51 protein-coding genes and 2 pseudogenes (2 of these 53 only partly in view) are annotated in these 56,195 nt (G+C 58.5%); 26 read left to right on the top strand and 27 right to left on the bottom strand.

Features of this window, described 5'->3' with window-relative positions; translation table 11 throughout:
* The 5 genes from V8J63_RS01610 to V8J63_RS01590 all read right to left on the bottom strand — a co-directional run.
* A protein-coding gene (locus tag V8J63_RS01610; protein ID WP_014340863.1) for a RidA family protein crosses the window boundary here: on the bottom strand, positions 1 to 253 show its 5' portion. 128 nt of this gene lie to the left of the window's left edge; 253 of the gene's 381 nt are visible here — the first part of the coding sequence; it begins with the start codon at positions 251 to 253; its stop codon lies beyond the left edge, outside the window.
* 24 nt (positions 254 to 277) lie between these two features.
* Positions 278 to 2,383, bottom strand: a complete 2,106-nt coding sequence (spoT, locus tag V8J63_RS01605; RefSeq protein WP_007920338.1) for a bifunctional GTP diphosphokinase/guanosine-3',5'-bis pyrophosphate 3'-pyrophosphohydrolase — start codon at positions 2,381 to 2,383, stop codon at positions 278 to 280.
* 57 nt (positions 2,384 to 2,440) lie between these two features.
* Entirely contained in the window at positions 2,441 to 2,704 is a 264-nt protein-coding gene (gene rpoZ, locus V8J63_RS01600; protein ID WP_008030604.1) for a DNA-directed RNA polymerase subunit omega, read from the bottom strand.
* A gap of 168 nt (positions 2,705 to 2,872) precedes the next feature.
* Complete coding sequence (gene gmk / locus V8J63_RS01595) at positions 2,873 to 3,493, bottom strand: guanylate kinase (protein WP_039757364.1); 621 nt, start codon at positions 3,491 to 3,493, stop codon at positions 2,873 to 2,875.
* Between the two features lie 11 nt (positions 3,494 to 3,504).
* On the bottom strand, positions 3,505 to 4,368 hold the full coding sequence (locus tag V8J63_RS01590; RefSeq protein WP_016770639.1) for a YicC/YloC family endoribonuclease: 864 nt from the start codon (positions 4,366 to 4,368) through the stop codon (positions 3,505 to 3,507).
* A gap of 268 nt (positions 4,369 to 4,636) precedes the next feature.
* Between V8J63_RS01590 and rph the strand changes: the two genes are divergently transcribed.
* The 3 genes from rph (at position 4,637) to gltS (ending at position 7,330) form a co-directional block, all read left to right on the top strand.
* Complete coding sequence (rph, locus tag V8J63_RS01585; RefSeq protein WP_024014799.1) at positions 4,637 to 5,359, top strand: ribonuclease PH; 723 nt, start codon at positions 4,637 to 4,639, stop codon at positions 5,357 to 5,359.
* A gap of 24 nt (positions 5,360 to 5,383) precedes the next feature.
* Positions 5,384 to 5,752: a DUF4870 domain-containing protein gene (locus V8J63_RS01580; RefSeq protein WP_016772541.1), complete on the top strand. Its 369-nt coding sequence runs from the start codon at positions 5,384 to 5,386 to the stop codon at positions 5,750 to 5,752.
* 369 nt (positions 5,753 to 6,121) lie between these two features.
* The gene (gene gltS / locus V8J63_RS01575; RefSeq protein ID WP_336463466.1) at positions 6,122 to 7,330 is read left to right on the top strand and encodes a sodium/glutamate symporter; all 1,209 of its coding nucleotides are present in this window, start codon (positions 6,122 to 6,124) and stop codon (positions 7,328 to 7,330) included.
* A gap of 66 nt (positions 7,331 to 7,396) precedes the next feature.
* Here the strand turns inward: gltS and V8J63_RS01570 are convergent, their stop codons facing one another.
* Complete coding sequence (locus V8J63_RS01570; RefSeq protein WP_016772543.1) at positions 7,397 to 8,176, bottom strand: exodeoxyribonuclease III; 780 nt, start codon at positions 8,174 to 8,176, stop codon at positions 7,397 to 7,399.
* 82 nt (positions 8,177 to 8,258) lie between these two features.
* Between V8J63_RS01570 and pyrE the strand changes: the two genes are divergently transcribed.
* Positions 8,259 to 8,903, top strand: coding sequence for an orotate phosphoribosyltransferase (pyrE, locus tag V8J63_RS01565; RefSeq protein WP_027616815.1), 645 nt, complete (start codon positions 8,259 to 8,261; stop codon positions 8,901 to 8,903).
* Between the two features lie 141 nt (positions 8,904 to 9,044).
* Here the strand turns inward: pyrE and V8J63_RS01560 are convergent, their stop codons facing one another.
* The 6 genes and pseudogenes from V8J63_RS01560 to coaBC form a co-directional block, all read right to left on the bottom strand.
* Positions 9,045 to 9,428, bottom strand: coding sequence for a hypothetical protein (locus V8J63_RS01560; protein ID WP_016772545.1), 384 nt, complete (start codon positions 9,426 to 9,428; stop codon positions 9,045 to 9,047).
* Positions 9,415 to 9,987 carry a hypothetical protein gene (locus tag V8J63_RS01555; protein ID WP_016772546.1) on the bottom strand — a complete coding sequence of 191 codons (573 nt, stop codon included), beginning with the start codon at positions 9,985 to 9,987 and terminating at the stop codon, positions 9,415 to 9,417. Before V8J63_RS01555 ends, V8J63_RS01560 begins: the two co-directional genes overlap by 14 nt.
* A gap of 436 nt (positions 9,988 to 10,423) precedes the next feature.
* Positions 10,424 to 11,329, bottom strand: a complete 906-nt coding sequence (gene argB, locus V8J63_RS01550; protein WP_016772548.1) for an acetylglutamate kinase — start codon at positions 11,327 to 11,329, stop codon at positions 10,424 to 10,426.
* 17 nt (positions 11,330 to 11,346) lie between these two features.
* Positions 11,347 to 12,750 (bottom strand): annotated as a pseudogene (locus tag V8J63_RS01545) (phosphomannomutase/phosphoglucomutase); the annotation flags it as partial.
* 239 nt (positions 12,751 to 12,989) lie between these two features.
* Positions 12,990 to 13,445 carry a dUTP diphosphatase gene (gene dut / locus V8J63_RS01540; protein WP_016772550.1) on the bottom strand — a complete coding sequence of 152 codons (456 nt, stop codon included), beginning with the start codon at positions 13,443 to 13,445 and terminating at the stop codon, positions 12,990 to 12,992.
* 5 nt (positions 13,446 to 13,450) lie between these two features.
* The gene (coaBC, locus tag V8J63_RS01535) at positions 13,451 to 14,659 is read right to left on the bottom strand and encodes a bifunctional phosphopantothenoylcysteine decarboxylase/phosphopantothenate--cysteine ligase CoaBC (RefSeq protein WP_130926285.1); all 1,209 of its coding nucleotides are present in this window, start codon (positions 14,657 to 14,659) and stop codon (positions 13,451 to 13,453) included.
* Positions 14,660 to 14,792: 133 nt separating this feature from the next.
* On the opposite strand from coaBC, the gene radC reads away from it, so the two are divergent.
* Positions 14,793 to 15,467, top strand: a complete 675-nt coding sequence (radC, locus tag V8J63_RS01530) for a RadC family protein (protein WP_016772552.1) — start codon at positions 14,793 to 14,795, stop codon at positions 15,465 to 15,467.
* Between the two features lie 77 nt (positions 15,468 to 15,544).
* On the opposite strand, the gene V8J63_RS01525 is transcribed toward radC, so the two are convergent.
* Positions 15,545 to 17,134, bottom strand: a complete 1,590-nt coding sequence (locus V8J63_RS01525) for an ABC transporter substrate-binding protein (RefSeq protein ID WP_336463465.1) — start codon at positions 17,132 to 17,134, stop codon at positions 15,545 to 15,547.
* A gap of 446 nt (positions 17,135 to 17,580) precedes the next feature.
* Here V8J63_RS01525 and rpmB point away from each other — a divergent pair, with 446 nt between their 5' ends.
* Together rpmB and rpmG are read left to right on the top strand one after the other, a co-directional pair.
* Positions 17,581 to 17,814: a 50S ribosomal protein L28 gene (gene rpmB, locus V8J63_RS01520; RefSeq protein ID WP_007920377.1), complete on the top strand. Its 234-nt coding sequence runs from the start codon at positions 17,581 to 17,583 to the stop codon at positions 17,812 to 17,814.
* Positions 17,815 to 17,825: 11 nt separating this feature from the next.
* Complete coding sequence (gene rpmG, locus V8J63_RS01515) at positions 17,826 to 17,981, top strand: 50S ribosomal protein L33 (RefSeq protein ID WP_016772554.1); 156 nt, start codon at positions 17,826 to 17,828, stop codon at positions 17,979 to 17,981.
* A 184-nt stretch (positions 17,982 to 18,165) separates the two neighbouring features.
* On the opposite strand, the gene V8J63_RS01510 is transcribed toward rpmG, so the two are convergent.
* The gene (locus V8J63_RS01510) at positions 18,166 to 18,528 is read right to left on the bottom strand and encodes a cupin domain-containing protein (RefSeq protein ID WP_073470919.1); all 363 of its coding nucleotides are present in this window, start codon (positions 18,526 to 18,528) and stop codon (positions 18,166 to 18,168) included.
* 236 nt (positions 18,529 to 18,764) lie between these two features.
* On the opposite strand from V8J63_RS01510, the gene V8J63_RS01505 reads away from it, so the two are divergent.
* Both V8J63_RS01505 and V8J63_RS01500 read left to right on the top strand, forming a co-directional pair.
* Positions 18,765 to 20,258, top strand: a complete 1,494-nt coding sequence (locus tag V8J63_RS01505; RefSeq protein WP_016772556.1) for an aldehyde dehydrogenase — start codon at positions 18,765 to 18,767, stop codon at positions 20,256 to 20,258.
* Between the two features lie 260 nt (positions 20,259 to 20,518).
* Positions 20,519 to 21,664, top strand: a complete 1,146-nt coding sequence (locus V8J63_RS01500) for an MFS transporter (protein ID WP_130889061.1) — start codon at positions 20,519 to 20,521, stop codon at positions 21,662 to 21,664.
* A gap of 33 nt (positions 21,665 to 21,697) precedes the next feature.
* Here V8J63_RS01500 and V8J63_RS01495 read toward each other — a convergent pair whose 3' ends face one another.
* On the bottom strand, positions 21,698 to 23,266 hold the full coding sequence (locus V8J63_RS01495) for a phospholipase D family protein (RefSeq protein ID WP_024014795.1): 1,569 nt from the start codon (positions 23,264 to 23,266) through the stop codon (positions 21,698 to 21,700).
* A 61-nt stretch (positions 23,267 to 23,327) separates the two neighbouring features.
* Positions 23,328 to 24,748, bottom strand: a pseudogene (locus V8J63_RS01490) (aminotransferase-like domain-containing protein).
* Between the two features lie 175 nt (positions 24,749 to 24,923).
* Between V8J63_RS01490 and V8J63_RS01485 the strand changes: the two are divergent.
* Entirely contained in the window at positions 24,924 to 25,166 is a 243-nt protein-coding gene (locus tag V8J63_RS01485) for a DUF1127 domain-containing protein (protein WP_016772560.1), read from the top strand.
* A gap of 120 nt (positions 25,167 to 25,286) precedes the next feature.
* Here V8J63_RS01485 and V8J63_RS01480 read toward each other — a convergent pair whose 3' ends face one another.
* The gene (locus V8J63_RS01480; protein WP_122612748.1) at positions 25,287 to 26,597 is read right to left on the bottom strand and encodes an NAD(P)/FAD-dependent oxidoreductase; all 1,311 of its coding nucleotides are present in this window, start codon (positions 26,595 to 26,597) and stop codon (positions 25,287 to 25,289) included.
* 146 nt (positions 26,598 to 26,743) lie between these two features.
* Between V8J63_RS01480 and V8J63_RS01475 the strand changes: the two genes are divergently transcribed.
* Positions 26,744 to 27,097, top strand: a complete 354-nt coding sequence (locus V8J63_RS01475; protein WP_071172244.1) for a YkgJ family cysteine cluster protein — start codon at positions 26,744 to 26,746, stop codon at positions 27,095 to 27,097.
* Positions 27,098 to 27,217: 120 nt separating this feature from the next.
* On the opposite strand, the gene V8J63_RS01470 is transcribed toward V8J63_RS01475, so the two are convergent.
* A complete protein-coding gene (locus tag V8J63_RS01470; RefSeq protein ID WP_010465173.1) occupies positions 27,218 to 27,706 on the bottom strand; it encodes an Lrp/AsnC ligand binding domain-containing protein in 489 nt (162 codons plus the stop codon).
* 153 nt (positions 27,707 to 27,859) lie between these two features.
* On the opposite strand from V8J63_RS01470, the gene dadA reads away from it, so the two are divergent.
* The 5 genes from dadA (at position 27,860) to V8J63_RS01445 (ending at position 31,888) form a co-directional block, all read left to right on the top strand.
* Complete coding sequence (gene dadA / locus V8J63_RS01465) at positions 27,860 to 29,164, top strand: D-amino acid dehydrogenase (RefSeq protein ID WP_336463464.1); 1,305 nt, start codon at positions 27,860 to 27,862, stop codon at positions 29,162 to 29,164.
* Positions 29,136 to 29,489, top strand: coding sequence for a RidA family protein (locus V8J63_RS01460; RefSeq protein ID WP_125925370.1), 354 nt, complete (start codon positions 29,136 to 29,138; stop codon positions 29,487 to 29,489). The genes dadA and V8J63_RS01460 overlap by 29 nt, the downstream gene beginning before the upstream one ends.
* A 93-nt stretch (positions 29,490 to 29,582) precedes the next feature.
* Positions 29,583 to 30,656, top strand: a complete 1,074-nt coding sequence (gene alr, locus V8J63_RS01455; protein ID WP_336463463.1) for an alanine racemase — start codon at positions 29,583 to 29,585, stop codon at positions 30,654 to 30,656.
* Positions 30,657 to 30,744: 88 nt separating this feature from the next.
* On the top strand, positions 30,745 to 31,293 hold the full coding sequence (locus tag V8J63_RS01450; RefSeq protein WP_016772566.1) for a cupin domain-containing protein: 549 nt from the start codon (positions 30,745 to 30,747) through the stop codon (positions 31,291 to 31,293).
* A gap of 181 nt (positions 31,294 to 31,474) precedes the next feature.
* Positions 31,475 to 31,888 carry a c-type cytochrome gene (locus V8J63_RS01445; RefSeq protein WP_039757383.1) on the top strand — a complete coding sequence of 138 codons (414 nt, stop codon included), beginning with the start codon at positions 31,475 to 31,477 and terminating at the stop codon, positions 31,886 to 31,888.
* 55 nt (positions 31,889 to 31,943) lie between these two features.
* On the opposite strand, the gene V8J63_RS01440 is transcribed toward V8J63_RS01445, so the two are convergent.
* From V8J63_RS01440 to lanM, 4 genes are read right to left on the bottom strand one after another with little or no spacing between them, the layout of a single operon-like run.
* Complete coding sequence (locus V8J63_RS01440; RefSeq protein ID WP_125916829.1) at positions 31,944 to 32,663, bottom strand: AAA family ATPase; 720 nt, start codon at positions 32,661 to 32,663, stop codon at positions 31,944 to 31,946.
* A complete protein-coding gene (locus V8J63_RS01435; protein WP_153189128.1) occupies positions 32,656 to 33,525 on the bottom strand; it encodes an ABC transporter ATP-binding protein in 870 nt (289 codons plus the stop codon). Before V8J63_RS01435 ends, V8J63_RS01440 begins: the two co-directional genes overlap by 8 nt.
* Before the next feature lie 15 nt (positions 33,526 to 33,540).
* Complete coding sequence (locus tag V8J63_RS01430; protein ID WP_125916825.1) at positions 33,541 to 34,419, bottom strand: ABC transporter transmembrane domain-containing protein; 879 nt, start codon at positions 34,417 to 34,419, stop codon at positions 33,541 to 33,543.
* Entirely contained in the window at positions 34,416 to 37,346 is a 2,931-nt protein-coding gene (gene lanM, locus V8J63_RS01425) for a type 2 lanthipeptide synthetase LanM (protein ID WP_336463462.1), read from the bottom strand. Before lanM ends, V8J63_RS01430 begins: the two co-directional genes overlap by 4 nt.
* A 591-nt stretch (positions 37,347 to 37,937) precedes the next feature.
* On the opposite strand from lanM, the gene V8J63_RS01420 reads away from it, so the two are divergent.
* Complete coding sequence (locus V8J63_RS01420) at positions 37,938 to 39,860, top strand: acetyl-CoA hydrolase/transferase C-terminal domain-containing protein (RefSeq protein WP_336463461.1); 1,923 nt, start codon at positions 37,938 to 37,940, stop codon at positions 39,858 to 39,860.
* Between the two features lie 132 nt (positions 39,861 to 39,992).
* On the opposite strand, the gene V8J63_RS01415 is transcribed toward V8J63_RS01420, so the two are convergent.
* Together V8J63_RS01415 and rep are read right to left on the bottom strand one after the other, a co-directional pair.
* On the bottom strand, positions 39,993 to 40,565 hold the full coding sequence (locus tag V8J63_RS01415) for a xanthine phosphoribosyltransferase (protein WP_016772573.1): 573 nt from the start codon (positions 40,563 to 40,565) through the stop codon (positions 39,993 to 39,995).
* Between the two features lie 57 nt (positions 40,566 to 40,622).
* A complete protein-coding gene (rep, locus tag V8J63_RS01410; protein ID WP_016772574.1) occupies positions 40,623 to 42,632 on the bottom strand; it encodes a DNA helicase Rep in 2,010 nt (669 codons plus the stop codon).
* 272 nt (positions 42,633 to 42,904) lie between these two features.
* Between rep and V8J63_RS01405 the strand changes: the two genes are divergently transcribed.
* Positions 42,905 to 44,578, top strand: a complete 1,674-nt coding sequence (locus tag V8J63_RS01405; protein WP_024014783.1) for a putative bifunctional diguanylate cyclase/phosphodiesterase — start codon at positions 42,905 to 42,907, stop codon at positions 44,576 to 44,578.
* 127 nt (positions 44,579 to 44,705) lie between these two features.
* On the opposite strand, the gene V8J63_RS01400 is transcribed toward V8J63_RS01405, so the two are convergent.
* Complete coding sequence (locus tag V8J63_RS01400; RefSeq protein WP_336463460.1) at positions 44,706 to 46,100, bottom strand: NorM family multidrug efflux MATE transporter; 1,395 nt, start codon at positions 46,098 to 46,100, stop codon at positions 44,706 to 44,708.
* A gap of 159 nt (positions 46,101 to 46,259) precedes the next feature.
* Between V8J63_RS01400 and V8J63_RS01395 the strand changes: the two genes are divergently transcribed.
* The 3 genes from V8J63_RS01395 to V8J63_RS01385 all read left to right on the top strand — a co-directional run bounded on the left by V8J63_RS01395 (position 46,260) and on the right by V8J63_RS01385 (position 50,754).
* Positions 46,260 to 47,180 carry a LysR substrate-binding domain-containing protein gene (locus tag V8J63_RS01395; RefSeq protein WP_024014781.1) on the top strand — a complete coding sequence of 307 codons (921 nt, stop codon included), beginning with the start codon at positions 46,260 to 46,262 and terminating at the stop codon, positions 47,178 to 47,180.
* A gap of 187 nt (positions 47,181 to 47,367) precedes the next feature.
* On the top strand, positions 47,368 to 49,344 hold the full coding sequence (locus V8J63_RS01390; protein ID WP_130889071.1) for a methyl-accepting chemotaxis protein: 1,977 nt from the start codon (positions 47,368 to 47,370) through the stop codon (positions 49,342 to 49,344).
* A gap of 195 nt (positions 49,345 to 49,539) precedes the next feature.
* Positions 49,540 to 50,754 carry an aldose 1-epimerase family protein gene (locus tag V8J63_RS01385; RefSeq protein WP_336463459.1) on the top strand — a complete coding sequence of 405 codons (1,215 nt, stop codon included), beginning with the start codon at positions 49,540 to 49,542 and terminating at the stop codon, positions 50,752 to 50,754.
* Here V8J63_RS01385 and V8J63_RS01380 read toward each other — a convergent pair.
* Entirely contained in the window at positions 50,751 to 52,244 is a 1,494-nt protein-coding gene (locus V8J63_RS01380; RefSeq protein ID WP_336463458.1) for a YifB family Mg chelatase-like AAA ATPase, read from the bottom strand. The genes V8J63_RS01385 and V8J63_RS01380 overlap by 4 nt on opposite strands.
* Positions 52,245 to 52,569: 325 nt before the next feature.
* On the opposite strand from V8J63_RS01380, the gene V8J63_RS01375 reads away from it, so the two are divergent.
* Together V8J63_RS01375 and V8J63_RS01370 are read left to right on the top strand one after the other, a co-directional pair.
* Positions 52,570 to 52,848 carry a type II toxin-antitoxin system RelE/ParE family toxin gene (locus tag V8J63_RS01375; protein ID WP_082228595.1) on the top strand — a complete coding sequence of 93 codons (279 nt, stop codon included), beginning with the start codon at positions 52,570 to 52,572 and terminating at the stop codon, positions 52,846 to 52,848.
* Positions 52,849 to 52,855: 7 nt separating this feature from the next.
* A complete protein-coding gene (locus V8J63_RS01370; protein ID WP_039757791.1) occupies positions 52,856 to 53,161 on the top strand; it encodes a HigA family addiction module antitoxin in 306 nt (101 codons plus the stop codon).
* Between the two features lie 113 nt (positions 53,162 to 53,274).
* Here the strand turns inward: V8J63_RS01370 and V8J63_RS01365 are convergent, their stop codons facing one another.
* Positions 53,275 to 53,535 carry an accessory factor UbiK family protein gene (locus tag V8J63_RS01365; RefSeq protein ID WP_016772581.1) on the bottom strand — a complete coding sequence of 87 codons (261 nt, stop codon included), beginning with the start codon at positions 53,533 to 53,535 and terminating at the stop codon, positions 53,275 to 53,277.
* 394 nt (positions 53,536 to 53,929) lie between these two features.
* Between V8J63_RS01365 and glnK the strand changes: the two genes are divergently transcribed.
* The 3 genes from glnK to V8J63_RS01350 all read left to right on the top strand — a co-directional run.
* Entirely contained in the window at positions 53,930 to 54,268 is a 339-nt protein-coding gene (glnK, locus tag V8J63_RS01360) for a P-II family nitrogen regulator (RefSeq protein WP_002555808.1), read from the top strand.
* A gap of 37 nt (positions 54,269 to 54,305) precedes the next feature.
* Positions 54,306 to 55,643 carry an ammonium transporter gene (locus V8J63_RS01355; RefSeq protein WP_041476939.1) on the top strand — a complete coding sequence of 446 codons (1,338 nt, stop codon included), beginning with the start codon at positions 54,306 to 54,308 and terminating at the stop codon, positions 55,641 to 55,643.
* A 215-nt stretch (positions 55,644 to 55,858) separates the two neighbouring features.
* A protein-coding gene (locus V8J63_RS01350) for a secondary thiamine-phosphate synthase enzyme YjbQ (protein ID WP_016772582.1) crosses the window boundary here: on the top strand, positions 55,859 to 56,195 show its 5' portion. It continues 89 nt past the right edge of the window; only the first 337 of its 426 coding nucleotides appear in the window; the start codon lies at positions 55,859 to 55,861; the stop codon falls past the right edge of the window.

The following is a 56,195-nucleotide window of genomic DNA, read 5'->3' as shown; positions in this document are numbered from 1 at the left end:
AGTGGCTCAGGTCGGTGAGGAAGATGTTCAGTTTGACGATGTCCTTGAACGAACCGCCGGCGGCTTCGGCCACGGCTTTGAGGTTCTCGAAGACCTGGACGGTCTGGGCTTCGAAGCCCTCAACCAGTTCCATGGTTTTCGGGTCCAGAGGAATCTGGCCCGACATGTAAACGGTGTTGCCTGCCTTGATCGCCTGGGAGTAAGTGCCGATGGCGGCCGGGGCCTTGTCGCTGGTGATGACGGTTTTGGTCATGTAGGACTCCTTGTAATAGGCAGGTTATGCACGCATGCGGGTGATGCGGATCACCCCGGTCAAAGCGCGCAGTTTCTTGATCACGCGGGCCAGGTGCACACGGTCGTGAACGCTGACCACCAACTGCACGACGCTGATGCGACCATCGCGTTCGTCCATGCTGATTTTCTCGATATTGCCGTCGGCCGCGTTGACGCTGCTGGCCAGCAGGGCGATCAGACCGCGCTGGTGTTCCAGCTCGACGCGCAGCTCGACGTTGAATTCGCCGGTGACATCCTTGGCCCACGAGAGCTGGATGCATTTTTCCGGGTTGTGCCTGATTTCACTGATGTTGCGGCAGTTATCCAGGTGCACGACCATGCCTTTGCCCGCCGACAGGTGCCCGACAATCGGGTCGCCGGGGATCGGCGTGCAGCACTTGGCGTAGCTGAGCACCAGGCCTTCGGTGCCGCGAATCGCCAGCGGACCTTCCGGGCTCGGCAGCTGCTCGCCTTCGCCAAGCAGGCGACGGGCGACCACGTAGGCCATGCGGTTGCCCAGGCCAATGTCTTCGAGCAGGTCTTCGATCAGTTCGAGGCGGTACTCGGTAAGCATTGCCTTGACGCGCTCTGCCGGGATCTTCTCCAGGGAGCTGTCGAAACCGTTGAGGACCTTGTTCAGCAGGCGTTCGCCGAGGCTGATGGACTCGGAGCGGCGCTGCAGTTTCAGCGCATGACGAATGTGCGTGCGCGCCTTGCCAGTAACGACGAAGTTGAGCCACGCCGGGTTCGGCCGGGCGCCGGGGGCGCTGACGATCTCGACCGTGGAGCCGCTTTGCAGCGGTTCGGACAGCGGCGCGAGACGACGGTTGATGCGGCAGGCGATGCAGCTGTTGCCGACGTCGGTATGTACCGCGTAGGCAAAATCGACCGCCGTGGAGCCTTTTGGCAGCTCCATGATTCGGCCTTTGGGCGTGAACACGTAGACCTCGTCCGGGAACAGGTCGATCTTCACGCTTTCGATGAATTCCAGCGAGTTGCCGGCGCGTTGCTGCATTTCCAGCACGCCTTTGACCCACTGGCGGGCGCGGGCGTGCGTGCCTTTCGGCTGCTCGTCGCCGCTGGATTTGTACAGCCAATGGGCGGCGATGCCGTTGTTGGCCATCTCTTCCATTTCGCGGGTGCGGATCTGGATCTCGATCGGTACACCGTGCATGCCGAACAGCGTGGTGTGCAGCGACTGATAGCCGTTGGCCTTGGGGATCGCGATGTAATCCTTGAAACGCCCTGGCAACGGTTTGTACAAATTATGCACAGCACCCAATACGCGGTAGCAGGTATCGACCTTGTCGACGATGATCCGGAACGCGTAAACGTCCATGATCTCGTTGAAGGCCCGTCGCTTGCCGCGCATTTTCTTGTAGATGCCGTAGAGGTGTTTCTGCCGACCGCTGACTTCGCCCTGGATGCCGTCGATGGCGAGGCAGTGACCGAGGGACTCTTCGATCTTGTTGACGATTTCCTTGCGGTTGCCCCGGGCGCGCTTGACCGCCTGGTAGATCCGCGCGGAACGCATCGGGTGCATTGCCTTGAAGCCGAGGTCTTCGAACTCGATGCGGATCGCGTGCATCCCCAGCCGGTTGGCAATGGGCGCGTAGATTTCGAGGGTTTCCTTGGCGATGCGTCGGCGCTTTTCGCCGGACAGCACTTCCAGCGTGCGCATGTTGTGCAGACGGTCGGCGAGCTTGACCAGGATCACCCGGATGTCGCGCGCCATGGCCATGGCCATTTTCTGGAAGTTTTCCGCCTGGGCTTCGGCCTTGGTCTCGAAGTTCATCTGGGTCAGTTTGCTGACCCCGTCGACCAGTTCGGCCACGGTTTCACCGAACTGCGCTTGCAGCGCTTCCTTGGCGATACCGGTGTCTTCGATCACGTCATGCAGCATCGCGGCCATCAGGCTCTGATGGTCCATGTGCATGTCGGCAAGAATATTGGCCACGGCAAGAGGATGCGTGACATACGCCTCGCCGCTGCGACGGCGTTGACCGTCATGGGCTTGTTCGGCGTAGAAATACGCTCGGCGGACCAGGTTGACCTGGTCGTTGCCGAGGTAGGTCGATAAGCGATCGGCGAGGGCGTCTATGCTCGGCATGATGAATCCTGCCGAAAGCTGTGACCCCGCGCCGTGCTACGTCGACCAGGCATAGGCTTAGACGGCCTCGTTCGACTCGTCCTCGAACGCTGCGAACAGCGGTTCATCCTGGACGATTTCCTGCTCGGCGATGAACTCGTAGCTCATCAGGCCTTCAGCAATTTCACGCAGCGCGACAACAGTCGGCTTGTCGTTTTCCCACTGCACCAATGGCTCTTTGCCGCCGGTGGCCAGTTGACGGGCACGCTTGGTAGAGAGCATGACCAGCTCAAAGCGGTTTTCCACGTGTTCTAGGCAGTCTTCAACGGTTACGCGGGCCATGGTATTCCTCGGAGCGAATGCAATATGCGCGCTGCCCGGTTGGGCGAGCGGACTGAGCAGTTTAAAAAATCACCAGCGATTAGGGAAGCGCTGATTTTTTGACCAGACCCTTCAACGCGCTGCAAGCACCAATGTAAAGCGCTTGCAGGCGTTTTGGGAAGTGCTGTTTCAGCCGAGCAATTCAGCCAGTAATTTGCCGAAACGCACTTGCTGGCGCTTCTGTTGCAACTGATTGGCGCGGAAAATCGCTTTCAGATCGTCCAGTGCGTGGGCGAAATCGTCGTTGATGATCAGGTAATCGTAGTCGACGTAATGGCTCATCTCGCTGACCGCTTCGCGCATGCGGCCGTCGATGATCTCGTCGCTGTCCTGGCCACGGTTGGTCAGGCGCTGGTGCAGGGCTTGCAGCGACGGCGGCAGGATGAAGATCGAGCGCGCCTGCGGCATCAGCTTGCGCACTTGCTCGGCGCCTTGCCAGTCGATTTCCAGAATCAGGTCGTGACCTTCGTCCAGGGTCTGCTGCAAACGGCTTTGCGAGGTGCCGTAGAAGTTGCCGAAGACTTCGGCGCGCTCAAGAAAGTCGCCGTGCTCGCCCATCTTCACGAACTCTTCGCGGGTCACGAAGTGGTAGTTCACGCCATCCACTTCGCCCGGGCGCATGGCGCGGGTGGTGTGCGAAACGGAAACGCGAATCTCCGGATCGGCGTCGGTCAAGGCCTTGACCAGACTGCTCTTGCCCGCGCCCGATGGCGCGGAAATGATGTACAGGGTGCCGGTGTGTTGGGTCATGTCAGGTAGCCTTACTCAATATTCTGCACTTGTTCGCGCATCTGCTCGATCAACACCTTGAGGTTGACGGCGGCCTGGGTGCTGCGCGGGTCGAAGGCTTTGGAGCCCAGTGTGTTGGCTTCGCGGTTGAGCTCCTGCATCAGGAAGTCCAGACGCCGCCCGGCGGCACCACCGGACTTGAGCACCCGGCGAACTTCGATGATGTGAGTGCTCAGGCGATCCAGTTCTTCGGCCACGTCGCTTTTTTGCGCGAGGATGACCATTTCCTGTTCCAGGCGCTGCGGGTCGAGCTCGGCCTTCATGTCGGCGAAGCGGTCGAGGACCTTCTGGCGCTGGGTGGCGAGCATCTGCGGCACCAGTTCTCGCAGGGTCACCACGTCTTCTTCGATGGACGTCAGGCGGTCGTTGATCAAGCGCGCCAGCTCCGCGCCTTCGCGCTCGCGGCCAGCCTTCAGATCTTTCAAACCCTGATTGAACAGCGCCAGCGCTTCGGCGTTCAGCGCTTGCGGGTCGGTCGCATCGGCCACCAGCACGCCGGGCCAGGCCAGCACTTCCAGCGGATTCAGCGCGGCGGGATTCTTGATCAGCCCGGCCACGGTTTCCGCAGCGGCCACCAGTTGCGCGGCGCGTTCGCGGTCCACTTGCAGCGGTTTGCCGGTGCTTTCTTCGGTGAAGCGCAGCGTGCATTCCAGTTTGCCCCGCGACAGGCCCTGACGCAGCGCTTCACGCACGGCGCCTTCGAGGTCGCGGAACGATTCGGGCAAGCGCAGGTGCGGTTCCAGATAGCGGCTGTTGACCGAGCGCAGTTCCCAGCTCAGGGTGCCCTGAACGCCGGCTTTCTCGACGCGGGCGAAGGCGGTCATGCTGTGCACCATGGCGGTGACCTCGCAATGCAGATCGGCGCGAAACGCTGTTTCGCAGGCGCGATTTCAATGAATTTAAGCCGACTGGCAGCAAAGGCGCAGGATTGTAGCGCAGTGCGGCGAATGCGCCCAAACACACGGTGTGACAAACCGCTGCAGCCCGTCGGTTATGCGCGCTTGAGGGGCTTCGGTCGTCGGCCGGCGGTTTTAACCAGTGCCCACTCGCGGTGCAGCGCTCTATAATGCTCGGCAGTTTTCCGTCCTCAGTACAGGTATCCCTATGAAACGTCCAAGTGGTCGCGCTGCCGATCAGCTCCGCTCGATCCGCATCACCCGCAACTACACCAAACACGCCGAGGGATCCGTACTGGTCGAATTCGGTGATACCAAAGTCATCTGCACCGTCAGCGTCGAAAATGGCGTGCCGCGTTTCCTCAAAGGTCAGGGCCAGGGCTGGTTGACTGCCGAGTACGGCATGCTGCCGCGCGCCACCGGCGAGCGTAACCAGCGTGAAGCCAGTCGTGGCAAGCAGGGCGGTCGTACTCTCGAAATCCAGCGTTTGATCGGCCGTTCCCTGCGCGCAGCGCTGGACATGTCCAAGCTCGGCGACGTGACCCTGTACGTCGATTGCGACGTGATCCAGGCCGATGGCGGTACTCGCACCGCGTCCATCACCGGCGCCATGGTTGCGCTGGTCGATGCCCTGAAAGTGATCAAGAAGCGCGGCGGCCTGAAAGGCGGTGACCCGCTCAAGCAGATGATCGGTGCGGTCTCGGTCGGCATGTACCAGGGCGAGCCGGTGCTGGATCTGGACTATCTTGAAGATTCTGCAGCTGAAACCGACCTGAACGTGGTGATGACCAGCACCGGCGGCTTCATCGAAGTGCAGGGCACCGCTGAAGGCGCGCCGTTCCAGCCTGATGAGCTCAATGCCATGCTGGAACTGGCCAAGCAGGGCATGAACGAAATCTTCGAATTGCAGAAGGCTGCGCTGGCCGACTGAGGTTTTGACCACAAGGAGGACGTGATGAGTGACGAGCAAGAGTTGCTGCCCAAACCGAGCCAGGAGGTTCGCCAGTGGGCGATGTTCTGTCACTTGTCCGCCTTGCTGGGGATCTGGATTCCGTTCGGCAATCTGATCGGGCCGCTGATCCTTTGGCAGATGAAGCGCGAGAAGGACCCGTTCATCGATGCACAGGGCAAAGAAGCACTGAATTTTCAGATCACGGTGGCGATAGCCTCAATGATCTGCTTCCTGCTCATGCTGCTGATCATCGGTTTCTTCCTGTTTGGCTTGCTGGCAATCGCGGCATTGGTCCTGACGATCATTGCAGGGGTCAAAGCCAACGAAGGTTTCCCGTACAGATATCCGTTCACTTGGCGACTGATCAAGTAACAGTCTCTTGTATCGCAATATGGAAATGCCCCGGCTTATCGGGCATTTTTATTTGTGCAACTCAATAATTGGTTTTTGTTGTAGGACTAGTCTTTTAACGATGTGCGGTTTGGCATTTATTTGCTGATATTTCTCTATTACATGTTTGGTCACAACTGATCGACCACGTGCTTATTCTCGTTCTTGTTATTGACGCGAGCGGGTTGTTAAAGTTGCCCGATGCAATGTTTCGATTGAAACATTTCGATATGTTCAAGCCATCGATGGCACTTGAATTCCCCAGTAATCAGTGTTGATAAAATCAGCCGGTTCACCCGTCGAGCCCAGGTAAACGCTCGCCTCGTGAATACTTAGCCAAGAATAATCCACATGATTGAGCTCGATTTCTACGGCACGCTCGTGGCCGCTTCTTTAGTACTACTGCTCGGACGCGGACTTGTTGCGCGTGTCGGCTTTCTGCGAAGTTACAATATTCCTGAACCGGTAGCGGGTGGCCTGGTGGTTGCTGTGCTCCTGTTGATATTGCGTACGGTCGATATTGAAGTCCGCTTCGATACATCATTGCAAACCCCCCTGATGTTGGCTTTCTTTGCCACGATTGGCTTGAGTGCCGACCTTGCCAGTCTGAAGAAGGGCGGGCGCATCGTCGGTATCTTCCTGTTGGCGGTCATTGGCTTGCTGGTGGTGCAGAACGCCATGGGCATCGGATTGGCAACCTTGCTCGGACTCGATCCTTTAATGGGCTTGCTGACGGGTTCGATCACATTGGCCGGCGGCCACGGTACGGGCGCCGCATGGGGCGCGGTATTCATCGAGAAATATGGCCTGGCCTCGGCTTCGGAACTGGCGCTGGCCTCAGCGACGTTCGGTCTGGTGCTCGGTGGGCTGATCGGTGGGCCCGTCGCCCGGTTGCTGATCAAGCGCGTGCAAGTGCCGGGCTGCAGTCCCCAGCAAGCGCCGCGACTGCCGAAAGGCTTTGAACAGCCAAACAAGGAACGCTCGATCACGCCGTTTTCGTTCGTCGAGACGCTGGCGCTAATTGCCGTCAGCCTGCTCGCTGGCAACCTTCTGAATGGCTTGCTGCATGGCACTGCGTTCGAACTGCCGACGTTTGTTTGCGTGCTGTTTGTAGGTGTGGTGTTGCGCAACAGTCTGTCAGCACTTGGCTTGTATCAGGTGTTCGAGCGTGAAGTTTCCGTGCTCGGCAATGTCAGCCTCTCGCTGTTTCTGGCGATCGCGCTGATGTCGCTGAAGCTTTGGGATCTGGCGGCGTTGGCATTGCCGATCTTTATCATTCTGGCCGTGCAGGCGCTGGTCATGGCTCTGTTCGCGATTTTCGTGACGTTCCGGGTGATGGGCAGCAACTACGATGCCGCAGTGCTGGCTGCGGGACATTGCGGCTTCGGTCTGGGCGCCACGCCGACAGCGATTGCCAACATGCAAGCGGTGACGCAGCGCTATGGGCCATCGCAAATCGCGTTTCTGGTAGTGCCGATGGTAGGAGCGTTCTTCATCGATATCGTTAACGTCATCGTGATCAAGCTGTACCTGGCCTTGCCATTCTTCGCTGCCGTCTAGAAAGCATGGCGCATAAAAAATGCCCGCATCTCACGATGCGGGCATTTTTTTTGGCTGCGAGGACGCTTAGATGGTCAGCGTCCAGTCGTAGTCGACGATCAACGGCGCGTGCTGCGAGAACCGTGGCTGACGCGGCAGGCGTGCACTGCGCACCGAGCGACGCAGGCCCGGGGTCAGGATCTGATAATCGAAACGCCAGCCCAGATTGAGCATCTCGGCCTGTTCGTTATCCGGCCACCAGCTGTACTGGTCGCCTTCGCGGCTGACTTCGCGCAGCGCATCGACATAGCCCATGTTGCCGACAATCTCGTCCATCCAGGCGCGTTCCGGCGCCAGGAAGCCTGGAGATTGCTGGCTGTCGCGCCAGTTCTTGATGTCGAGTTTCTGCTGCGCAACGTACAGCGAGCCACAATAAATGTACTCGCGACGTTTGCGTCGCTGTTTGTCCAGGTACTTGCCGAAATCGTCCATGAGCTTGAACTTCTGGTTCAAGTCCTCATCGCCGTTCATCCCCGAAGGAAACAGCAAGGTGGCAATACTGACTTTGTCGAAATCTGCTTGCAGGTAGCGCCCGTAGCGGTCGGCCGTCTCGAAACCGAGACCGCTGATGACAGCCTTCGGTTGCAACCGCGAATACAAAGCCACGCCGCCTTGGGCAGGGACTTCAGCATCGCAGGCATAAAGGAAGTAGCCATCCAGTTGGAAGGCTGGGTCATCCAGTTCAAAGGCGGAGGCACGGGTGTCCTGCAGGCAGATGACGTCGGCATTCTGGGCTTGCAGCCAACTGAGCAAACCGCGCTCGACTGCCGCCTGAATACCATTGACGTTCACACTGATGATCCGCATAAATGGCCCCAAAAATCGCGTGCGTGTATGATACACGGCGTCAAGCTAATTAGCTAAATCCGTGGTATTTGGGGTTTTTTTCATGCAAGCGTATCAGCGCGATTTCATTCGTTTTGCCATCGATCGCGGCGTTTTGCGCTTCGGTGAGTTCACCCTGAAGTCCGGGCGCACCAGTCCCTACTTCTTCAACGCCGGCTTGTTCAACTCGGGTTCGGCCCTGGCGCAGCTGGGGCGTTTCTACGCGGCTGCCATCGCCGAGAGCGGCATTTCTTTCGACGTTCTGTTTGGCCCGGCTTATAAAGGCATTCCGCTGGCGGCCACGACCGCCGTTGCGCTGGCCGAGCATCACGACCGTGACCTGCCATGGTGCTTCAACCGCAAGGAAGCCAAGGCCCACGGCGAGGGCGGCAGCCTGGTTGGCGCACCGCTGACTGGCGAAGTCTTGATCATCGACGACGTAATCACCGCCGGCACCGCGATTCGTGAAGTGATGCAGATCATCGCTTCCCAGGACGGCGCCAAGGCCGCCGGTGTGCTGATCGCACTGAACCGTCAGGAGCGTGGCAACGGCGAGTTGTCGGCAATCCAGGAAGTCGAGCGCGACTTCGGCATCCCGGTGATCAGCATTGTCTCGCTGAATCAGGTGCTGGAGTTCCTCGCCGACGATCCGCAGCTCAAACAGCATTTGCCAGCCGTGGAAGCGTACCGCGCGCAGTTTGGCGTGTGACCAATATGGGAGCGAGCCTGCTCGCGAATGGCCGTCACCTGTCAGCGATGTGAGGCACATTAAGCGTTCGCGAGCAGGCTCGCTCCCACAGAAAAAAGACCCGGTTCAGGCAGGCTGAACCGGGTCTTTTTTTGTTGGCGATCAACGCAGATTTCGCCATTTCATCAGCAGTCTCAGCGCCAATGCAGCGTTCACTAGCGCAAACACCAGCAGCGCTACAACCACCATCACGTACAACGTGCGATCCACATCGAAATCCCAAAGGTCCAGCGTGCTGCTGCGCATGATCCCGACTGCTGCCGGCAAGTTAACGTAAAACAGCGCCACGAAAGCGCACGTCAATGGCAATGCTCGCCAGTAGAAAGCAGCCATCACCTTGTCTCGACTGCGCTTGCGGCCCTGCGAACCTTTTTGAAATTCATCCTCAGCCAGCGCTTCATTGAGCGCCGGCCACGCCAGATTGAACATGAACGTGGTCAGGGTCAGCAGCAAGCCACTGACCGCGACGATGTCACTGAACGGCATTCAGACCCAGCGTTGCACAGAGCAATGCGTGGGAATCTTCGCTGATCTCGAACTGCCCGGCGCTGCCCTTGCGTTTGGTGATGGGTTTGAAGGTCGGCTCGTTCTGGGTGATGAGCATGTTCAATTCATCGCGGATCACGTCCGAGCTGATCACCACCAGAAACACGTTTTGCGCATGCTCGGCGGACTGGATTACTGCGCGCATGCTGTGCTGCAGGATGTCGTCGAGCTGGTTGCGAAAACGCGAAACGGTGTTTTTCAACAGGGTTTTGCTTTGGCTCTGGGTCAGCTGAAAGATCGTCGAGATCTGCGATTCGGTCGGCAGGGTTTGCCCGAAGTAACTCTGAATCAGATACAGCAGGCGATCTTGCTTGGCTTCGTCGGCCCGGCTGGGCATGCCGCCCTCGACCAGCATTTTCAGGTATTCGGTCAGGCTGGCTTTGGCGATGCGCTCCAGCGCATGGGCGATTTCAGCGTCGCCGATGCGCAAGGTCTTTTTCACCGGTTCCTTTTGTTCCTGCTCGAAAGCATCGGCGTCGATCGTGAACGAGATCTGCATGAGTCGCCGCTCCGGTTATTTGACGCTGGCGGCTGGGTAGGGATCCTGGGGTGCATCTCCTTGGCCGGTGAGCACTTTCCAGCCCTTGAGTGGGTGAGAGGCTTCGGTGAAGTCAGGGCAGGGCGGCATCGAAGTCTGCGAAGGGGCTGAATATTCTCGGCCGCAGTCCACGCAGGCGTAAGTGCCAGCCGAAATGTCACTGCCGTAAGGAACGCTGTTTTTTTGCATGGGAAGATCTCCGTTGGATGAGGGGAAGATCCTATGGAGATTTATTCTGAAGGGATGTCGGACGTTTCGCTGTGTGGAGTCAGGCTTTTCCTGCGCGCATAAAAAGATCGCAGCCTTCGTCAGTTCCTACAAAAGCGGATTCTCGCGTGTGCGAAATCCCTGTAGGAGCTGTTGAAGGCTGCGATCTTTTGCTTTCAGCGATCAGCCATCAAGGACGCTTGCGATTACTGATCAGCGTACCCACACCGGTATCAGTGAAGATTTCCAGCAGAATCGCGTTCGGTACACGACCGTCGATGATCAACGAACTGCCAACCCCACCCTGAACCGCTTCCAGTGCGCAGCGGATCTTCGGCAGCATGCCGCCGTAGATCGTGCCGTCAGCGATCAGGTCGTCGACCTGCTGCGTGCTCAGGCCGGTCAACACGGTGCCCGACTTGTCCATCAGGCCGGCAATGTTGGTCAGCAGCATCAGCTTTTCAGCTTTCAGCGCTTCGGCAACCTTGCCCGCCACCAGGTCGGCGTTGATGTTGTACGACTCACCGTTTTCACCGACGCCAATCGGTGCGATGACCGGGATGAAGTTGCCTTTGACCAGCAGGTTCAGCAGCTCGGTATTGATGCCGACGACTTCGCCAACGTGGCCGATGTCGATGATTTCCGGCTGGGTCATCTCCGGGGTCTGACGGGAGACGGTGAGCTTCTTCGCGCGAATCAGCCCGGCATCCTTACCGGTCAGGCCGATGGCGCTGCCGCCATGGCGGTTGATCAGGTTGACGATGCTTTTGTTGACCTGACCGCCAAGGACCATTTCCACCACGTCCATGGTCGCCGCGTCGGTGACGCGCATGCCGTCGACGAAATGGCTTTCGATCGACAGGCGCTTGAGCAGGTCACCGATCTGCGGGCCGCCACCGTGCACGACCACCGGGTTGATGCCCACGGCTTTCATCAGCACGATGTCGCGGGCGAAGCCGGTTTTCAGCTCCTCGCTTTCCATCGCGTTGCCGCCGTATTTGATCACCAGGGTCTTGCCGACATAGCGTCGGATGTAAGGCAGCGCTTCGGACAGGACCTTGGCAGTGTTGGCGGCGGCTTCGCGTTCGAGGGTCATTCAGGGCTCCGGGTGGATCAGAACGGTAGTTGGAGATCAGGTGCAACGCGTTTCAGTTGGGCGTGGAACACATCCTTGATGCGCTGCAATTCAGCCTCGTCATCGGCCTCGAAGCGCAGCACCAGCACCGGTGTGGTGTTGGACGCGCGCACCAGGCCCCAGCCTTTGGCGTAATCAACACGCACGCCGTCGATGGTGGTCAGGTCGGCGCCTTCGCCCCACTGAGCATCGTGCAGTGCATCAATGATGCTGAATTTGCTCTCTTCGGTCACATGGATATTGATTTCCGGCGTGGAAATATCGTTCGGGAAGGTCGCAAACAGCTCTTCCGCAGTGGATTTTTCCTTGCTGAGGATCTCCAGCAGACGTGCGGCGCTGTAGATGCCGTCGTCAAAACCGAACCAGCGCTCCTTGAAGAAGATGTGCCCGCTCATTTCTCCGGCCAATAGCGCGCCGGATTGTTTCATTTTCTTTTTGATCAACGAGTGACCGGTCTTCCACATTAGCGGCCGACCGCCGTATTCCTTGATCAGCGGCACCAAACGGCGAGTGCATTTGACGTCGAAGATGATTTCCGCGTCCGGGTTGCGCGCCACTACGTCGCGAGCGAACAGCATCAGCAGACGGTCCGGGTAGACGATACTGCCGGTGTTGGTCACCACACCGACGCGGTCGCCGTCACCGTCGAAGGCCAGGCCGATATCGGCGTTGGTTTCCTTGACCTTGGCGATCAGGTCGACAAGGTTTTCCGGTTTGCCCGGATCTGGGTGATGGTTAGGGAAGTTGCCGTCGACTTCGCAGAACAGCGGGATGACTTCGCAGTTCAGCGCTTCGATCAGTTGCGGGGCGATCACGCCGGCCGCGCCGTTGCCGCAGTCGACCACGACTTTCAGGCGACGGGCCAGTTTGATGTCCTGGACGATTTCGGTGTTGTAGCGGTCGAGGATTTCGACCTGGGTGACGCTGCCCTGGCCAGTGCTCAGGTCGTTGTTCTTGATGCGTTCGTGCAGCACCTGAATCTGCTCGTTGGCGAGGGTGTCGCCGGCGATGACGATTTTGAAACCGTTGTAGTTCGACGGATTGTGGCTACCGGTGAGCATCACCCCGGACTTGCCGGCCAGTACGTTGGCGGCGTAATACAGCGCTGGCGTTGGCACCAGGCCGACATCGCTGACGTGGCAACCGCTCTCGGCGATGCCGCGAATGAGTTCCGCGACCAGCTCCGGGCCGGACAGGCGACCGTCGCGACCGACCGAAACATTCGGTTCGCCCTGGGCCAGGCTCTGCGAGCCGATGGCACGGCCGATCCAGTAGGCGGTTTCGCCGTTGAGGAATTCCGGCACAGTGCCGCGAATGTCGTAGGCGCGGAAAATACTGTCAGGCAGCTTCGGGGCGATCTTGGCGGGGGTGCTCATCTGTGGACATGCTCCATCTCGAAAAGGGCGGGACAGACCGGCGAAATGTTCGACGGCAGGCTCAAACTGAAGGGTATGACGGCGTTTTCCACAGAGAGTTCGTGCTATGAAAGGGCCATGACGCCCCGGCTGGCGTGGCTTTCGGCCGGCAAAACCTTGATTTACGGTGTTAAAACCTGCTGCCGATGTAGCGCATTTTTTGTGGTGAGGGGATAAACCCCCTCACCACAATAATTTTTATCCGGTTATTTGGTGCCGGTATGGCCAAAACCACCGGTACCGCGCTCGGTCTCGACAAACTCTTCAACCATTTCGAAATGCGCCTGCACCACCGGCACGAGCACCAATTGCGCCAGACGTTCGCCGACGGTCATGGTGAAGTCGCTCTGGCCGCGGTTCCAGCAGGAGACCATCAGCGGGCCCTGGTAGTCGGAGTCGATCAGGCCGACCAGATTGCCCAGCACGATGCCATGTTTGTGGCCCATGCCCGAGCGCGGCAGGATCAGCGCGGCGAGATTCGGGTCGCCGATATAGACCGACAGGCCGGTGGGGATCAGCACGGTTTCACCCGGTTTGATCACGATGTCCTGTTCCAGCATGGCGCGCAGGTCGAGGCCGGCGGAGCCCGGAGTGGCGTATTGCGGCAGCGGGAATTCGGTGCCGATGCGTGGATCGAGGATCTTGGCTTGCAAAGCGTGCATGTAAATTAAACCTGGTTCAGACGTTCGGCGATAAAAGTGACCAGTTGACGAGCGATCTTGCTCTTGCTGGTCTGGGCGAAAACCGTGGCGTGCAGCTCACGGTCGATGACGCTGCAGGCGTTTTCTTCGCTGTTGAAACCGATGCTCGGGTTGGCGACGTCGTTGGCGACGATCAGATCGAGATTCTTGTCCTTCAGCTTGCGTGCAGCGTAGTCGAGCAGGTGTTCGGTTTCGGCGGCGAAGCCGACACTGAACGGACGGTCGGGACGGGTCGCGATGGTGGCAAGGATGTCCGGGTTGCGCACCATTTGCAGGACGAAGCCGTCGCCGCTCGTAGGATCTTTCTTGAGTTTATGCGGAGCTACTACTTCCGGGCGGTAGTCCGCCACCGCTGCCGACGAGATGAACACGTCGCAAGGCATGGCCGATTCGCAGGCGGCGAGCATGTCGCGGGCGCTGACCACATCGATCCGCGTCACGCGATCAGGCGTCGGCAAGTGCACCGGGCCGCTGATCAAAGTGACACGGGCGCCGGCTTCCACGGCTGCTTCGGCGAGGGCAAAACCCATTTTGCCGGAGCTGTGGTTGGTGATGTAGCGCACCGGGTCGATGTTTTCCTGAGTCGGGCCGGCGGTGATCACCACATGCTTGCCGGTCAGGGCCTGGCGCTGGAAGCAATCGGCGGCGAGCAGCGCCAGATCGGTGGCCTCCATCATGCGGCCCATGCCGACGTCGCCGCAGGCCTGGCTGCCCGAGGCCGGGCCGAAAGTCTTCAGGCCACGGCTCTCCAACAGTTGCAGGTTGGTCTGGGTCGCCGGGTCGCGCCACATCGCCTGGTTCATCGCTGGCGCGACAGCAACCACAGCGTCGGTGGCCAGCACCAGCGTGGTCAGCAGATCGTTGGCAATGCCTTGGGCCAGGCGGGCGATCAGGTCGGCGGTGGCCGGGGCGATCAGTACCAGATCGGCCCATTTCGCCAGCTCGATATGGCCCATGGCGGCTTCGGCGGCAGGGTCGAGCAAGTCGAGGTGAACCGGGTGGCCCGACAGGGCCTGCATGGTCAGCGGGGTAATGAATTCGGCGCCGCCATGGGTCATGACCACGCGCACTTCGGCACCCTGGTCGATCAGGCGGCGAACCAGATCGGCGCTCTTGTAGGCCGCAATGCCGCCGCCGACGCCCAGAACGATGCGTTTCCGATACAGCCGCTGCATAGGTCTGCCTTTCATTTCGTTGATGACTGCGGTGCGATGCCCCTCCCCAGGGTTGAATCGACCGCCAAAAAGATGGGCTACGATATCACAGCGACCGCTACGGAACAGCGGCGCCCACAGACAAGGAGGTGCTATGAGTATTCGCGATTGGCCGGCGGCGGAACGGCCGCGGGAAAGGCTGTTGGAACACGGCGCAGGGAGTCTTTCGGACGCTGAGCTGTTGGCGATTTTTCTGCGCACCGGATTGCCCGGAAAAAGCGCAGTCGACCTTGCCAGACATCTGCTGACGCAATTCGGTGGCCTGCGTTTGTTGCTTGAGGCCGATCAGGACGCATTCAGCAAACAAATGGGCCTCGGCCCGGCCAAGTTCGCCCAGCTGCAAGCCGCGCAGGAAATGAGCAAGCGCCATCTGGCCGAGCGCTCACGACAGAAGCCGGCACTGGAGAACCCCCAAGTCGTCCGCGATTACCTCAAGGCGATGCTGCGGCATGAGCCGCACGAGGTGTTCGGCTGCCTGTTTCTCGATTCAAAGCATCAGGTGCTGAATTTCGAGGCGCTGTTTCGCGGCTCGATCGACAATACCAGCGTGCACCCTAGGGAGGTGGTGAAGCGCGCGCTGGCCAATAACGCCGCAGCGGTGATCCTGTGTCACAACCATCCGTCCGGCAACACCGATCCGAGTCAGGCCGATCGGCTGCTGACCAAGCGCCTGCAGAAAGCGCTGGAGCTGATTGACGTGCGAGTGCTCGATCACTTCATCGTCGGAGACGGCGAACCGCTGTCGATGGCGGAGTGTGGCTGGATGTAAAAGAGCAGCGGCAAGCCTCTAGCTGCAAGCGGCAAGCTGGAGCTGCGCGCGGAGTGCTCTAGCTTGCCGCTTGCCGCTTAGGGCTTGAGGCTGATCTTGGAATAATCCTGCCGGCCGAACGGGCTGACGGAATAACCCTGAACATCCTTGCGCGTCAAAGCGTAGGCCGTTGGGTGCGCCAGTGGCAGCCACAACGCCTGCTGCTGGATCTGTGCCTGTGCCTGTTCATACAGCTTGGTGCGCACGCCTTGCTCGCTGGTGGTCTTGCCGGCGCTGATCAGCTTGTCCAGATCGGCGTTGCAGTACCGCGCGAAGTTGGTCCCGGATTTCACCGCCGCGCAGGAAAACTGCGGGGTGAGGAAGTTGTCCGGGTCGCCGTTGTCGCCGGCCCAGCCCATGAACAGCAGGTCGTGTTCGCCGGCCTTGGCGCGGCGAATCAGTTCGCCCCACTCGATCACGCGGATCTCCGCCTGGATGCCGATCTCGGCCAGATCCGACTGCAGCATCTGCGCGCCGAGACTTGGGTTCGGGTTGAGCAGGCTGCCTGATGGACGCGTCCAGATTGTGGTCTGGAAGCCATCCTTCAAGCCGGCCTTGGCCAGCAGCGCCTTGGCCTTGGCCACGTCGTGCGGATAGCCCGGCAGGTTCTTGGCATAGCTCCAAGTGTTCGGCGGGTACGGGCCGTTGGCCGCTTCGGCGGTGTCTTCGAACACGGCTTTGATGTAGTTGGCCTTGTCGAAAGCGAGGTTGATCGCCTGGCGCACTTCCGGTTTGTCCAGTGGCGGATGCTGGCTGTTGATGCCCACGAAAGCGGTCATGAAAGCGTCAGTCTTTTCGACTTTCAGCGACGGTTCCTTCAGCGCAGCCTGTACGTCCAGTGGTTTTGGCGACAGGGCGATCTGGCATTCATTGCGCCGCAGCTTTTGCAGGCGCACGTTGGCGTCCGGCGTGATGGCGAAAATCAACGGGTCGACCGCAGGCTTGCCACGGAAATAGTCCGGATTGGCCTTGTAGCGAATCGCCGTGTCTTTCTGAAAGCGATTGAACACGAACGGGCCGGTGCCGATCGGCTGGCTGTTGAGTTTGTCGGTGGCGCCGGCCTTCATCAGTTTGTCGGCATATTCGGCGGAGTAGATCGAGGCGAAACCCATGCTCAGGGTCGCGAGGAAGGTCGAATCCGGATGGTCGAGGGTAAAGCGCACGGTCAGCGGGTCGAGGGCGTCGATCTTCTTGATCAGGCTCGGCAGTTGCATCGACTGCGCATGGGGGAAGCCGCTCTGGGCGACTTTGTGCCACGGGTTGGCCGGGTCGAGCATGCGGTCGAAGCTGAACTTGACGTCTTCGGCACTCAGCTCGCGGCTCGGCTTGAAATAATCGGTTGAATGAAATTTCACCTGCGGGTGCAGCTTGAACACGTAGGTCAGGCCGTCGGTGCTGACTTCCCAGCTGTCGGCGAGGCTCGGGATGACCTTGCCACTGGCGGTGTCGAAATCCACCAAGCGGTTCATCAGTACGTCAGCCGAAGCATTGGTGGTGGTCAGCGAGTTGTACTGCACCACGTCGAACCCTTCGGGACTGGCCTCGGTACACACGCTCAACGCGGCGGCCTGGGCGAGGGGGCTCAGCAACAGCGGAGCGAGTAACAGGGGTAGGGCAGCGAGGCGCATGGTCGGTTTCCTTTACAGATCGAAGGCCCATCTGCAAGTGCAGTCTGGAAAAGTCCTACCCTAGAGCTCTGAATTGCAAATGACTATCCCCTTTTTGCATTTTCAGGCGCACTCTTGCGCGGTTTCGAGCGTGGGCAGCCAGATGAAAAGTCTGAATCGGCTGTAGGGCGGGATTTCTGCGACGAGTGGTCAAAACTGGCCGCAGCCTTTGTCCAAGGCGTCTGCGGCGGAAAAAATCGCCCTTTTGCCGATTGATTGCACACCGATTGTTGTTGCACCCCGGTCTTTCTGGTATAAAGCAGCGCTCTTTTCTAGGGGCCCGGTTCCTTCACTGTAGGTGTAGCCGGTAAGACCTCTAAAGAAACGCGGCGCCTGGCGCCAAATGACTGAGAGATTAAGCGGCCAACCCATGCCGGGTTGGGCATGTGGTTTTAGAGGGCTGAGGCATGTCGAGAGTATGTCAAGTTACCGGTAAGGGTCCGGTGACTGGGAATAACATTTCCCACGCAAACAACAAAACCCGTCGTCGTTTCCTGCCGAACCTGCAGCATCACCGCTTCTGGGTTGAAGAAGAGAAACGTTTTGTGCGTCTGCGCGTATCTGCCAAAGGCATGCGTATCATCGACAAGCGTGGCATCACTGTCGTGCTCGCCGAACTTCGCCGCGATGGCAAGATTTAAGGGAGCTAATCATGCGTGAATTGATTCGTTTGATCTCGAGCGCCGGTACTGGTCACTTCTACACTACCGACAAGAACAAGCGTACTACCCCGGACAAAATCGAGATCAAGAAATATGATCCGGTTGTTCGCAAGCACGTGATGTACAAGGAAGGCAAAATCAAGTAATTGATTTTTCCTGACTGCGAAAAAGGCCCGTATCGTGAGATACGGGCCTTTTTTTGCCTTGGATTCTGCGGTGACCGGTTGGGCCTTATCGCTTGCAAGCCAGCTCCCACATTGATTGCCGGTCTTCACAGAACCTGTGGGAGCTGGCTTGCCAGCGATGAGGGCCGATCAGCCAGCAAACATCTCAAGCCTTCTGTTCAAAGATCACATAAACCTTGCGGCAAGCCTCCAGCACTTCCCAGGTGCCGCGAAACCCCGCCGGAATCACGAAGCGATCACCAGCGCGCAAGGTCTTGGCATTGCCATCGCTGTCACGCAATACCGAAACCCCCTGCAGAATCTCGCAGTACTCATGCTCGGTGTAATTCACCGTCCACTGACCTACCGCGCCTTCCCACACGCCCACGCCCATTTGCCCACAAGGGCTTTCGTATTGATGAAACACCGCCTGCTCAGGATCGCCCTTTAGCACTTTCGCCGGGTCCGGCCGATAGCGCTCGGCTTCGCTGCTGGCGAGGCTGATGTCGACGACGTTCTGGATGTTCATTGTTGTTTTCTCCGCTAGTGACGGCGCATTGGCTGGAATGGGCCAAAGTCTATGTTTATTAAAATGAACACCGCAAGGCCGTATGGCCAGCTTATGTCAAATATATTGAAACAAACCCGGTCGCTGGTTTAGGGTGGCGGGTGCCTCGGGCCGAAAGTGCAGGCTGGCCGGGCAGGATTCTTGAACAGCGCCGCAGCGCTTGCGGTGCTCGTATTCAATAAGAGGAGGACACCCGAATGACCACCCTGACTCGTGCCGACTGGGAACAACGCGCCCGCGATCTGAAAATCGAAGGCCGCGCCTTCCTGAATGGCGAATACACTGACGCCGTCTCCGGCGAAACCTTCGAATGCATCAGCCCGGTCGATGGCCGCCTGCTCGGCAAGATCGCCAGCTGTGACGCCGCCGACGCCGACCGTGCTGTAGAAAACGCCCGCGCTACTTTCAATTCCGGCGTCTGGTCGCGCCTGGCGCCGACCAAACGCAAAGCCACCATGATCCGCTTCGCCAGCCTGCTGAAACAGCACGCTGAAGAACTGGCGCTGCTGGAAACCCTCGACATGGGCAAGCCGATCAGCGATTCGCTGTACATCGACGTACCGGGCGCGGCGCAGGCGTTGAGCTGGAGCGGCGAAGCGATCGACAAGATCTACGACGAAGTTGCCGCCACCCCGCATGACCAACTAGGTCTGGTGACCCGTGAGCCGGTGGGCGTGGTTGGCGCTATCGTGCCGTGGAACTTCCCGCTGATGATGGCTTGCTGGAAGCTCGGCCCGGCGCTGTCGACCGGTAACTCGGTGATCCTCAAGCCGTCGGAAAAGTCGCCGCTGACCGCCATCCGCATCGCTGCGCTGGCCATTGAAGCCGGGATTCCGAAAGGCGTGCTCAACGTGCTGCCGGGCTATGGCCACACCGTCGGCAAGGCGCTGGGTTTGCACAATGACGTCGACACGCTGGTGTTCACCGGTTCGACCAAGATTGCCAAGCAACTCATGGTCTATGCCGGCGAATCGAACATGAAACGCGTCTGGCTGGAAGCCGGCGGCAAGAGCCCGAACATCGTCTTCGCCGATGCGCCGGATCTGCAGGCCGCCGCTGAATCCGCCGCCAGCGCCATCGCCTTCAACCAGGGCGAAGTGTGCACCGCCGGTTCGCGCCTGCTGGTCGAGCGTTCGATCAAGGACAAATTCCTGCCAATGGTGATCGAGGCGCTGAAAGCCTGGAAGCCGGGCAATCCGCTGGACCCGGCGACCAACGTCGGTGCGCTGGTCGATACCCAGCAGATGAACACCGTGCTGTCGTACATCGAATCCGGCCATAGCGATGGCGCCAAACTGGTCGCCGGCGGCAAGCGCATCCTCCAGGAGACCGGTGGCACTTACGTCGAGCCAACCATTTTCGATGGTGTGAGCAATGCGATGAAGATTGCCCAGGAAGAGATTTTCGGCCCAGTGTTGTCGGTGATCGCTTTCGATAGCGCCGAAGAAGCCATCCAGATCGCCAACGACACGCCATACGGTCTGGCCGCAGCGGTGTGGACCCAGGACATCTCCAAGGCGCACCTGACCGCCAAGGCCTTGCGCGCCGGTAGCGTGTGGGTCAACCAGTACGATGGCGGCGACATGACCGCGCCGTTCGGTGGCTTCAAACAGTCGGGCAACGGTCGCGACAAATCGCTGCATGCCTTCGACAAGTACACCGAGCTGAAGGCCACGTGGATCAAGCTGTGATTCATTAAGAGAGCCTGAGTTAATCAGGCTCTCGAACCTACAGAGATCCCCTGTGGGAGCGAGCCTCTGTGGTGAGGGGATTTATCCCTGTTCGGCTGCGAAGCAGTCGCTAAACCATTGCACGCGGTGTACCTGGTACATCGTGGATGCAGGTTTTGGGGCCGCTGCGCGACCCAACGGGGATAAATCCCCTCGCCACAGGGGCTCGCTCCCACAGTGATTTTGTGGTGCATATAAAAATATCCACAGGAGCGTGGAACATGCGTTGGGCGACGTATTTCGCCGTGTTGGCGTCTGTCTTGAGTGTCGGCCTGGCCCTGGGGGTCAGCATGCCGCTGGTGTCGTTGCGTCTGGAGGGCTGGGGCTACGGCTCGTTCGCCATCGGTGTGATGGCGGCCATGCCGGCAATCGGCGTGCTGCTCGGGGCGAAGATTTCCAGCCACCTCGCCGCGTATTTCGGCACGGCGAACCTGATGCGTTTGTGCCTGTGGGCCGGGGCATTGTCGATCGGCCTGCTGGCGCTGCTGCCGAGTTACCCGATCTGGTTGCTGCTGCGCCTGCTGATCGGGGTGATCCTGACCATCGTGTTCATCCTCGGCGAGAGCTGGATCAATCAACTGGTGATCGAGCAGTGGCGCGGGCGTCTGGTAGCGCTGTATGGCAGCAGCTATGCGCTGAGCCAACTGTCTGGTCCGTTGCTGCTGGGGGCGCTCGGTACCGAGCATGATTACGGTTTCTGGGTCGGGGTCGGCCTGCTCACGCTCTCGCCCTTTCTGCTGCTGGGGCGCAGCGGGGCGCCGAGCAGTGAGGCCAACAGCGTCACGTTTGGCGATCTGTGGGGCTTCGCCCGCGAGTTGCCGGCGATTGCCTGGGCGGTGTCGTTGTTTGCCGCGTTCGAGGCGATGATCCTGACGCTGCTGCCGGTGTACTGCCTGCAACAAGGGTTCACCGCCGAAATCGCGCTGGCCATGGTCAGCACCGTGGTGGTCGGCGATGCGCTGCTGCAATTACCGATCGGCGCGTTGGCCGATTACCTGTCGCGGCGCACGCTGTTCGCCGGATGCGCGGTGGTGTTGATGCTGTCGAGTCTGGCCATTCCGATGTTGCTCGACACGCTGCTGATCTGGCCGTTGTGGGTGCTGTTCGGCGCCAGTGCCGGCGGCTTGTTCACCCTGTCGCTGATTCTGATTGGCGAGCGTTATCGAGACGATGCGCTGGTTCGCGCCAATGCGCATATCGCGCAGTTGTGGGGTGTCGGTTGTCTGGTCGGGCCGTTGGCGGCAGGGGCGGGCAGTCAGTGGATCAATGGTCATGCGTTGCCGCTGTTGATGGCGGCTGGGGCGTTTGGTCTGGTGCTTTTGTTGTTGCGCCAAGGCGCCTTTGGCACAACAGCAGAAGCAGCCTGAGCGCATCCCACAAGGGATCATCAACAGACGGACTTACAGCATCCGCTCCAGGCCGACGCTGGTGCTGAACCACGAGTTGAAGCGCCGCCACCAGCTCCCCGGCTCCTTGGTCAGAGTGTGCATCTGGCCGTTGTCCTCGGTGACCCAGACGACCTTGCCGTCCTCGAGTTTCGCCTGATAACTCAAGGTCGGCGCCATGCCTTGCAATGCCAGTGCGCGCACATGCTCGGCCAGTTCCGGGCTGTCGACGAGCACGCCGACTTCGGTGTTCCACAGCACCGAGCGCGGGTCGAAGTTGAACGAGCCGATAAACGATTTGCGCCGGTCGAAGATCATCGCCTTGCTGTGCAAACTCGAATCCGAACCGCGAAACGACTTGCTGTAGAACACCCGCGGCCCGCTGCCATAGTTATCCCCAGGCTGGCGGCGCAGTTCATAGAGTTTCACCCCGTGTTCAAGCAACGCCTTGCGATAAGGCGCGTAACCGCCATGCACCGCCGGCACGTCAGTGGCCTCCAGTGAATTGGTCAGCAGGCTCACGGAGACCCCGGCATCGGCGCGCCCGGTCAGGTAGACCAGCCCCGGCTGGCCGGGCACGAAGTAGGCGGAAATCATGATCAGCTCTTTGCTGACGCCGGTCAGTTCCGGCGCCAGTTGCGTGGTCAGCAGCAGATGCGGATCCGGTTCGCCCTTGGACAGGACCTTGCTCGGCGCGTCCCACAAGGCCTGGTTCCAGGCCCAGATCAGCTCTTTACGCCAGATGTCCATGCGCGGGTCGGTTGTGAACTTCATCAACTGTTGATAGAGCGCGTGGTTCTGCTTGCGAGTTTCTTCCAGTGATTCTTCCAGGCGCGTGCGCGTGTTTTCCAGGTCAGCGGCGGTCGGCTGGCTGGAGAGGAATTCGTCGATCGGCTTGCTCAGCGCGCTGTTCCAGTACTGGTCGAAACTGTGTCCGAGCTGTTCGGCCACCGGGCCGATGCTGAGCATGTCGATGTCGGTGAAATTCAGGTTGGGTTCGGCGTCGAAATATTCATCGCCCAGATTGCGCCCGCCGACGATGGCCGCGCTGTTGTCCGCCAGCCACAACTTGTTGTGCATGCGCCGATGCTGCACGGACAGATTGAACAGTCGCCCGGCCGCGCGCGTTACGCCGGTGCTGCGCCCCAGGTGCAACGGATTGAACAAACGAATCTGGATCTGCGGATGTGCCGCCAGGGTGGCGATGATCTGGTCGAGGCCGTCGCTGGTGGTGTCGTCGAGCAGGATGCGCACGCGCACGCCACGGTCGGCCGCCTTGAGCACTTCCTCCACCAGCATTCGCGTGCTGATGCCGTCGTGGACGATGTAGTACTGCAAATCGAGGCTGACCTGGGCATGGCGAATCAGCTCGGCCCGGGCGGTAAAGGCCTCACCACTGTCGGAGAGCAGGCGAAACCCCGACTGCCCTTTGTAGGGTGCGGCCTGAGCCTGAATCGAACGGCCGAAGCTGGAGTCCGACGCCGGCAGGGCCTGGCTTGGTTCGCGCGGCACATCGAGGCTGGCGCAGCCGCTGAGGAACGAGGCGAGTATCAGTGAAGCGAGTAAGGGCTGTCTGAAGCTCACGTAGGATCGTTCCGGTTGGCGGCTGAGGTCGGCAATTTGGACGCCGGGCGCGCAAAAAAGGTCAGTCGGTCTCGGCGAGTAATTTGATTGCTGCAGCGCCGACCTTGCGCACCGCTTCTTCGATCTGCGCTGTTGGTTTGGCAGCGTAGTTCATCCGCAGACAATTGCGGTACTTGCCCGAGGCGGAAAAGATGCTGCCAACGGCAATCTGTACGCCCTGATCGTGCAGCGCGCGATTCAGTTTCAGCGTGTCGAAACCTTCCGGCAGCTCCACCCAGAGCATGAAGCTGCCCTGCGGGCGACTGGCGCGGGTGCCGGCCGGGAAATAGCGCGTTACCCAGTCGATCATCGCGTCACGATTGCGTTGGTACTGCATGCGCATACGCCGCAAGTGCGGCTCGAAATGGCCGGCCTTAATGAATTCGGCGATGGCGATCTGCGGTTGCGGCGCGGTGGATCCGGTGCTGATGTATTTCATGTGCAGCACCCGCTCGAGATATCGGCCCGGCGCCACCCAGCCGATGCGCAGCCCCGGCGCCAGGGTCTTGGAGAACGAGCTGCAGAGCAACACGCGGCCATCTTCATCGAAGGATTTGATCGTGCGCGGGCGCGGGTACGTATAGGCCAGTTCGCCATACACATCGTCTTCGATGATCGCCACGTCGAAACGCTGGGCCAGGGTCAGCAAGGCGCGTTTGCGCGATTCGGGCATGACGTATCCGAGGGGGTTGTTGCAGTTGGGCGTGAGCTGAATGGCCTTGATCGGCCACTGTTCCAAGGCCAGTTCCAAGGCGTCGAGGCTGATGCCGGTGAGCGGGTCGGTGGGGATTTCCAGGGCTTTCATGCCCAGGCCTTTGAGGGTTTGCATGGCGCCGTGGAAGCTCGGCGAGTCCACCGCGACGATGTCACCCGGCTCGCAGATCGCGTGGATGCTGGTGGACAGCGCTTCGTGGCAGCCAGTGGTGATCACCAGATCGCTGGCGCTCAACTGGCAGCCGGAATCGAGCATCAGCCGTGCGATCTGTTCACGCAGTTCGAGGTTGCCGTGGATGTTGTCGTAATACAGACCGGGCATGTCCTGCCGCCGGCTGATTCGCGCCAGTCCGCGCAGCAGCGGCTTCATGGTAGGTGAGCCAACATCGGGCATGCCACGGCCCAATTGCACAACGTCCTTGCGCGGTACCGCGCGAATGAGTTCCAGCACCTGATCCCATTGCGAAATCTCTACCGGCCGTTGCGCGGGGCGGCCTACGGCGGGCAGCTCCGGCAATTCGCGGCCGACTGGCACAAAGTAGCCAGACTTCGTTTCGGCGTGGCCAGACCGCTGTCTTCAAGCACGCGATAGGCCTGCTGCACCGTGCTCAAACTGACTCCGTGCTCGACGCTCAAGGCTCGAACCGACGGCAAGCGATCGCCAGGACGATAGAAGCCTTGTTCGATGCGGGTGCCGAGCAATTCGGCGAGATTTACATACAGAGTCATGGTGGCCTCGGTGCGTCTTGGTGGAAACCAGTACAGATGCGGCAAAAATCAGTCATTCAGTCGGTGAATCGGCAAATCTGTATGGAGTTAATACAGGTTCTTTGAGTCTGTAATGGTTTTGCTCGCCCGCGCATCATGGAATCTCTGGCTACCCAAGTAAACAGGAGCAACGAAAATGAACGGCTTGAGCGATGTGCGGCTGACGTTACACAGTCAGGAACTGGCGGCAGGGCAGAAGGACAGCGCGCGCAATCTGCTGCGTAACGCACCGTCCGGCCTCAGTCGCTGGGGTCTGTTCTGGCATCGTCTGCACACGCGCAAGGCGTTGTTGGGACTGACGCCGGAGCAGCTCAAGGATGTCGGGCTGACGCTGGAGCAGGCAAGGGAGGAGGGGTTGAAGCCGTTTTGGCGGATATGAATACCACAGAGCGTTCCCACGCTCTGCGTGGGAGCGCCGCCCCGGACGCTCTGCGTCCGCTGTGACGCAGAGCGTCACTGGATGCATTCCCACGCGGAGCGTGGGGACGATCCTGATTCGTCAGACCAACTCTTTCAGCCGATGCCACAACATCCCCAACGCCAACAACGGCGAGCGCAAATGCTTGCCGCCGGGGAAGGTGATGTGCGGCACCTTGGCGAACAGATCAAAGCCGCCGCTGTGCTGCCCGCTGATTGCTTCGGCAAGCAGCTTGCCGGCCAGGTGTGTGGCATTCACGCCATGTCCGGAATACGCCTGGGCGTAATACACGTTCGGCTGCTCGGCGAGCCGGCCAATCTGCGGCAGGCGGTTGGCACCGATGCCGATCATTCCGCCCCACTGATAATCGATTTTCACCCCGGCCAGTTGCGGGAACACTTCAAGCATCTTCGGCTGCATATAGGCGCCGATGTCTTTCGGATCGCGTCCCGAGTAATGACACGCGCCGCCGAACAGCAAACGTCGATCCGCCGAGAGCCGGTAGTAATCGAGCGCCACCCGCTGGTCGCAGACCGCCATGTTCTGCGGCAGCAGGTTGTGCGCCTGCTCTGCGCTCAGCGGTTCGGTGGCGATGATGTAACTGCCGGCGGGCAGGACCTTGCCGCTCAGTTGCGGGTTCAAGTCATTGAGATAGGCATTGCAGCCCAGCACCAGGGTCTTCGCCCGCACCGAGCCTTGCGCGGTGTGCACCTTTACTTCGGGGCCGTAATCGATGCGCGTCACGGCCGAACGCTCGAACAACCGCACGCCCAGTTGCTGCGCCGCTGCCGCTTCGCCCAGTGCCAGATTCAGCGGATGCAGATGTCCGGAGCCCATGTCGATCAAGCCGCCGACATAGCGCTTGGAACCGACCACGGTGTGCATTTCACTGGCCTGCAACATACGGGTTTCATAGCGGTAACCGAGGCCGCGCAACTCTTCGGCATCTTCGGCAAAACCGTCGAGATCGGAAGGCTTGTTGGCGAGGTCGCAGTAGCCCCAGGTCAGGTCGCAGGCAATGCCGAAACGCTCGACGCGCCGGCGGACAATCTCCACCGCTTCCAGGCCCATGAGTTTCATCTCGCGCACGCCTTCGGCACCGATGACATTGGCGAACTGATCAAGGCCGTGACCGACACCGCGAATCAACTGCCCGCCGTTGCGACCGCTGGCACCCCAGCCGATCCTGTGCGCTTCCAGCAACACCACGCTGAAACCGCGCTCGGCGAGTTCCAGCGCCGTGTTCAGCCCGGAAAAGCCACCGCCGACCACGCAGACATCCGCCACCACCTCGCCTTGCAGCACGGGATGGTCAGGCTGCGGCAGGCTGCTGGCGGCGTAATAAGAGGCAACGTGGGGTTGGCTCGCGGTGGTCTGGGCGCGGGCGGTCATGGGCATCATCCAACGGCTGAGTGTCGAGAAAATTTGACGGAGCATAAGCCGCACGCCCGAACGTGGGCAACATCGGTCGGCCTGCGGTGTCTGGATCCGGGCTTTTGCGGCACAATCGTTATCCCGCCACTTTGGTCACCGTTTCGATGAGCTGCAACAGCCAGAAAATCCGCAACCTGCGTCAGCAGATCCCCACGTTCGACTGCGTGCCGGGCTGCCACGACTGCTGCGGGCCGGTGACCACGTCGCCCGAGGAAATGGCCCGGCTGCCGCGCAAGACCCGCGCCGAGCAGGATGCCGCGCTGGAAGAACTCAATTGTGTGCACTTGGGGCCGAATGGCTGCACGGTGTATGAAGAGCGACCGCTGATCTGTCGATTGTTTGGTACGACCAAGACGCTGCCATGCCCGAACGAGCGGCGGCCGGTGGAGCTGATTCATCCGCGGGTGGAAAAGCATATATTCGAGTACATGGCGGCGAATCGGCAGGTGTTGGTGTAAGCGATCGTTCCCACGCTCTGCGTGGGAATGCCTCTTCGGACGCTCCGCGTTCGGCCTTTGGGACGCAGAGCGTCCCGGGCTGCATTCCCACGCAGAGCGTGGGGACGATCATTGCGGTGATCAGTCCGGAATCGGCAGGCACAGGCTCTCTTTCACCTCTTCCATGACGATATAGCTCTTCGATTCACGCACATGCGGCAGCTTCAACAGAATGTCGCCGAGCAGTTTGCGATACGAGGCCATCTCGGAAATCCGCGCCTTCACCAGATAGTCGAAATCCCCTGACACCAAATGGCACTCCAGCACATGCGGCAGCTTCAGCACCGCGCGTCTGAATTCTTCGAATGTGTCGCCGGATTTGTAGTCGAGGCTGATCTCGACGAACACCAGCAGGCTACCCTTCAAATGCTGCGGATTGAGCCGGGCGTTGTAGCCCATGATGATCCCTTCGCGCTCCAGACGCCGCACGCGCTCGGTGCACGGCGTGGTCGAGAGGCCGACCTTTTCCCCCAGTTCGGTGAAGGAAATCCGCCCGTCCGCTTGCAGGATGCGCAAGATGTTGCGGTCGATCTTGTCCAGCTCACGTTTGGTCTGAGTGTTGGTACGCATAGGGGATGCGCCTCCGTGAAAAGGGTTTTTGCCGAGAATTGTCGCCAAATATAGGCGCTTATATAGTGAAAAGCACTGGCATTTCTTTTTTACACTGCGCCCATCATTGCTCTAACAAACAGTTCGGCGAAAAGCCGCGATGAGGGATTGAAAATGCGCGTCATGGTCTTGGGTAGCGGCGTCATCGGTACCGCCAGTGCTTACTATCTGGCCCGTGCCGGGTTTGAAGTGGTGGTGGTCGACCGGCAGCCTGCTGCGGCCATGGAGACCAGTTTCGCCAACGCCGGCCAGGTCTCGCCGGGTTACGCCTCGCCGTGGGCCGCGCCGGGCGTGCCGCTCAAGGCCATCAAGTGGTTGCTGCAACGCCATGCGCCATTGGCGATCAAGGCCACCGCCGATATCGACCAATACCTGTGGATGGCGCAAATGCTGCGCAACTGCACCGCCAGCCGTTACGCGGTTAACAAGGAGCGCATGGTGCGTCTGTCCGAGTACAGCCGTGACTGCCTCGATGAATTGCGCGCCGAAACCGGAATCGCCTACGAAGGCCGCAGCCTCGGCACCACGCAGTTGTTCCGTACTCAGGCGCAACTGGATAACGCCGCCAAGGACATCGCCGTGCTGAAAGAATCCGGTGTGCCGTTTGAAGTCCTCGATCGCGCCGGTATTGCCCGCGTCGAGCCGGCGCTGGCAGGCGTGACTGACATTCTCGCTGGCGCGCTGCGTCTGCCCAATGACCAGACCGGCGACTGCCAGATGTTCACCACCCGTCTTGCCGAAATGGCGCGCAAGCTCGGCGTGGAATTCCGTTTTGGCCAGGACATTCAGAAACTCGACTACGCCGGTGATCGAATCAACGGCGTGTGGATTGACGGCAAGCTGGAAACCGCTGATCGCTACGTGCTGGCGCTCGGCAGCTACTCGCCGCAACTGCTCAAGTCGTTGGGCATCAAGGCCCCGGTGTATCCGCTCAAGGGCTACTCGCTGACCGTGCCGATCACCAACCCGGACATGGCGCCAACGTCGACCATTCTCGACGAGACCTACAAGGTCGCGATCACCCGTTTCGACAACCGCATCCGCGTCGGCGGCATGGCCGAGATCGCCGGTTTTGACCTGTCGCTGAACCCACGTCGACGCGAAACCCTGGAGATGATCGTCAACGATCTTTATCCTCAGGGCGGCAATCTGGCCGAAGCGAGTTTCTGGACGGGCCTGCGCCCGACCACTCCGGACGGTACGCCGATCGTTGGCGCCACGCCGTTCAAGAATCTGTTCCTCAACACCGGTCACGGTACGCTCGGCTGGACCATGGCCTGTGGTTCCGGCCGTTTGCTCGCCGACCTGATGGCGAAGAAAAAGCCGCAGATCAGCGCTGAAGGCCTCGATATTTCCCGTTACGGCAACCAGACCCAGGAGTCCGCAAAACATGTCAATCCAGCGCCAGCTCACCAATGAGCGCATGAGTCAGATCGTCAGCCACAACGGCACCGTGTATCTGGCCGGGCAGGTCGGCGACGACTTCGACGCCGGAATTGAACAGCAGACCCGCGACGTGCTGGCCAATATCGAACGTCTGCTCGATCTGGCCGGGACGGACAAACAGCATCTGTTGTCGGCAACGATCTATTTGAATGACATCGAAGTGCACTTCGCCGGAATGAACGCGGTGTGGGACCAGTGGCTGCCCAAAGGCGCCGCGCCGGCCCGCGCCACCGTCGAAGCGAAGATGGCCAAGCCGAGCATTCTGGTGGAGATATCCATCGTCGCCGCGCTGCCATAACGTTCCCAAGATCCCTCTCCCGGTGCTGTTGGCGGTTCACGTCGTCAGTCAGCGCCGGTTTTTCTTCCCATGACCGCCCAGAAGTCTGCCGCCATGCGTCCTGCCCGTGCCCTGATCGACCTTCAAGCCCTGCGCCACAACTACCGAATTGCCCGCGAAGTCACCGGCGCCAAGGCGCTCGCGGTGATCAAGGCGGACGCCTATGGCCATGGCGCGGTACGTTGCGCCCAGGCGCTGGAAGCCGAGGCTGACGGGTTTGCAGTGGCCTGCATTGAAGAAGCACTGGAGCTGCGTTCCGCCGGGATTCGCGCGCCGGTATTGCTGCTGGAAGGCTTCTTCGAAGCCGATGAGCTGGCGTTGATCGTCGAGCATGATTTCTGGTGCGTGGTGCATTCGCTTTGGCAGCTCGAAGTGATCGAGCAGGCAGTCCTGAGCAAACCGATCACGGTATGGCTCAAGCTCGATTCCGGCATGCACCGCGTCGGCCTGCATCCGAAAGATTATCCAGCGGCCTATCAGCGTCTGCTGGCCAGCGGCAAAGTGGCAAAAATCGTGTTGATGAGCCACTTCGCCCGCGCCGATGAACTGCATGCGCAAAGCAGTGCCGAGCAGGTCGCTGTGTTCGAAGCGGCGCGTCAGGGTCTGGCGGCGGAAGTCAGCCTGCGCAACTCGCCAGCGGTGCTCGGATGGCCAGAAATCCAAAGCGATTGGGTACGCCCGGGCATCATGCTCTACGGCGCGACCCCGTTCGGAGAAGCCAACGCCGTCGCTGAACGCCTGCAACCGGTGATGACCCTCGAATCGAAAGTCATCAGTGTGCGTGAATTGCCGGCCGGCGAGCCGATCGGTTATGGCGCCAGGTTCATCACCGACAAGCCGATGCGCATCGGCGTGGTCGCTATGGGTTACGCCGACGGCTACCCGCGCCAGGCACCGACCGGCACACCCGTGCTGGTGGCGGGCAAACCCAGCCGCCTGCTAGGGCGCGTGTCGATGGACATGCTCTGCATCGATCTGACCGACGTAGCGGAAGCGGGGCTTGGTTCAACTGTCGAGCTGTGGGGTAAAAACATCCTCGCCAGCGACGTGGCAAAGTGGGCCGATACCATCCCGTATCAGATCCTCTGCAACCTGAAACGGGTGCCAAGGCTCTATTCCGACGGTTGACGCCGCTGCGGGGGCCAGCTGTTGTAAATACTGAACGCTGTCGCCATGATAACGCTCAATATTCTTACAACATCAGGAGGCTCCCGCCTTGGACGTCGGTGAACGACTGCAATCGATCCGCAAGCTCAAAGGGCTTTCCCAGCGTGAACTCGCCAAACGTGCGGGCGTCACCAACAGCACCATTTCGATGATCGAAAAGAACAGCGTCAGCCCTTCGATCAGTTCGCTGAGAAAGGTGCTCGGCGGCATTCCCATGTCGATGGTCGAGTTCTTTTCCGAAGAGATCCTGCAGGACCAACCGACCCAGATCGTCTACAAGGCCAATGAGCTGATCGACATCTCCGACGGCGCCGTGACCATGAAACTGGTCGGCCGCGCCCACCCGAGCCGGGCCATCGCCTTCCTCAACGAAATCTACCCGCCGGGCGCCGACACCGGCGAAGAAATGCTCACCCATGAGGGCGAGGAAACCGGGATTCTGGTGGAAGGTCGCCTCGAACTGGTGGTGGGTCTGGAAACTTTTATCCTCGAAGCCGGCGACAGCTACTATTTTGAAAGTACCAAGCCGCATCGTTTCCGTAACCCGTTCGACGTGCCGGCGCGACTAATCAGCGCAGCCACGCCGGCGAATTTTTAAGCAGAAGGCGCCAGGCCGATATGGCAAAGGCCCCCGAACCGATTTACCGATGGGCAACAAGACCCCTCTAACCATGGGGTTGTTTCAGTACAGCGGCCTACCCGCTATACTTGCGCCCGCCTGCGAACCGTGGCCGCAGGCGTGAATAGCCACCATTGAGGGTGAACGCGTGAACCTAATTATGAAAATGCTGGCTGCACCAGCAACCGTACTGGCCCTCTGGGCTGTCAGCGCTCAAGCTGCGACAAATGACGACATCGCCAAACGCCTCGAGCCCGTCGGCCAGGTGTGTGTTCAAGGGCAGGAATGCAAGGGTATGGAAGTGGCTGCTACCGCTGGCGGGGGCGGCGGAGCAAAGGCCCCTAAAGACGTGATCGCCAAGCACTGCAACGCTTGTCACGGCACGGGCCTGCTCGGCGCGCCGAAGATCGGCGACAAGGCAGCCTGGAAGGAGCGCGCCGATCATCAGGGTGGTCTGGACGGCATCCTCGCCAAGGCCATCACCGGCATCAACGCCATGCCGCCAAAAGGCACCTGCGCCGATTGCTCCGATGAAGAGCTCAAGGGCGCGATCAAAGAGATGTCCGGTCTGTAATCAGCGCCGGCTTTGAAAAAAACCGTCTTCGGACGGTTTTTTTGCGCCTGCAATCTCACTGCATGTTTTTCGTGATGTAGGCGCCGGCAGAATTGAGCACCGCTTTGTACACGGCGTAAGCATCGGTATCTTCAGGCGCTATTTGCTCGCAGCGCCCTCCTGATATCTGCCTAAGATCACATCCCGGGATCGACATGATGAGGGGAGAGTGAGTAGCGATGATGAACTGCGCGCCGCCGCGCGACAGCTCCATTATCCGGTTGATAAAAACCAATTGCCTCAACGGGGATAACGATGCTTCCGGCTCGTCGAGCACATACAGACCTTGGGCTTTGAATCGATGTTGAAACAACGCCTCCATGGCTTCACCGTGCGACAGGCAATGCATATCCACGCCGCCGTAGTAGCTCTTTATTTCGGGATCAAAGCTCGCCTCTGCATCAAGCTTGCGAATTGCAGTATTCAAGTTGTAGAAGGTTTCTGCCCTGTAGAAAAAAACGTCCTTCTCCCTTCGGTAGCCTTTTGAGAGCGTCAGGCTTTCGTACAGTTTTGAATGAGTATTCTCAGTCGAGAAATTGAAATTCTTCCCACCGCCTTCTGGATTGCAGCCTGACTTGATGGCAATAGCTTCAAGTAATGTGGATTTCCCAGCACCATTTTCGCCGATAAAAACCGTTATCGAGTTGCTGAGCTCAAGCGGGAAGAGGTTTTGTAGCCGGTCACCCACCGTCATGTCTGGCTTCAGGCGTATTTGCTGGATAAACAGATCATTCATATCGATGCCCTCTGAAGATTCTATCGACGGATACCTTCACGCCAATCATCGTTATGCCGAGTCTTATCGAACCAGTGCTGGCCATGGTAAAAATTCCGATATAACCGAGACAGGCAATAAGACGCTCGCCAAATAATTCCGGCGTGGCAGCGGCGCTGAAGAAAATAACCGATACCGTCCCCGCCGATATAGCCATTTCCGGCCAGAAGGATTGTATGGCGCTTGCTTTCAGATACTTGTAGCGTGCTCTTACCGTGTCCTTCAAATATCCATAGCTTCTGATGAGTTGCATTTTACTTTGCTTGCCATCGCTGGAAACGTTGAAGGCGCTGATAAGCGACTCTTTGTACAAATCTTCCTTCGACATTTCTGCTGCATATAACCGCTGGATTACAGGCTTGGCAAATCTTAATTGCACACACGTCAACACAATAATTAAAGCGATGGGCAGGAAGAAATAGATGTTTTCCCGGAGCAGAATATAGGCTGCGGAAACCGTCAAAATGCAAGAGCCCATGAGGTGGATTGTGTCATGAATGACGGAAGCAATTTTTTCCGCGTCTTCTTTTATCAATGTCACCCGATAACATAATGGAGAGGGGCGTTTATCATGCACAATGAAGTTGATAAGTAGAAAGCGGGATCTTGCTTCTATGAGCGTTGCCAAGGAATTGCCCAGAGCTTGGCTTGATAGCTTGGTTAGAAAAACAGCGATAAGAGTGAAATAAAATTCAGCCTTAATGGAGCCAGTAGTAAGAGCCGACAGGCTCTTTGCGATGACTGATGGTATTAACAATTGACATATACTTGCTACGGTAAGGCAAATAACCGAAAGCAGAAAAACGGTCAGGTTATTTCGCAAGCATATAAACATAGTTCAATGCCCCTCGTGCTGCAGTTCGTAGCTACGAATTCGACTACGTCTATAAGATGCCTCTCTGCTCGAGTAGTAGATAGATATCAGTGACATCGTGGGGCTCAGAACGCGTTCAAGATAGATGGCTGAGGCAAAAATTGAGCCTATATTCGTTTCGCCAACGCTTAGCAGATGGGCCGATACCAATAATAAAACCACTATCGCTACCGGATAACATGTGCCTGACATTGATTCGAATGTTGTGGCTTTGAGACTTGAGCGAAAAGCGAGGCGCTCGATATTTTTTATATCGATCTTGATCCTGTTGGTGTATGGCTTTGCATTAAGCAAAAGCTCACAGATGGCGCCTATTGTTACGGTGTTTTCTTGAACGTACTCAGCAAACAGTGAGTTGCTATTTTTTCGAGTTATAAGGTATGCCGCAATAGCATAAACGAGGCCGGTAAGTGGTGCGAGTGCCAGAAGTGGATGATAGTGGGCAGTCACCAGGAGAGCAGCGATAATGATGCTGCAGTTCAGCGATACATCCAGATAAATTGAGTGATACAAATATATCGAGCCATCAACGTCGCCATCGATGAGTTCGATCCGCTCGCCTGGTTTTTGCGTATGCTCGAAGCTTCTGTCTAGTAGGTGATTCAGGATTGCCTTCTTCAGAATAAATCTTGTTTTGGACGCGGTTTTTTGTAGATAGATGTTGGCTGCCAGCTTTAATGGGGGCGTGGCGATGAGGGAGAACGAAGCGCCCGCGAGCGCGTATAAATATAAACTGTCACTTGCCAAGTATAGATTGATTGAGTTGCCTATTAAATAGGGTGATGCGCTTGTAAGAATCGCAATGCCTACACCAAAGCAGCAGAGTTTTAGATTATCCTTCATGATTCTAGAAACCCCATTTGGTGGGGGAGGAATGGAAATTCATAGTCATGCTCGATTAGCCCAATTGAGCCGATTAGCGATCCCACTCTTCCAATCCACAAACCCAAAGGATCTGCAGTCTTTGTTCTAAGGTTTCGACTGCTTTGCTCACTGAGGTTGATGATGTTTGACCATAGAAATATCTTAGGGTTACTTAGCGAATCTGGTGAAAGCTTTTTAATTATATTAAGAATTCCAAAAGCGCCATGACATAAAGAGTCGTTAATAGGGCGCTTTCTTTTTTCTAGATCGTAGTAAGAAAATGCAGTCTTAGACGGATGTTTCTCCAAGAACTCTGTTGCCAGTCTCACTCCCTTTCTAGCAAAATAATCTATTGCCAAGAAGTTTCCTGGTAAGCCATGGCTCCATGAAAACTCGCCCGCACTTGATGCTGAACGTTTTCTATAGTCATGCCAGTTTTCAATCGTTCCATCATATTGGTCGAGCTCCCAAGATAGAAATCCTAAGAATAAATTCTTGATTGAGTCGTCTTTTGCGATCAGATCGTTGAAATAAAATAACGAATATGCGCACCCCATAATGCCATGGGACAATCCGCTCAATAGAGCATCGCTTCTAGTAGTGACTGCATTATCAAATGTCGCTAGTTTGCGGCCGGCTATAGGCGTGAGTTCTGTTTTTAACTTATCGTATAAGGATTTCGCTAAATCAGAAAAGCATTTGTCTTTCGTGAGGCTGAAGAGATGAGTCAGTACGTTTAAAGTTCCGAACATACCTGGTAGAAAGTCCGAGCCCCAAAAGTATTTTTGCCACCAAGGCTCAATGAGTGCCTCTTCAACATATCTCTTGTAGAGTTGTAGTAGTTCGTGTTCCCTTTCATCATCAAAATAGTCTAGGCTTATCAATAGCGGTATAATTGCGGAGGATAAGCCGAAGTGAAAACCACCTAAATGCGTACCTTTATTCGAAAGTTTTTGGATCACTCTGCTGTAACAAATATTTAGCAGTTGGCTTACCAGCTTTTTATCTATAGCGCTGCTGCGGCTAGTAGCGACCACGCACCCGTAGAGAATGCCGGACAGGCCGTAGTAGAAATCGTCCCCTAACTCTGAGAACTCCATGTAACCGCCAGGTGATGAATGAAATCCCAACCAAAGTCCATTGCTGGAAATTTCACTGCCTAACATCTCATTGATCAACTTCGCATTGACCTCTGATGATGACCTGAGTTTGTTAATGATCTCATCTACGTTTGAATACCGAGGGTCGTTCAGGTCGTCGTATTGTCTGAATGTGTGGTCCGTCAGCTTATCACCATGTTCATACATATTTTTCATTGCTAATAAAGTATTCGCAGTCAGTTTTTCTTCAAATGCGATTCTGTTCTTGCTCATGGTTTGAACGTATTGGAGGCTGTTATCGATTCCGTTTATATAGTCATTGCTATCTAGGTGGCCATTGCCATCGTATCTTGGTTCAAAGAATTCAAGGGCCCCAGTTTGTCCTTGAGCAAAAGGTACGTCTAAATCCAAGCAAGCGGCGATCTCTGCCTTGAGAAAGCCTATGGCAGGGGCGGTGTCGTTATTGAGAATGTTCTCTAGGAAGGCTCTACGTTTTTTAGTGCATCGCATTAAAGTCGCATGCAAGGAGCATTGGATAGCGTAGTGATATGTGGCGGTCGGCCTCGGAATATACCTATTTCTTCTTCCTCGGAGAGAACCAATAATTTCGATGATTGAAGCCTGATTACTATTCACAATGGAGAACAATTTGTTCAGGCCTTCAATGATTTCTTTTTCGTAGTGCCACGGCTGCGCCGCTTTTCCATCGATATACAAAACGTTTTGGTTTGGAAATATTTTCACTCCGTCCATGCCAAACTGGCTCTGTCCACTCTCGTCTTCCAGATGTTGATACAGATTTAAGCTGACATATTGCTCCGATAGTCCACCTAACGCACTCAGGTCTACACCTATGCCGTCGGTGCCTTTCCACGTCCAGTTTGGAAGTATGCTTGTTTGGGTGACATTCCAGCGTACTTCTTTTGGAATGGTTTCAATATTAAGGGTGCTATAGAAAATGGTTTCGAGATCAATTGGGATAGGGCTTGCGCCATGTGCAATCAAATTGTCAGAGGTAATATCGGCGGCCATAAAAGTGGTGCAGTAGCCTAAAAGAAATCCAGCTCTTTTAAAGTAAGAAGAAACTTCGGCTTCGTTTTCTGCCTGAGTTTGAGGTGTGTGCTCTGACCAGCCGTGTTCTTTTTTTACAAGATACCTTGGTAATTTCCAGTTTTCGTAATCATCTCCGGCAGCATTGCTCAAATGCAGTAGTAAATCAGATGCTTCGGCTTCAAGTTCCAAATTTCTCGGTTTGTAAATTATCTTAATGGAACCAAAAGAAAGTATACAAACGGTCCTAGATCCAATGTGAGTTTCGCTGGATGAAACATCAACGGAGGAAAGTGTGGATCCGGTCGGTATATCGAATTGTTTGTTTATATCTTGTCTGTCTTCGATGAGAGCGAGGACTAACTGTATCGTGAATTCGATAAAATTATTTGAAAGTTTGGTCAGGACTCGATCCATTTCAGGGTAGGCGCTAATAATGTCGAGGAGGTAGTTCCTATTTTCACCAACCAATTTGAAATATGCAGAAGTCTCCATTTTGCTGCTGATGGTCTTTTCAAACACTATTTTTTCCGTTATCAAGACATTATTTGCCGCGTTAGTAAGTCGTGCTGCAAGGTTGGTTACAAAGCCATTGATGACCGTTGATTTCAATGCTTCGTTGTTTTTACATGATTTCGGAAATTGTTTTTCGATATGGAAGATGTAATAAGACAGGTATGGCCAGACTGGACAGTCAGTAGCGTAGCCGCGTTTCATGGGCGTTGTTCCGCTTAAAAAATCTTTAGGATTTTTCATTGTCTTATCCTTAAATAGTGAGGGCGGCCACTCGGTTCGAGTGCCACCCAATTTTATTTACATATAGGTCGCGTAGCAGCATCCTTGCCAACACTGTGAACAGCAGCTAGTGCATGGTCGTGAACCGCTGCTTGCTGCGCTCAAGTTACTGAATGCTTGAATCGCCAAAGTTGAGATTGGTGTCGTTGAGTTTAGAACGCGTGCTCGGGCACGACGGATTGCTAAGAAGTCGATTTCCATAATTGAGCCTTGACGTGAATTAGTGTTTGCCTTGATGGCATAAGTTTCTGGAGTGTTACGTTATGAATCCTAGCGAGGATTGAAATAACTTCAATTCAGACGCTTCCTGTAGTCATGCATGATTAAATTCGGTTCGATGTAGGAAAAATACCTAGAAGTTTGTGAGGTGATTCATTGGGCGCGGACAATTCATTGTTATTGCTATATATTTTTTGTAGGTATTTGCAACCTAACTTGAGGTTCGACCCATCAAGAAATTTCGCGGTTTTTCTTTTTAATCACCTTCCCTCTGAAGTAATTCCCCGGCAATCTCGGTCTACCCCTATCAACGGAACGGGCGGGAGGCTTCAGATGGTGCAGTTGTGTTCGATCGAACAGGCGGTGGACGACGTATTGGCGCGTTTGCCTGCGCACATCCACATGGGCCTGCCGCTGGGGTTGGGCAAGCCGAATCACTTCGTCAACGCGCTGTACCGGCGGATCAGGGAGCTGCCCGAGCGGCAGCTGACGATCTATACCGCGCTGTGCCTCGGTCGGCCGAATCTGGGCGATGGCTTGCAGAAGCGCTTTATCGAGCCCTTCGTCGAGCGCGTGTTTGGTGATTATCCGGAGTTCGATTTCCTCGCCGATCTGCAGCGCGACAGCCTGCCCGCCAACATCCGTATCCAGCAGTTTTTCATGCAGCCTGGCAGTCTGCTCAACAGCGCGCCGGCGCAGCAGGATTACGTCAGCAGCAATTACAGCCATGCCGCTCGCGACATCAATGCGGCGGGCCTGAACCTTGTGGCGCAACTGCTGGCCAGCAACAGTGAGCATCCCGATCGTCTGAGCCTGAGCTGCAACCCGGACATCACCCTCGACCTGTTGCCGATGATCGCCAAGCGCCGCGAGGCGGGGGAGACCATTGTGCTGGTCGGCCAGGTGCATACGGATCTGCCGTACATGCCCGGCGATGCGGAAGTCGATATCGACACGTTTGATTTGCTGATCGACGAAAAGGACAGCAGCACGCTGTTTTCCACGCCGAACATGCCGGTGGGCTTTCAGGATCATTTCATTGGCTTGCACGCCAGTACGCTGGTGCGCGATGGCGGCACATTGCAAATTGGTATCGGCTCGATGGGGGATGCGTTGACTGCTGCGCTACTTGCCCGTCAGGCCGATAACGCCGGTTATCAGGCGTTGCTCGATGACATCAACCTCAGCCAATGGGCGCAATTGATCCAGCGCGAGGGCGGCACCGCGCCATTTGCCAAAGGCCTTTACGGTTGCAGCGAGATGTTCGTCAACGGGCTGTTGGTATTGGCGGATGCCGGGATCATTCGGCGCAAGGTCTATCCGGATGTGCCGACTCAGGAGCAGGCCAACGCCGGTACCCTCGACGAAGCCGCGCAGCCCGACGGTATCTCGGTGCACGGCGGCTTCTTCCTTGGCCCGCGCAGTTTTTATGAGCGGCTGCGCGAGTTGCCGCAAAGCAAGCTGCTGGAATTCAACATGACCCGCATCAGCTACATCAACGAGCTGTACGGCCAAGAAGAGCTCAAGCGCTTGCAGCGCATCGATGCGCGCTTCATCAACACCGTGTTCACCATGACTCTGCTCGGCGCCGGGGTGGCTGATCAATTGGCGGACGGACGCGTGCTCAGCGGTGTCGGTGGGCAGTACAACTTTGTTGCTCAGGGCCACGCGCTGGAAGGCGCGCGATCGATGTTGATCCTGCGCAGCTGGCGTGAGTCCGGCGGCGAGGTCAGCTCCAATATCGTCTGGGACTACGGCCACTGCACGATCCCGCGGCACCTGCGCGACATCGTCGTCACCGAGTACGGCATCGCTGATCTGCGCGGCAAACCCGACGCGGCGGTGATCGAAGCGTTGCTCAATATCAGCGACTCGCGGTTTCAGCCGGGACTGATCGAACAGGCGCAGACAGTCGGCAAGCTGCCGAAGGACTTCCGTCTCGATCCACGATTTGCCGACAACACACCGCAACGCTTGCAGGCGATTGCCGCACGGCATCCGAACCTGTTTCCGGAGTATCCGCTGGGCTGTGATTTCACCGCCATCGAACGGGATCTGCTGCGGGCGCTGAACTGGCTGAAGAGCAAGTTCAAGCTGACCGAGATTCTCGACTTGGGCAAGGCAGCGCTGGATGCGCCGGAGGCCTCAGTGTTCCCGGAACATCTTGAGCGGATGCAGCTGACGAATCCGGAAGGCTTGAAGGAGGACCTTTTCCAACGCCTGCTGCTCACAGGCCTCAAAGCTACCGCGCAATAACTGACCAGCCGAGAACCCACTGTGGGAGCGAGCCTGCTCGCGAAAGCGGTGTGTCATTCACTTAACAGGATGACTGACACAATGCCGTCGCGAGCATGCTCGCTCCCACAGGGTATAACTCGGTGCCGCTGGTTACTCGATGAAGGTGACGACGCCATCCTTCAGCGATTGCACGCGAGCCAGCGACTCGACGCGGTAGCCCTGCGAGTCCAGTTCGGCGCGGCCGCCCTGGAACGACTTCTCGATGACGATGCCCAGACCGGCAACGGTGGCGCCGGCCTGTTTGATGATCGAGATCAGCGCTTGCGACGCCTTACCGTTGGCCAGGAAGTCGTCGATGATCAGCACGCGGTCGCTGCTGGTCAGGTGGCGCGGGGAGATGGCCACGGTGCTTTCGGTCTTCTTGGTGAACGAGTAGACGGTCGCCGAGAGCAGGTTCTCAGTCAGGGTCAGTGACTGTTGCTTGCGGGCGAAGATCACCGGCACGCCGAGGTTCAGACCGGTCATGATCGCCGGGGCGATGCCCGAGGCTTCGATGGTAACGATCTTGGTGATCCCGGAATCCTTGAACAGCGCGGCGAATTCGTCACCGATCAGCTTCATCAGGGCCGGGTCGATCTGGTGGTTCAGGAAAGCGTCGACTTTCAGGACCTGATCGGAAAGCACGATGCCTTCTTCGCGGATTTTTTTGTGCAGTGCTTCCACAACAGCTTCCTCTGTTGGCGCGATGGGCGCCGAAGGTAGATTAAAAAGTAGTCGATTCTAGCGCTTTAACATCGCGCGTATGTCGGCCAATGCGCTATTGCCACGCACGGCTTTGACTTCAGTCGGGGTGTCGTCGTTGCCTTCCCAGGCCAGATCGTCCGGCGGCAGCTCATCCAGAAAGCGACTCGGCGCGCAGTCGATGATTTCACCGTACTGCTTGCGCTTGGCTGCGAAGGTGAAGGCCAGGGTCTGACGGGCGCGGGTGATGCCCACATAGGCCAGGCGGCGTTCTTCTTCGATGGTGTCGGCTTCGATGCTGGAACGGTGCGGGAGGATTTCCTCTTCCATGCCCATGATGAACACGTAGGGAAATTCCAGCCCTTTGGAGGCGTGCAGCGTCATCATCTGCACACCTTCGGCACCGTCCTCTTCTTCCTGCTGGCGCTCGAGCATGTCACGCAGCACCAGTTTGCCGATGGCGTCTTCGACGGTCATTTCGCCGTCTTCGTCTTTCTCGAGGGTGTTTTTCAACGCCTCGATCAGGAACCAGACGTTGCCCATGCGGTAGTCCGCCGCCTTGTCGCTGGAGCTGTTGGTACGCAGCCAGTTCTCGTAGTCGATGTCCATGACCATGCTGCGCAGCGCCGAGATCGGATCTTCGCCGGCGCACTGCTCGCGGACCTTGTCCATGAAGCGCTTGAAGCGCGCCAGGCGATCAGTGAAGCGGCTGTCGAGATGTTCGCCGAGGCCAATTTCGTCGGTGGCGGCGTACATCGAGATCTTGCGCTCGGTGGCGTAGTTGCCGAGCTTTTCCAGGGTGGTCGAGCCGATCTCGCGACGCGGCACGTTGATCACGCGCAGGAAGGCGTTGTCGTCATCCGGGTTGACGATCAGGCGGAAGTAGGCCATCAGGTCCTTCACTTCCTGGCGACCGAAGAAGCTGTTGCCGCCGCTCAGGCGATACGGCACCTGATGGTGTTGCAGCTTCAATTCGATCAGCTTGGCCTGGTAGTTACCGCGATAGAGAATCGCAAAATCGCTGTACGGGCGGTCGGTGCGCAAGTGCAGGCTGAGGATTTCCATGGCCACGCGCTCGGCTTCGGCGTCCTCGTTGCGGCAGCGAATCACGCGGATCTCGTCGCCGTGGCCCATCTCGCTCCACAACTGTTTTTCGAATTCGTGCGGGTTATTCGAGATCAGCACGTTGGCGCAGCGCAGGATGCGGCTGGTGGAGCGGTAGTTCTGCTCGAGCATGACCACTTTCAAGGACGGATAGTCGTCCTTGAGCAGCATCAGGTTTTCCGGGCGCGCGCCACGCCAGGCGTAGATCGACTGGTCGTCGTCGCCGACCACGGTGAACTGGTTGCGCTTGCCGATGAGCATCTTCACCAACAGATACTGGCTGGCGTTGGTGTCCTGGTATTCGTCGACGAGCAGGTAACGGACCTTGTTCTGCCATTTTTCGAGAATGTCGGCGTGTTCTTCGAAGAGCTTTACCGGCAGCAGGATCAGGTCATCGAAGTCCACCGCGTTGAACGCCTTGAGCGTGCGCTGATAGTGGGTGTAGACGATGGCGGCGGTCTGCTCCTTCGGGTTGCGCGCGTTTTCCAGGGCCTGGGCGGGCAGGATCAGGTCGTTTTTCCAGGCGCCGATCATGTTCTTGATCTCGTCGACGCCGTCGTCGCCTGCGTATTCCTTCTGCATGATGTCGGTCATCAGGGCTTTGACGTCGGTCTCGTCGAAGATCGAGAAACCGGGTTTGTAGCCCAGCCGCGCATGCTCCTTGCGGATGATGTTCAGGCCCAGGTTGTGGAAGGTGCAGACGGTCAGGCCACGCCCTTCGCCGGCACGCAACAGGGTGCCGACCCGCTCTTTCATCTCGCGCGCGGCCTTGTTGGTAAAGGTCATGGCGACGATGTACTGGGCGCGGATGCCGCAGTTCTGGATCAGGTGCGCGATCTTGCGCGTGATCACGCTGGTCTTGCCGGAGCCAGCACCGGCGAGCACCAATAGAGGGCCGCCGACGTAGTTCACGGCTTCTTGCTGCCGGGGATTGAGTCGGGACATACGAAAATTCGGGAGTCGTTGACGAAATGGGCCGGCATTTTAACAGGCTCAGCGATTTGTGCTGCTCTGTCCGACTTGTGACGCAACACGCGATTCAAATTTGCCGGTTTTGTTACTTTCACGCAGGATACGCGGGGATTTTGCGGCTAATGTTCTCATTCGTGACACAAAATAACGTTTCGATGCCGTTGTCATCAGACAACGCATTGGTCATTGTTCAGCACACCGGCATAATGCCCCGCCTACATCATTGCAGAGTCTAGGGAGTCAGCTTGTCTACGCCTGTCGAACCCTTGCGTTTGCTGCTACTGGCCGAAGAGCCAGCGTGGACAGCGTTGTTGCGTGAGTGTCTGGCTCCGATGGGGAGCGCGGCGGTGCTGATCAGCGCGCCGAACTGGGATTCGGTCAGCCGCCTGTTCGAAGACAACCGCCACGCGGTACTGCTGACCCTGCCAGCGTTGCAGCCGCCGCCCGGGCGTTGCAGCCTGCCGACCGTTCTGCTGCTGGAGCACGAGCCGGCCACCGCGCCGGTCGGTGTCAGCGACTGGCTGGTGTTCGACGCCCTCGACGCCGGCATGCTCCAGCGTTGCCTGCGCCATGTGCGCGAGCGCGGCGTGCTGGAAAACACCTTGCAGCGCCTCGCCGAACAGGATCCGCTGACCGGCATCGCCAATCGCCAGGGCTTTCAGACCCTGCTCACTGCGCGCCTTGCCGAAGGCGACGGTCGCGGTCTCGCCCTCGGCCATCTCGATCTCGACAACTTCCGCCATGCCAACGACGCTCTCGGTCATCAGGCCGGCGATCGCCTGATCCTGCAAGTGGTCGCGCGGCTGAAAAGTCAGCTGGAGGCCGGCGATCAACTGGCACGGCTGGGCAGCGATGAATTCGCTCTGCTGATCGATACCCGTCGTGCACCGCAACGCGCCGAGTGGATGGCCGAACGCATCACTGAGGCGTTGGCCGAACCTTATTGGGTCGACGGCGAGAGCCTGCTGATCGGCTCCAGCCTTGGCATCGCCCATGCCCGCGCCAATGGCGGCGCCGATCCACTGATGTGGCACGCGCACATCGCCATGCAGCAGGCCAAGAGCACGCAGGGCTGCACCTTTCATATCTTCAACGAACGCATCAACCGCAACGCGCGGAGCATGGCCGACCTCGAGAGCGAACTGCGCCGGGCCTTGCGCCGCGATGAGCTGGAACTGCATTACCAGCCACGCCTGAATCTTGAAGACGGCCAGATTGTCGGCCTCGAAGCGCTGGTGCGCTGGCGTCATGGCGAGCGCGGTCTGTTGCCACCGAGCGAGTTCGTCCCGCTGGCCGAGCAGAGCGGTCTGATCGTGCCGTTGGGCTACTGGGTCATTTCCCGCGCCTTGCGCGATATGCAGGCGTTGCGCGAGCAGGGGCTGCCGGCGCTGCACATGGCGATCAACCTGTCGTTCCGCCAGTTTCAGGACAGCCAGTTGCTGCCGACGCTCAGCCGTCTGATTGCCGAGCGTGGCGTCGAGGCGCAGTGGCTGGAATTCGAACTGACCGAAACCGCCGTGATGCGGCGCAGCGATCTGGTCAAACAGACCATGGATGCGCTCGGCCGCCTCGGTGTGCGCTTCTCGCTGGACGATTTCGGCACCGGGTTTTCGTCGTTCGTGCACCTCAACAGCCTGCCGATCACCTTGCTGAAGATCGACAAAAGTTTTGTCGGCGGCATGGAACAGCGCGAAGAGAATCGCAAACTGGTGCACGCGATGATCAACCTTGCGCACAACCTGCACCTGGAAGTAGTTGCCGAAGGGGTCGAGACGCCGGAGCAACTGGAGTTGCTGCGCGGGTTCGGCTGCGATCAGGTGCAGGGTTACCTGATCAGCCGACCTTTGCCGCTGGATGAGTTGGTGGAATATCTGGCGTCTGGATCGAACCAGCAGCCGGCTCTGGAAATCGTCGGTTGATCACGATTGTTGCGGCCGGCACAAATCCCGTGGGAGCGAGCCTGCTCGCGAAGGCGTTATGTCAGCTGAATGATCTGTGCCTGACACTCGGTCTTCGCGAGCAGGCTCGCTCCCACAAAGGAAACCCTCATTCGGCCTGGGGGATGTTGAAACCTTGAGCTTGCGGCTCGCGCCGAATCATCCGCTGCATCTTCCATTCAAACGCCAGCGTCAGGCTCACCGCCGCGCAGGCCAGGCCCAACGCCAGACCCCACCAGACACCCGTCGGCCCCCAATTGAGATGGAACGCCATCCACCACGCCGCCGGCGCGCCAATCAGCCAATAGCAAGCGAGCCCCACCAGAAACGTAGTCTTGGCATCCTTGAGCCCGCGAATACAGCCCATGGCAATCGTCTGCGTGCCGTCGAACAGTTCGAACCACGCCGCTACTTCCAACAGGCTCACCGCCAGACGGATCACCTCGGCAAACGCCGGATCGTTGTGGTCAAGGAACAGGCCGACCAACTGGTTCGGCCACAGCCAGAACACCAGGGCGAAGCCGAGCATCACCACGGCGCCGAAGGCGATGCCGACACGCCCGGACATGCGCGCATCGACCAATTGCCCGGCGCCGTAGTGTTGGCCGACGCGCATGGTGATGGCGTAAGACATCCCGGCCGGGACCATGAAGGCCACCGACACGATCTGCAGGGCGATCTGATGCGCACCCATTTGCGTGCTGCCCATTGTGCCCATGCACAACGCGGCAAAGGCAAACAGCCCGACTTCCACCGCATAGGTGCCGCCAATCGGCAGGCCCAGACGCCAGAGTTCTTTCAGGTATTGCCGGTTCGGCCGCGACAGGCCGGCGCGCAACGGATAAGCGTCATACGCCGGATGCCGGCGGATATGCCAGGCCAGCGCCAGTGCCATGCAGTTGGCGACAATCGCCGTGACCAAGCCGATACCGGTCAGGCCCAGTTGCGGCAGGCCGAACATGCCGGTGATCAGCGCGTAGTTGAGCAGGAAGTTGGCCACCGTACCGGCGAGGCTGATGACCATCACTGGCGTCGCCCGGCCGATTGCACTGGTAAAACCGCGCAGGGCCATGAAGCTCAGGTAGCCGGGCAGGGCGAAGGGCAGGGCGATGAGAAATTGCACGGCGGCGTTGACGTTGGTTTCGGTTTGGCCGAACAGCAGCAACACCGGTTTGAGGTTCCACAACAACAGCCCGGCGCCGAGTGCCATCAGCCAGGCCAGCCACAACCCGGCCTGGGTCAGGCGCGCGGCACCGATGATATCGCCGGCACCCTGACGGATTGCCACCAGTGTGCCGACCGCTGCAATCACGCCGATGCAGAAAATCGACACGAACGAGTAGCTCGCGGCACCGAGGCCGCCACCGGCCAGCGCTTCGGGGCTGAGGCGCGCCATCATCAGGGTGTCGGTCAGTACCATCAGCATGTGCGCCAACTGCGAAGCAATCAGCGGCCCCGCCAGCCGCAGAATGGCCCAGAGTTCGGTACGCACAGGATGCTGCATGGTCATCACCACCCAAATTTCAGAGGGAACAGAAGAGCGTCGATTTTCGGCGCTTGGCAGGCTTTGCACAAAGGGATAAAAAGGATGGGTGGCATGATTAATACTCATCCTGAATCGTCCTGCCGAATTGGCTGTATCCCCGCTATTGGAGCTTTGTGTATGTCCCGACGCCTTCCGCCGTTGTATGCCCTGCGCGCATTCGAAGCGGCAGCGCGACACAGCTCGTTCACCCGCGCGGCGGAAGAACTGTCGATCACCCAGAGCGCGGTCAGTCGGCACATGCGCACCCTTGAAGAGCACTTCGCCTGCCGGCTGTTTCATCGCAGCGGACGCAACCTGCAACTGACCGAATCGGCGCGGCTGCTGTTACCCGGTATCCGCGAAGGCTTCGCCGCCCTTGAGCGCGCCTGCAATACCTTGCGCGCCGAGGACGACATCCTGCGCATGAAAGCGCCATCGACCCTGACCATGCGTTGGCTGCTGGCGCGGTTGAGTCGCTTCCGCCATTTGCAGCCGGGCAATGAGGTGCAACTGACCAGCGCATGGATGGATATCGATTCGGTGGACTTCAACAACGAACCATTCGATTGCGCCGTTTTGCTCAGTGACGGGCATTTCCCGCCGGACTGGGAAGCGAGCCTGCTGTTTCCCGAGGAATTGATTCCGGTCGGCGCGCCGAACCTGCTCAATGATCAACCTTGGGACGTGGCGCGTCTGGCGACGGCTGAACTGCTGCACCCGACCCCGGATCGCCGTGACTGGCGCAGTTGGCTGGAGCGCATGGGCCTGTCCGATCAGGTCTCGCTCAAGGGCGGACAAGTGTTCGATACGCTGGAGCTGGGCATGATCGCCGCGGCGCGCGGCTACGGCGTTTCGATGGGTGATCTATTGATGGTCGCCGAAGATGTCGCGCAAGGGCGCTTGAGCCTGCCATGGCCAACCGCCGTCGCCAGTGGCCTGAATTATTATCTGGTGTGGCCGAAACCGCGTCCGGGAGGTGAACGTTTGCGCCGTCTCAGCGATTTTCTCCAAGGCGAAGTCCGCGCCATGCAATTGCCGGCGGTAGAGCGCTTGAGCTGAAACGTTCGAGCCGGCACAATGCCACTACTGCGCCATACCCACGCAATCCGCTCAAGTATTCGGATTTTCCGCCGACTACGAGCATGTGGAACCGTCGTGCCGGTTCTGCGCTACCCCCATTATTAGAATATTTTCCGGGCAATTACCGCGATCAAGGAGGATTCGGTGGCTCGGCCAGGAGCTGTTCATGTCTCAACCTCGTGCTCGGATCGCCTCGCAGCTGGGCCTTGCCCTTGCTGTGATACTGGCGATAGTCATCAGCGGCAGTACGGTGTTCGCCTTGCGTTCGCTGGATTCCGCCAACCTCGCCACCCGTGAAGAGCATCTGGCCAGTGAGGCCCGGCTGCTGGCCGATCAACTGAGTACCTTTCACGGTACGCTGCGTGAAAGCACCCTGCGCCTGAGCGGGCTGTTCGAAAAGCGCTTCGGCAGTGGTTTGAGTGTGCACCCCGATCAGCCAGTGACCGTGGCCGGCGTGCAGACTCCGGGCCTGCATCTGGGCAACGAGGTGCTGAACAACAACTTCAAGGAAGTTGACGAGTTCAAGCAGATGACCGCTGGTGTGGCCACGGTATTCGTGCGCAGCGGCGAAGACTTCATTCGCGTCAGCACCAACGTCAGCAAGCAGGACGGCACCCGTGCCATCGGCACCGTGCTCGATCATGCCAACCCGGCGTACGCGAAACTGATGGCGGGGCAGAGTTATGTCGGCCGCTCGTTGCTGTTCGAGCGCTACTACATGTCGCAGTACACCCCGGTGCGCGATGCGGGCGGCAAGATAATCGCCGTGCTGTACGTCGGCTTCGACTACACCGATGCGCAGAACGCGCAGTTCGCCAATCTCAAGCGCTTCCGCATTGGCAAGACCGGCTCGCTGGCGCTGCTCGACGAGCAGAATAAATGGCTGGTGCCGATTGCCGGCGTCGAAAACCTGGATCAAGCCGCCCCGACCATCAACAACCTGGTGAAAACCCCGGGCAAGGGTGAGTTCTGGAGCGACAAGGGCGAGGACTTCTACAGCATCGCCGTGCCGTTTGAAGGTGGTCCGTGGTCGGTGGTGGCGAGCATGCCGAAAGCCGAGATCCGCGCGGTGACCTGGAGCGTCGGTACGCAACTGGCGATCGGCAGCCTGCTGGCGATGTTGCTTGCGGTCGGTTCCGTGGTCTGGCTGCTGCGCAGCAAACTCGCACCGCTGGGTGATCTGGTGCGTCAGGCCGAGGCCTTGGGTGCTGGTGATCTGAGCGTGCGGCTGAACGTATCGAGCCACGATGAAATCGGTCAGCTGTCGCGCGCGTTCAACCAGATGAGCCAGGCGCTGTCGACCATGGTCGAGCACATCCGCCGCGCTTCGGAAGAGGTCAACAGCCGTGCGCAGGCGCTGTCCGGTTTGTCCGGCGGTGCGTATGAAGGCATGGAGCAGCAATCGGGCGAAATCACCAGCATGGCCGGCGCCGTGGAAGAGTTCAGCGCCACCTCGCTGAACATTGCCGACAACATGGGCGCGACCCAGCGCCTGGCGCAGGAAAACGCGCAGCAAACCCAGATTGGCCGCAACTCGATGGAAGAAGCGTCGTCGTCGCTGGAGCAGATCGCTGGCGCGCTGAACAGCACCGCCAGCGTGATCAACACGCTGGGGCAGCGCTCGCAGGAAATCGGCGGCATTGTCGGCGTGATCACTTCGATCGCCGAGCAGACCAACCTGTTGGCACTTAACGCTGCCATCGAAGCCGCGCGTGCCGGTGAGCAGGGTCGCGGTTTTGCCGTGGTCGCGGACGAAGTGCGCAGCCTCGCCTCGCGTACCCGTCAGGCGACCGATGAAATCTCCAGCATGATCCACAGCATCCAACAGGAGACCGGCAACGCGATCAGCACCATGGAGCAGGGCAATGTGCTGATGCAGGAAGGCCTGTCGCGCAACGCCAATGTCGCCTCGGCACTGGCGCGGATCGATGAGCAGAGCCGTTCGGCAGGCCAGCAGTTCGCCGCGATCACCACCGCCACTCAGGAACAAAGCAGCACTGCCACATTGCTGAGCAGCAACTTGCAGAGCATCGCCTTGGCCAACAGCGAGCAGCGCGAGGTTGTCTCGAACCTGGCTGTCACCGCGAAAGAGCTGGAGAAGCTGGCGGCGGATCTGCGTTCCGAGGTTGATCGCTTCCGTTGATGCGTCTCTGAAACAGCTACCGCGAGCAGGCTCGCTCCCACAATTTCCGGGGTAGTTCACAAATGGTGTGAACACCCGAAAAACCTGTGGGAGCGAGCCTGCTCGCGAATGCCTATCACCGACAGCTTCTTTGCACTTGCTGAAACGTTTCCGCAGCGCTATAAAAATGGCACAACTCCAATAAAGGCTGCTGCCATGACCCCGCTCAAACTCCTCGTCGCCCTCGGCGCGTTCTCTGCCGCTTCTCATGCCATGGCTTGGGACTATGTCCTGCTCGACGCCAACACTCCGGCAAAAAACTGGACGATCACCAGTGGGCAACTCGGCGTAAAAACCGCCAAACCGTTTTCCGTGACCCTGCGTACCCTGCATGGCGGTCGTCAGGAGGGCGTCAGCATTGTCGATATCGATAACGGCACGATGAAACTCTCGGTAGTGCCGACCCGTGGCATGAACGTGTTGCAGGCTTCGGTGGGCGACGTGCGCATGGGCTGGGACTCGCCGGTCAAGGACGTCGTCAACCCGGCGTTCATCGAACTCAACGGTCGCGGTGGCCTGGGTTGGCTCGAAGGCTTCAATGAGCTGGTGACCCGTTGCGGTTATGAGTGGGTTGGCCATCCCGGCATGGACAACGGCGAATTGCTGACCTTGCACGGTCGCGCCGCCAACATCCCGGCCAGCACCGTCACTTTGCACATCGACGAGAAGCCGCCGTATGCCATCACGCTGCGTGGCGAGCTGAAAGAGCAGGCATTCAAGAAAGTCGATTTCTCGGTAGCGACTGAACTGGTCACCGAACCGGGCAGCGCCAGCTTCGCCCTCAACGACACCCTGACCAACAACGGCGACTATGCGAAGGAATATCAGGCGCTGTATCACAGCAACTTCAGCACGCCGTTTCTTGAGCAGGGCGCAAAGTTCGCAGCGCCGGTGAAGCAGGTTTCGCCGTTCAACGACAAGGCCAAGGGAGATCTGCCCGACTGGCAGACCTATCGCGGGCCAACCAAGGACTACGACGAAACTGTCTACAACGTCGTGCCGTATGCGGACGCCAAGGGTGACACTCTCACCGTGCTGCACAACAAGGCCGGTAGCCTCGGCGTATCCGTTGGCTTCAATACTCAGCAGCTGCCAGTGTTTTCGCTGTGGAAAAACACCGATACCCAAGGGCAGGGCTACGTCACCGGGCTGGAGCCGGGAACCAGTTTTTCCTACAACCGTCGCTATCAGCGGCCGTTGAATCTGGTGCCGACCATTGCGCCGAAAGAACATAAACAGTTCCAGATCAGCTACAGCCTGCTGGCCGACAAAGGGGCGGTGGACAAGGCCCTCAAGCGCGTGACTGAAATTCAGGCCGGGCGCGACACTGAAGTGCGTCAGGCACCGCTGGTTGATCTGACTGAGCATTAAGGTGTCGCCGGCCGGTATTGCAGTGCCTCGGCCAGATGCTCGCGGGTAATCGCATCGGCCTGTTCAAGATCCGCCAGCGTGCGCGCGACCTTGAGCAGGCGATGCGCCGAGCGCAGCGACAGGATCAATCGCTCGCAGGCCGCTTCCAGCCATTTTTCATCGGCTGTGGATAACTTGCAGTGACGCTTGAGCCCCGGCAGATCGAGAAACGCATTGGCACAGCCCTGACGTTTCTGCTGGCGCTCCCGCGCTTCCGCCACCAACGCCGCAGCGCTGGCGCTGTTTTCGCCTGGCTTGGCTGCCGGATTCAATGCGGTTGCCTCCCGCGCCACGGTCAGGTGCAGATCAATCCGATCCAGCAGCGGCCCTGACAGCTTGTTGCGATAGCGCTGGACCATGTCCGGTGTGCACGAGCATTTGCCGCTGGGCTCGCCAAGATATCCACACGGACATGGATTCATCGCTACCACCAATTGAAACCGTGCGGGGAAACGCACGCGATCCTTGGCCCGGGCGATGACGATATGCCCGGACTCCAACGGCTCGCGCAGCACTTCCAGAACCTTGCGATCAAACTCCGGCAACTCATCGAGAAACAGTACGCCGTGATGGGCGAGGGTGATTTCGCCGGGTTGCGGTTTCGAGCTGCCACCGACCAATGCCGGCCCTGAAGCCGAATGGTGCGGTTGCCTGAACGGCCGCTGCGGCCAGTGAGTCAAGGGAACCCCGCTCGCGACCGATTGAATCGCTGCCACTTCCAGCGCCTCGAATTCGGATAGCGGCGGCAATAATCCTGGCAGACGACTGGCCAGCAGCGTCTTGCCGGTTCCCGGAGGCCCGCTGAACAACAAGTTGTGCGCCCCCGCTGCGGCAATCAGCAGTGCGCGTTTGGCGGCTGTCTGCCCCTGCACCTCGTTAAGGTCGGGATAGGGTTTGGCGGCATGCATCAAGCCATCTGATGTGTACGGCTCGACCGGTGTGTGCCCATTGAAATGCGCCACCGCTTCCAGCAAGTGATCGACTGCGAACACTTTCAGCCCCGAAGCCAGGCACGCCTCTTCCGCATTCGCTCGAGGCACCACCAACGCCCGCCCGGCCTTGCGCGCCGCCAGTGCCGCCGGCAGCACGCCACGCACTGGTCGCACAGCACCGGACAATGCCAATTCACCCAGACATTCCACCTCGTCCAGCGTCAGACACGGCACCTGCACGCTGGCCGACAAAATCCCCAAGGCAATTGCCAGATCGAAGCGCCCGCCATCCTTGGGCAGATCCGCCGGCGCCAGATTCAAGGTGATCCGCCGCGCCGGAAATTGCAGCCCGGAATTGATGATCGCACTGCGCACCCGATCCTTGCTCTCCTTCACCGCCGCCTCGGGCAGGCCGACCATGGTCAGCGACGGCAGACCGTTGGCCAGATGGACTTCGACGGTGACAGCGGGGGCTTCCACGCCAATCTGGGCGCGACTGTGGACAATGGAGAGGGACATGGTCGTTCCTTGAGCTGAATCGGGGAGCCGCTTCCTGCGGGTTTTTGAAGGGTAGTAGGGCGATGCCATTTTAGTGGGGTGAGTGGAGCGCAAAAATTTCGCAGGATGTTGCCGCAAGAAATGCCAGGAACTCGCCAGGGCATGGCAAACGGGAATAGGGGAGAGTTTGTGTAGGAGATAGCAACGGGTTCAGTAAGAACCAGCAAGCATGCGTAGTCCGTTTCTGAAAGTCCTGAGAGAACACCCAAATCGCAAGATCATCCGTTTGCGCTAATGATTTTCACGAATAAACTCAGCGTTAATGCATAACGTTAAGCTTTAAACTATGATCGTTAGCTTCAGATGTCCTGAAACCGAATACCTGTTCCGAAGTGGTAAAACCCGTTTCTGGTCAGCCATATTGAGTGTCGCGGAACGTAAGCTGACGATGCTTGATGCGGCAGCTGCGTTGGCTGATCTCCGATCTCCTCCCGGAAATCGGCTCGAGTCTCTGGGAGGCGATCGGAAGGGGCAATGCAGTATTCGTATCAACGCCCAATGGCGAATTTGCTTCGTCTGGGGCCTGAATGGGCCCGAGGATGTTGAAATCGTCGATTATCACTGAGGTGAATATGACCAAGAATGGTATGCGTCCGGTCCATCCCGGCGAGATCCTCAAAGAGGAGTATCTGGAGCCTTTGAGCCTTACAGCCGCTGCGTTGGCGAGAGCATTGAGCGTGTCTACTCCGACGGTGAACGATATCGTTCTACAGCGCCGGGGCATCAGCGCTGACATGGCTTTAAGACTTTCAATCTGTCTGGACACCACTCCTGAGTTTTGGCTGAACCTCCAATCGACCTACGATCTGCGAAAAGCCGAAATTGAAAGAGGAGCTGCAATCCGTGATCAGGTCGAGCGGCTGGCACATTGCGCTTGATAGTGAATCTAGGCAGTGGAGCTGAAGGCTGCTTGAAGGAAAACGCTTGAAGGTTTTTTTTCGACGCCTTTAAAGCTGAAGAGCGTGCCCAACCTTCACTGTCAGTAGTGGTGCTATTCAGCCGGCGGATTCAGTTTCGCCTCCATCTCCGCCACCTTCGCTTCAAGACTCTCAAGCCGTGCCCGCGTGCGAGCCAACACCACCATCTGACTATCAAACTCTTCCCGGCTGACCAGATCGAGTTTGCTGAAGGCACTTTGCAGCAGCATTTTGAACTGGCTTTCGATTTCGGCTTTCGGCAGCGGGGTATCGCCGCTGAACAGGCGGGAGGCGGTGCCGCTCAGGGCGTCGAGGAAGTCTTTGGGCGCGAGCATGGGGAATGTCCTGGAAACAATGGCCGGCAGTGTATCACGCAGTGTCTATAGTCAATCCCGTTGCACGGATGCACGCTTTTCGCGCAGGGGGACGGACGGTGGCGCACCGTTGTTGTGCGTATCGGCAAAAGCTTTTCTGCCCGAGCGCGTGCAACGGGGGCCAAGCGATTGAAATGCAGGGTTTTTGCCGAGCTGGCAAGGTTTCTGCTTAGTCACCCTCGACCCATGCACTGATGCAGTCGCTGTGACGAATGCAGTGCGGCAGACGAAGCGGGGAGTTTCGTCTGATGCGGTTAGCTGGCGTCAACGATGCGTTACAAAGCCAGGCACTGCGCTTAGACTTGAGACGGGTTTGTTTTCCTGGGGCAAGTCCACCAATTCGGGAGAGAGTTTCATGAAGCTAGTCACTGCCATCATCAAGCCGTTCAAGTTGGACGACGTGCGCGAGTCGCTGTCCGAAATCGGCGTGCAGGGCATTACCGTCACTGAAGTCAAAGGCTTCGGCCGGCAGAAGGGTCACACCGAGCTGTATCGCGGCGCGGAATATGTGGTCGATTTTCTGCCCAAGGTGAAAATCGACGTGGCCATCGACGACAAGGATCTGGATCGGGTTATCGAGGCGATAACCAAAGCGGCCAACACCGGCAAGATCGGTGACGGCAAGATCTTCGTGGTCAATCTGGAACAGGCGATCCGCATCCGTACCGGCGAAACCGATACCGACGCGATCTAAGCGCCGCCACAAACCCAACGCCCCAGGAGAAAACAATATGACTCTGCGTAAATTCGCAGGGCTAGGCGCCCTGTTGTCCATCGTAATGCCCGGCATCGCCATGGCGGCAGACGAAGTGGCAGCGCCAGTCCTCAATTCCGGCGACACCGCCTGGATGCTCACCTCGACAGCGCTCGTGCTGTTCATGACCATCCCCGGTCTGGCGCTGTTCTACGGCGGTATGGTTCGCTCGAAAAACATTCTTTCCGTGCTGATGCAGTGCTTCGCCATTACCGGTCTGATCAGCATCCTGTGGGTCATTTATGGCTACAGCATTGCCTTCGACACCACCGGCATGGAGCAGGGCGTCGTCAACTTCAATTCGTTCTTCGGCGGCATGGGCAAGGCGTTCCTCGCCGGTGTCACGCCTTCGAGCATCACCGGCCCGGCGGCGCTGTTCCCTGAGGCGGTGTTCATCACCTTCCAGATGACCTTCGCGATCATCACCCCGGCGCTGATCGTCGGTGCGTTCGCCGAGCGCATGAAATTCTCCGCGATGCTGATCTTCATGGGTATCTGGTTCACTCTGGTTTATGCACCGATCGCGCACATGGTCTGGTCCGGTAACGGCGGCCTGATGTGGGACTGGGGCGTGCTCGACTTCGCTGGCGGCACCGTGGTGCACATCAACGCCGGTATCGCCGGTCTGGTCGCGTGCCTGGTACTGGGCAAGCGCAAAGGCTTCCCGACCACACCAATGGCTCCGCATAACCTCGGCTACACCCTGATGGGCGCGGCGATGCTGTGGGTCGGCTGGTTCGGCTTCAACGCCGGTTCCGCTGCTGCTGCCAACGGCACTGCCGGTATGGCCATGCTGGTTACCCAGATCGCCACTGCCGCTGCGGCACTGGGCTGGATGTTTGCCGAGTGGGTCACCCACGGCAAGCCAAGCGCACTGGGTATTGCTTCGGGTGTGGTCGCCGGTCTGGTCGCGATCACTCCGGCCGCTGGCACCGTGGGCCCGATGGGTGCACTGGTGATCGGTCTGGCCGCAGGCGTGGTGTGCTTCTTCTGCGCCACCACCCTGAAACGCAAACTCGGCTATGACGACTCCCTGGATGCCTTCGGCGTGCACGGTATCGGCGGTATCCTCGGCGCGATCCTCACCGGTGTGTTTGCCGCACCGGCACTGGGCGGCTTCGGCACCGTGACTGACATTGGCGCGCAGGTCTGGATTCAGATCAAAGGCGTCGGCTTCACGGTGATCTACACCGCGATCGTCACCTTCATCATCCTCAAGGTGCTGGACGCCGTCATGGGTCTGCGCGTAACCGAGGAAGAAGAGTCGGTCGGCCTCGATCTGGCACAACACAACGAACGCGGCTACAACCTGTAAGTACGCGCGATAAAAAAATTGCCCGGTTCGCCGGGCATTTTTTTGTCCGGGATTTGTCATTCAGGGAGCGGCTGAAAGGATTTTTCTTACGGCTTTGGTCGTCTTTACGACGAGGCTTTTTCTGCGGGCAATCGCTTACATCGCTGCAGGAATATTAGGGCCTTTGTTTTTTTTCAGAGCACGCTAGAATGCGCCCCGAACGAGCGGAGAACTGTATGTGGCAACAGACTCTGATAACCCTGCGGGCAAGGCCCCGGGGCTTTCATCTGGTGACGGACGAGTTGCTCGCAGGCTTGCCTGAACTCAAGGCCTGTCGGGTCGGTCTGTTGCATTTGTGGCTGCAGCACACGTCGGCGTCGTTGACCATCAACGAGAACGCCGATCCGGCAGTTCGTCGCGACTTCGAACGATTTTTCAATCGTCTGATCCCACAAGGAACGGACGGCTACGAGCACAACGACGAAGGCCCGGATGATCTCCCGGCGCACTTCAAGGCCAGCGTGCTGGGTTGCCAGATCAGTCTGCCGGTTGCGGCTGGACGGCTGGCCCTGG

The sequence above is a fragment of the Pseudomonas sp. CCNWLW23 genome (genome assembly GCF_037095675.1).
GTDB classification, from domain to species: domain Bacteria; phylum Pseudomonadota; class Gammaproteobacteria; order Pseudomonadales; family Pseudomonadaceae; genus Aquipseudomonas; species Aquipseudomonas atacamensis.
This window is presented reverse-complemented; position numbering and strand designations above follow the sequence as displayed.

What these genes read in the sequence shown, in the direction of transcription:
- rph (WP_024014799.1), top strand. Translation starts at nt 4,637, where the DNA reads ATGAAACGTCCAAGTGGTCGCGCTGCCGATCAGCTCCGCTCGATCCGC.
- V8J63_RS01580 (WP_016772541.1), top strand. Translation starts at nt 5,384, where the DNA reads ATGAGTGACGAGCAAGAGTTGCTGCCCAAACCGAGCCAGGAGGTTCGC.
- dut (WP_016772550.1), bottom strand. Translation starts at nt 13,445, where the DNA reads ATGCACGCTTTGCAAGCCAAGATCCTCGATCCACGCATCGGCACCGAA.
- V8J63_RS01400 (WP_336463460.1), bottom strand. Translation starts at nt 46,100, where the DNA reads ATGCAGCATCCTGTGCGTACCGAACTCTGGGCCATTCTGCGGCTGGCG.
- V8J63_RS01430 (WP_125916825.1), bottom strand. Translation starts at nt 34,419, where the DNA reads ATGAAGGATAATCTAAAACTCTGCTGCTTTGGTGTAGGCATTGCGATT.
- pyrE (WP_027616815.1), top strand. Translation starts at nt 8,259, where the DNA reads ATGCAAGCGTATCAGCGCGATTTCATTCGTTTTGCCATCGATCGCGGC.
- radC (WP_016772552.1), top strand. Translation starts at nt 14,793, where the DNA reads ATGAGTATTCGCGATTGGCCGGCGGCGGAACGGCCGCGGGAAAGGCTG.
- gmk (WP_039757364.1), bottom strand. Translation starts at nt 3,493, where the DNA reads ATGACCCAACACACCGGCACCCTGTACATCATTTCCGCGCCATCGGGC.
- V8J63_RS01505 (WP_016772556.1), top strand. Translation starts at nt 18,765, where the DNA reads ATGACCACCCTGACTCGTGCCGACTGGGAACAACGCGCCCGCGATCTG.
- rpmB (WP_007920377.1), top strand. Translation starts at nt 17,581, where the DNA reads ATGTCGAGAGTATGTCAAGTTACCGGTAAGGGTCCGGTGACTGGGAAT.
- V8J63_RS01390 (WP_130889071.1), top strand. Translation starts at nt 47,368, where the DNA reads ATGTCTCAACCTCGTGCTCGGATCGCCTCGCAGCTGGGCCTTGCCCTT.
- V8J63_RS01370 (WP_039757791.1), top strand. Translation starts at nt 52,856, where the DNA reads ATGACCAAGAATGGTATGCGTCCGGTCCATCCCGGCGAGATCCTCAAA.
- V8J63_RS01475 (WP_071172244.1), top strand. Translation starts at nt 26,744, where the DNA reads ATGAGCTGCAACAGCCAGAAAATCCGCAACCTGCGTCAGCAGATCCCC.
- alr (WP_336463463.1), top strand. Translation starts at nt 29,583, where the DNA reads ATGCGTCCTGCCCGTGCCCTGATCGACCTTCAAGCCCTGCGCCACAAC.
- rpoZ (WP_008030604.1), bottom strand. Translation starts at nt 2,704, where the DNA reads ATGGCCCGCGTAACCGTTGAAGACTGCCTAGAACACGTGGAAAACCGC.
- V8J63_RS01440 (WP_125916829.1), bottom strand. Translation starts at nt 32,663, where the DNA reads ATGAATGATCTGTTTATCCAGCAAATACGCCTGAAGCCAGACATGACG.
- V8J63_RS01480 (WP_122612748.1), bottom strand. Translation starts at nt 26,597, where the DNA reads ATGACCGCCCGCGCCCAGACCACCGCGAGCCAACCCCACGTTGCCTCT.
- V8J63_RS01510 (WP_073470919.1), bottom strand. Translation starts at nt 18,528, where the DNA reads ATGAACATCCAGAACGTCGTCGACATCAGCCTCGCCAGCAGCGAAGCC.
- V8J63_RS01395 (WP_024014781.1), top strand. Translation starts at nt 46,260, where the DNA reads ATGTCCCGACGCCTTCCGCCGTTGTATGCCCTGCGCGCATTCGAAGCG.
- rpmG (WP_016772554.1), top strand. Translation starts at nt 17,826, where the DNA reads ATGCGTGAATTGATTCGTTTGATCTCGAGCGCCGGTACTGGTCACTTC.
- V8J63_RS01380 (WP_336463458.1), bottom strand. Translation starts at nt 52,244, where the DNA reads ATGTCCCTCTCCATTGTCCACAGTCGCGCCCAGATTGGCGTGGAAGCC.
- V8J63_RS01525 (WP_336463465.1), bottom strand. Translation starts at nt 17,134, where the DNA reads ATGCGCCTCGCTGCCCTACCCCTGTTACTCGCTCCGCTGTTGCTGAGC.
- spoT (WP_007920338.1), bottom strand. Translation starts at nt 2,383, where the DNA reads ATGCCGAGCATAGACGCCCTCGCCGATCGCTTATCGACCTACCTCGGC.
- V8J63_RS01590 (WP_016770639.1), bottom strand. Translation starts at nt 4,368, where the DNA reads ATGGTGCACAGCATGACCGCCTTCGCCCGCGTCGAGAAAGCCGGCGTT.
- coaBC (WP_130926285.1), bottom strand. Translation starts at nt 14,659, where the DNA reads ATGCAGCGGCTGTATCGGAAACGCATCGTTCTGGGCGTCGGCGGCGGC.
- dadA (WP_336463464.1), top strand. Translation starts at nt 27,860, where the DNA reads ATGCGCGTCATGGTCTTGGGTAGCGGCGTCATCGGTACCGCCAGTGCT.
- argB (WP_016772548.1), bottom strand. Translation starts at nt 11,329, where the DNA reads ATGACCCTCGAACGCGAAGCCGCCGCCAACACTGCCAAGGTCCTGTCC.
- lanM (WP_336463462.1), bottom strand. Translation starts at nt 37,346, where the DNA reads ATGAAAAATCCTAAAGATTTTTTAAGCGGAACAACGCCCATGAAACGC.
- gltS (WP_336463466.1), top strand. Translation starts at nt 6,122, where the DNA reads ATGATTGAGCTCGATTTCTACGGCACGCTCGTGGCCGCTTCTTTAGTA.
- rep (WP_016772574.1), bottom strand. Translation starts at nt 42,632, where the DNA reads ATGTCCCGACTCAATCCCCGGCAGCAAGAAGCCGTGAACTACGTCGGC.
- V8J63_RS01375 (WP_082228595.1), top strand. Translation starts at nt 52,570, where the DNA reads ATGATCGTTAGCTTCAGATGTCCTGAAACCGAATACCTGTTCCGAAGT.
- V8J63_RS01470 (WP_010465173.1), bottom strand. Translation starts at nt 27,706, where the DNA reads ATGCGTACCAACACTCAGACCAAACGTGAGCTGGACAAGATCGACCGC.
- V8J63_RS01560 (WP_016772545.1), bottom strand. Translation starts at nt 9,428, where the DNA reads ATGCCGTTCAGTGACATCGTCGCGGTCAGTGGCTTGCTGCTGACCCTG.
- V8J63_RS01420 (WP_336463461.1), top strand. Translation starts at nt 37,938, where the DNA reads ATGGTGCAGTTGTGTTCGATCGAACAGGCGGTGGACGACGTATTGGCG.
- V8J63_RS01365 (WP_016772581.1), bottom strand. Translation starts at nt 53,535, where the DNA reads ATGCTCGCGCCCAAAGACTTCCTCGACGCCCTGAGCGGCACCGCCTCC.
- V8J63_RS01570 (WP_016772543.1), bottom strand. Translation starts at nt 8,176, where the DNA reads ATGCGGATCATCAGTGTGAACGTCAATGGTATTCAGGCGGCAGTCGAG.
- V8J63_RS01500 (WP_130889061.1), top strand. Translation starts at nt 20,519, where the DNA reads ATGCGTTGGGCGACGTATTTCGCCGTGTTGGCGTCTGTCTTGAGTGTC.
- V8J63_RS01555 (WP_016772546.1), bottom strand. Translation starts at nt 9,987, where the DNA reads ATGCAGATCTCGTTCACGATCGACGCCGATGCTTTCGAGCAGGAACAA.
- V8J63_RS01485 (WP_016772560.1), top strand. Translation starts at nt 24,924, where the DNA reads ATGAACGGCTTGAGCGATGTGCGGCTGACGTTACACAGTCAGGAACTG.
- V8J63_RS01460 (WP_125925370.1), top strand. Translation starts at nt 29,136, where the DNA reads ATGTCAATCCAGCGCCAGCTCACCAATGAGCGCATGAGTCAGATCGTC.
- V8J63_RS01385 (WP_336463459.1), top strand. Translation starts at nt 49,540, where the DNA reads ATGACCCCGCTCAAACTCCTCGTCGCCCTCGGCGCGTTCTCTGCCGCT.
- V8J63_RS01445 (WP_039757383.1), top strand. Translation starts at nt 31,475, where the DNA reads ATGAAAATGCTGGCTGCACCAGCAACCGTACTGGCCCTCTGGGCTGTC.
- glnK (WP_002555808.1), top strand. Translation starts at nt 53,930, where the DNA reads ATGAAGCTAGTCACTGCCATCATCAAGCCGTTCAAGTTGGACGACGTG.
- V8J63_RS01355 (WP_041476939.1), top strand. Translation starts at nt 54,306, where the DNA reads ATGACTCTGCGTAAATTCGCAGGGCTAGGCGCCCTGTTGTCCATCGTA.